Annotated in this window: 56 protein-coding genes and 1 tRNA gene (1 of these 57 only partly in view); 23 read left to right on the top strand and 34 right to left on the bottom strand. The window is 61.5% G+C overall.

The features are described 5' to 3' along the window. Window positions 1-232: the 3' portion of an alpha/beta fold hydrolase gene (locus tag C3Y91_RS25515; RefSeq protein WP_130760731.1), read on the top strand. The gene continues 716 nt to the left of window position 1, outside the view; 232 of the gene's 948 nt are visible here — the last part of the coding sequence; its start codon lies beyond the left edge, outside the window; it ends in the stop codon at window positions 230-232. Here C3Y91_RS25515 and C3Y91_RS25510 read toward each other — a convergent pair. The 5 genes from C3Y91_RS25510 to C3Y91_RS25490 form a co-directional block, all read right to left on the bottom strand. Further along, window positions 221-1,129, bottom strand: a complete 909-nt coding sequence (locus tag C3Y91_RS25510) for a LysR family transcriptional regulator (protein WP_130681666.1) — start codon at window positions 1,127-1,129, stop codon at window positions 221-223. The genes C3Y91_RS25515 and C3Y91_RS25510 overlap by 12 nt on opposite strands. Window positions 1,130-1,294: 165 nt before the next feature. Continuing rightward, a complete protein-coding gene (locus C3Y91_RS25505) occupies window positions 1,295-1,984 on the bottom strand; it encodes a DUF599 domain-containing protein (protein WP_024322600.1) in 690 nt (229 codons plus the stop codon). 96 nt (window positions 1,985-2,080) lie between these two features. Then, entirely contained in the window at window positions 2,081-3,052 is a 972-nt protein-coding gene (locus C3Y91_RS25500; protein ID WP_024322601.1) for a 5-oxoprolinase subunit C family protein, read from the bottom strand. After that, complete coding sequence (locus C3Y91_RS25495; RefSeq protein ID WP_024322602.1) at window positions 3,040-3,747, bottom strand: 5-oxoprolinase subunit B family protein; 708 nt, start codon at window positions 3,745-3,747, stop codon at window positions 3,040-3,042. The genes C3Y91_RS25500 and C3Y91_RS25495 overlap by 13 nt, the downstream gene beginning before the upstream one ends. A 111-nt stretch (window positions 3,748-3,858) precedes the next feature. Then, window positions 3,859-4,638 (bottom strand): LamB/YcsF family protein, encoded by a 780-nt coding sequence (locus C3Y91_RS25490; protein ID WP_024322603.1) that lies wholly within the window; start codon window positions 4,636-4,638, stop codon window positions 3,859-3,861. 379 nt (window positions 4,639-5,017) lie between these two features. Here C3Y91_RS25490 and C3Y91_RS25485 point away from each other — a divergent pair, with 379 nt between their 5' ends. Further along, window positions 5,018-5,542 carry a PAS domain-containing protein gene (locus C3Y91_RS25485; protein WP_018072111.1) on the top strand — a complete coding sequence of 175 codons (525 nt, stop codon included), beginning with the start codon at window positions 5,018-5,020 and terminating at the stop codon, window positions 5,540-5,542. A gap of 165 nt (window positions 5,543-5,707) precedes the next feature. On the opposite strand, the gene C3Y91_RS25480 is transcribed toward C3Y91_RS25485, so the two are convergent. Together C3Y91_RS25480 and C3Y91_RS25475 are read right to left on the bottom strand one after the other, a co-directional pair. Further along, window positions 5,708-6,085, bottom strand: coding sequence for a hypothetical protein (locus tag C3Y91_RS25480; RefSeq protein ID WP_024322605.1), 378 nt, complete (start codon window positions 6,083-6,085; stop codon window positions 5,708-5,710). A 66-nt stretch (window positions 6,086-6,151) separates the two neighbouring features. Further along, window positions 6,152-6,829, bottom strand: a complete 678-nt coding sequence (locus tag C3Y91_RS25475; protein ID WP_018072114.1) for a hypothetical protein — start codon at window positions 6,827-6,829, stop codon at window positions 6,152-6,154. Window positions 6,830-7,113: 284 nt separating this feature from the next. On the opposite strand from C3Y91_RS25475, the gene C3Y91_RS25470 reads away from it, so the two are divergent. After that, window positions 7,114-7,722, top strand: a complete 609-nt coding sequence (locus tag C3Y91_RS25470; RefSeq protein ID WP_018072115.1) for a TerC family protein — start codon at window positions 7,114-7,116, stop codon at window positions 7,720-7,722. Between the two features lie 20 nt (window positions 7,723-7,742). On the opposite strand, the gene C3Y91_RS25465 is transcribed toward C3Y91_RS25470, so the two are convergent. The 3 genes from C3Y91_RS25465 to metG are packed head-to-tail and all read right to left on the bottom strand — an operon-like array spanning window position 7,743 to window position 10,909. Then, the gene (locus tag C3Y91_RS25465) at window positions 7,743-8,567 is read right to left on the bottom strand and encodes an MBL fold metallo-hydrolase (protein WP_018072116.1); all 825 of its coding nucleotides are present in this window, start codon (window positions 8,565-8,567) and stop codon (window positions 7,743-7,745) included. A 4-nt stretch (window positions 8,568-8,571) separates the two neighbouring features. Then, entirely contained in the window at window positions 8,572-9,354 is a 783-nt protein-coding gene (locus tag C3Y91_RS25460; RefSeq protein ID WP_018072117.1) for a TatD family hydrolase, read from the bottom strand. 4 nt (window positions 9,355-9,358) lie between these two features. Further along, window positions 9,359-10,909, bottom strand: coding sequence for a methionine--tRNA ligase (gene metG, locus C3Y91_RS25455; RefSeq protein ID WP_018072118.1), 1,551 nt, complete (start codon window positions 10,907-10,909; stop codon window positions 9,359-9,361). 233 nt (window positions 10,910-11,142) lie between these two features. Between metG and C3Y91_RS25450 the strand changes: the two genes are divergently transcribed. Next, on the top strand, window positions 11,143-11,931 hold the full coding sequence (locus tag C3Y91_RS25450) for a sulfite exporter TauE/SafE family protein (RefSeq protein ID WP_018072119.1): 789 nt from the start codon (window positions 11,143-11,145) through the stop codon (window positions 11,929-11,931). Window positions 11,932-11,969: 38 nt separating this feature from the next. On the opposite strand, the gene C3Y91_RS25445 is transcribed toward C3Y91_RS25450, so the two are convergent. The 4 genes from C3Y91_RS25445 to C3Y91_RS25430 all read right to left on the bottom strand — a co-directional run bounded on the left by C3Y91_RS25445 (window position 11,970) and on the right by C3Y91_RS25430 (window position 16,188). Further along, on the bottom strand, window positions 11,970-12,995 hold the full coding sequence (locus tag C3Y91_RS25445) for a DNA polymerase III subunit delta' (protein WP_024322607.1): 1,026 nt from the start codon (window positions 12,993-12,995) through the stop codon (window positions 11,970-11,972). A gap of 8 nt (window positions 12,996-13,003) precedes the next feature. After that, window positions 13,004-13,684: a dTMP kinase gene (gene tmk, locus C3Y91_RS25440; protein WP_018072121.1), complete on the bottom strand. Its 681-nt coding sequence runs from the start codon at window positions 13,682-13,684 to the stop codon at window positions 13,004-13,006. Between the two features lie 132 nt (window positions 13,685-13,816). Continuing rightward, on the bottom strand, window positions 13,817-15,010 hold the full coding sequence (locus C3Y91_RS25435; protein ID WP_130681668.1) for a D-alanyl-D-alanine carboxypeptidase family protein: 1,194 nt from the start codon (window positions 15,008-15,010) through the stop codon (window positions 13,817-13,819). 71 nt (window positions 15,011-15,081) lie between these two features. Then, window positions 15,082-16,188 carry a septal ring lytic transglycosylase RlpA family protein gene (locus C3Y91_RS25430; RefSeq protein ID WP_130681670.1) on the bottom strand — a complete coding sequence of 369 codons (1,107 nt, stop codon included), beginning with the start codon at window positions 16,186-16,188 and terminating at the stop codon, window positions 15,082-15,084. Window positions 16,189-16,582: 394 nt separating this feature from the next. Here C3Y91_RS25430 and C3Y91_RS25425 point away from each other — a divergent pair, with 394 nt between their 5' ends. Both C3Y91_RS25425 and C3Y91_RS25420 read left to right on the top strand, forming a co-directional pair. Then, on the top strand, window positions 16,583-17,137 hold the full coding sequence (locus tag C3Y91_RS25425; RefSeq protein ID WP_226307127.1) for a hypothetical protein: 555 nt from the start codon (window positions 16,583-16,585) through the stop codon (window positions 17,135-17,137). A 63-nt stretch (window positions 17,138-17,200) separates the two neighbouring features. Next, a complete protein-coding gene (locus C3Y91_RS25420; protein ID WP_075225591.1) occupies window positions 17,201-17,404 on the top strand; it encodes a hypothetical protein in 204 nt (67 codons plus the stop codon). Between the two features lie 101 nt (window positions 17,405-17,505). Here C3Y91_RS25420 and C3Y91_RS25415 read toward each other — a convergent pair whose 3' ends face one another. Beyond that, window positions 17,506-17,832: a GYD domain-containing protein gene (locus C3Y91_RS25415; protein ID WP_011652042.1), complete on the bottom strand. Its 327-nt coding sequence runs from the start codon at window positions 17,830-17,832 to the stop codon at window positions 17,506-17,508. Window positions 17,833-18,102: 270 nt separating this feature from the next. Between C3Y91_RS25415 and C3Y91_RS25410 the strand changes: the two genes are divergently transcribed. Further along, a tRNA-Ser gene (locus C3Y91_RS25410) sits at window positions 18,103-18,192 on the top strand. Between the two features lie 502 nt (window positions 18,193-18,694). Here the strand turns inward: C3Y91_RS25410 and C3Y91_RS25405 are convergent. Beyond that, window positions 18,695-19,027 carry a hypothetical protein gene (locus C3Y91_RS25405; RefSeq protein ID WP_130681672.1) on the bottom strand — a complete coding sequence of 111 codons (333 nt, stop codon included), beginning with the start codon at window positions 19,025-19,027 and terminating at the stop codon, window positions 18,695-18,697. A 459-nt stretch (window positions 19,028-19,486) separates the two neighbouring features. Then, window positions 19,487-20,140 (bottom strand): hydrolase, encoded by a 654-nt coding sequence (locus C3Y91_RS25400; RefSeq protein WP_130655584.1) that lies wholly within the window; start codon window positions 20,138-20,140, stop codon window positions 19,487-19,489. A 153-nt stretch (window positions 20,141-20,293) separates the two neighbouring features. Between C3Y91_RS25400 and C3Y91_RS25395 the strand changes: the two genes are divergently transcribed. The 3 genes from C3Y91_RS25395 (at window position 20,294) to C3Y91_RS25385 (ending at window position 23,022) form a co-directional block, all read left to right on the top strand. After that, a complete protein-coding gene (locus C3Y91_RS25395; protein ID WP_024322640.1) occupies window positions 20,294-21,190 on the top strand; it encodes a LysR family transcriptional regulator in 897 nt (298 codons plus the stop codon). Between the two features lie 260 nt (window positions 21,191-21,450). Continuing rightward, a complete protein-coding gene (locus C3Y91_RS25390) occupies window positions 21,451-22,176 on the top strand; it encodes a 3-keto-5-aminohexanoate cleavage protein (protein ID WP_075225589.1) in 726 nt (241 codons plus the stop codon). 624 nt (window positions 22,177-22,800) lie between these two features. After that, window positions 22,801-23,022 (top strand): alkylphosphonate utilization protein, encoded by a 222-nt coding sequence (locus C3Y91_RS25385; RefSeq protein WP_018072135.1) that lies wholly within the window; start codon window positions 22,801-22,803, stop codon window positions 23,020-23,022. Window positions 23,023-23,074: 52 nt separating this feature from the next. On the opposite strand, the gene C3Y91_RS25380 is transcribed toward C3Y91_RS25385, so the two are convergent. The 3 genes from C3Y91_RS25380 to C3Y91_RS25370 all read right to left on the bottom strand — a co-directional run bounded on the left by C3Y91_RS25380 (window position 23,075) and on the right by C3Y91_RS25370 (window position 25,551). Continuing rightward, window positions 23,075-23,902 carry a transglutaminase-like domain-containing protein gene (locus C3Y91_RS25380; RefSeq protein ID WP_024322642.1) on the bottom strand — a complete coding sequence of 276 codons (828 nt, stop codon included), beginning with the start codon at window positions 23,900-23,902 and terminating at the stop codon, window positions 23,075-23,077. Window positions 23,903-23,999: 97 nt separating this feature from the next. Beyond that, window positions 24,000-24,881 (bottom strand): transglutaminase family protein, encoded by an 882-nt coding sequence (locus C3Y91_RS25375; protein ID WP_018072137.1) that lies wholly within the window; start codon window positions 24,879-24,881, stop codon window positions 24,000-24,002. 514 nt (window positions 24,882-25,395) lie between these two features. Further along, complete coding sequence (locus C3Y91_RS25370; protein ID WP_024322643.1) at window positions 25,396-25,551, bottom strand: hypothetical protein; 156 nt, start codon at window positions 25,549-25,551, stop codon at window positions 25,396-25,398. A gap of 888 nt (window positions 25,552-26,439) precedes the next feature. On the opposite strand from C3Y91_RS25370, the gene C3Y91_RS25365 reads away from it, so the two are divergent. Next, entirely contained in the window at window positions 26,440-26,694 is a 255-nt protein-coding gene (locus C3Y91_RS25365) for a GlsB/YeaQ/YmgE family stress response membrane protein (protein WP_018072140.1), read from the top strand. Window positions 26,695-26,774: 80 nt separating this feature from the next. On the opposite strand, the gene C3Y91_RS25360 is transcribed toward C3Y91_RS25365, so the two are convergent. Further along, window positions 26,775-27,056 carry a hypothetical protein gene (locus tag C3Y91_RS25360; RefSeq protein ID WP_024322644.1) on the bottom strand — a complete coding sequence of 94 codons (282 nt, stop codon included), beginning with the start codon at window positions 27,054-27,056 and terminating at the stop codon, window positions 26,775-26,777. A 219-nt stretch (window positions 27,057-27,275) separates the two neighbouring features. On the opposite strand from C3Y91_RS25360, the gene C3Y91_RS25355 reads away from it, so the two are divergent. The 5 genes from C3Y91_RS25355 to C3Y91_RS25335 are packed head-to-tail and all read left to right on the top strand — an operon-like array spanning window position 27,276 to window position 32,734. Then, window positions 27,276-29,168, top strand: coding sequence for a peptidylprolyl isomerase (locus C3Y91_RS25355; protein WP_024322645.1), 1,893 nt, complete (start codon window positions 27,276-27,278; stop codon window positions 29,166-29,168). Between the two features lie 8 nt (window positions 29,169-29,176). Then, window positions 29,177-30,193 (top strand): anthranilate phosphoribosyltransferase, encoded by a 1,017-nt coding sequence (gene trpD, locus C3Y91_RS25350; protein WP_024322646.1) that lies wholly within the window; start codon window positions 29,177-29,179, stop codon window positions 30,191-30,193. Window positions 30,194-30,202: 9 nt separating this feature from the next. Then, window positions 30,203-31,015 carry an indole-3-glycerol phosphate synthase TrpC gene (gene trpC, locus C3Y91_RS25345; protein WP_024322647.1) on the top strand — a complete coding sequence of 271 codons (813 nt, stop codon included), beginning with the start codon at window positions 30,203-30,205 and terminating at the stop codon, window positions 31,013-31,015. Window position 31,016: 1 nt separating this feature from the next. Beyond that, on the top strand, window positions 31,017-31,511 hold the full coding sequence (gene moaC, locus C3Y91_RS25340) for a cyclic pyranopterin monophosphate synthase MoaC (protein WP_075225587.1): 495 nt from the start codon (window positions 31,017-31,019) through the stop codon (window positions 31,509-31,511). Further along, a complete protein-coding gene (locus tag C3Y91_RS25335; protein ID WP_024322649.1) occupies window positions 31,511-32,734 on the top strand; it encodes a molybdopterin molybdotransferase MoeA in 1,224 nt (407 codons plus the stop codon). Before moaC ends, C3Y91_RS25335 begins: the two co-directional genes overlap by 1 nt. Here the strand turns inward: C3Y91_RS25335 and C3Y91_RS25330 are convergent. Together C3Y91_RS25330 and C3Y91_RS25325 are read right to left on the bottom strand one after the other, a co-directional pair. Beyond that, window positions 32,703-33,407, bottom strand: coding sequence for a class I SAM-dependent methyltransferase (locus tag C3Y91_RS25330; protein ID WP_075225586.1), 705 nt, complete (start codon window positions 33,405-33,407; stop codon window positions 32,703-32,705). The genes C3Y91_RS25335 and C3Y91_RS25330 overlap by 32 nt on opposite strands. Window positions 33,408-33,586: 179 nt before the next feature. Continuing rightward, a complete protein-coding gene (locus C3Y91_RS25325) occupies window positions 33,587-35,491 on the bottom strand; it encodes an adenylate/guanylate cyclase domain-containing protein (protein ID WP_024322651.1) in 1,905 nt (634 codons plus the stop codon). A 541-nt stretch (window positions 35,492-36,032) separates the two neighbouring features. Here C3Y91_RS25325 and C3Y91_RS25320 point away from each other — a divergent pair. The 3 genes from C3Y91_RS25320 to C3Y91_RS25310 all read left to right on the top strand — a co-directional run bounded on the left by C3Y91_RS25320 (window position 36,033) and on the right by C3Y91_RS25310 (window position 39,484). Further along, a complete protein-coding gene (locus tag C3Y91_RS25320; RefSeq protein WP_017994119.1) occupies window positions 36,033-36,407 on the top strand; it encodes a c-type cytochrome in 375 nt (124 codons plus the stop codon). Between the two features lie 344 nt (window positions 36,408-36,751). Beyond that, entirely contained in the window at window positions 36,752-37,225 is a 474-nt protein-coding gene (locus C3Y91_RS25315; RefSeq protein ID WP_018072149.1) for a (2Fe-2S)-binding protein, read from the top strand. 12 nt (window positions 37,226-37,237) lie between these two features. Further along, entirely contained in the window at window positions 37,238-39,484 is a 2,247-nt protein-coding gene (locus tag C3Y91_RS25310) for a xanthine dehydrogenase family protein molybdopterin-binding subunit (protein ID WP_168575987.1), read from the top strand. A gap of 248 nt (window positions 39,485-39,732) precedes the next feature. On the opposite strand, the gene C3Y91_RS25305 is transcribed toward C3Y91_RS25310, so the two are convergent. After that, complete coding sequence (locus C3Y91_RS25305) at window positions 39,733-40,626, bottom strand: LysR family transcriptional regulator (protein WP_018072151.1); 894 nt, start codon at window positions 40,624-40,626, stop codon at window positions 39,733-39,735. A 109-nt stretch (window positions 40,627-40,735) separates the two neighbouring features. Between C3Y91_RS25305 and C3Y91_RS25300 the strand changes: the two genes are divergently transcribed. Both C3Y91_RS25300 and C3Y91_RS25295 read left to right on the top strand, forming a co-directional pair. Continuing rightward, window positions 40,736-41,908 (top strand): NADH-dependent flavin oxidoreductase, encoded by a 1,173-nt coding sequence (locus C3Y91_RS25300; protein WP_168575989.1) that lies wholly within the window; start codon window positions 40,736-40,738, stop codon window positions 41,906-41,908. A 36-nt stretch (window positions 41,909-41,944) separates the two neighbouring features. Further along, complete coding sequence (locus tag C3Y91_RS25295; RefSeq protein ID WP_075225585.1) at window positions 41,945-42,790, top strand: SDR family oxidoreductase; 846 nt, start codon at window positions 41,945-41,947, stop codon at window positions 42,788-42,790. A gap of 19 nt (window positions 42,791-42,809) precedes the next feature. Here C3Y91_RS25295 and C3Y91_RS25290 read toward each other — a convergent pair whose 3' ends face one another. The 5 genes from C3Y91_RS25290 to C3Y91_RS25270 all read right to left on the bottom strand — a co-directional run bounded on the left by C3Y91_RS25290 (window position 42,810) and on the right by C3Y91_RS25270 (window position 49,045). Then, the gene (locus C3Y91_RS25290) at window positions 42,810-43,244 is read right to left on the bottom strand and encodes a GNAT family N-acetyltransferase (RefSeq protein WP_075225584.1); all 435 of its coding nucleotides are present in this window, start codon (window positions 43,242-43,244) and stop codon (window positions 42,810-42,812) included. Window positions 43,245-43,309: 65 nt separating this feature from the next. Then, complete coding sequence (locus tag C3Y91_RS25285; RefSeq protein WP_075225583.1) at window positions 43,310-45,280, bottom strand: DEAD/DEAH box helicase; 1,971 nt, start codon at window positions 45,278-45,280, stop codon at window positions 43,310-43,312. 99 nt (window positions 45,281-45,379) lie between these two features. After that, window positions 45,380-47,236, bottom strand: a complete 1,857-nt coding sequence (locus C3Y91_RS25280; protein WP_075225582.1) for a CHASE2 domain-containing protein — start codon at window positions 47,234-47,236, stop codon at window positions 45,380-45,382. Window positions 47,237-47,241: 5 nt separating this feature from the next. Then, window positions 47,242-47,760 (bottom strand): FecR domain-containing protein, encoded by a 519-nt coding sequence (locus C3Y91_RS25275; protein WP_075225581.1) that lies wholly within the window; start codon window positions 47,758-47,760, stop codon window positions 47,242-47,244. A 139-nt stretch (window positions 47,761-47,899) separates the two neighbouring features. Continuing rightward, window positions 47,900-49,045 (bottom strand): citrate synthase, encoded by a 1,146-nt coding sequence (locus C3Y91_RS25270; RefSeq protein WP_075225580.1) that lies wholly within the window; start codon window positions 49,043-49,045, stop codon window positions 47,900-47,902. Window positions 49,046-49,129: 84 nt separating this feature from the next. Here C3Y91_RS25270 and C3Y91_RS25265 point away from each other — a divergent pair, with 84 nt between their 5' ends. After that, entirely contained in the window at window positions 49,130-50,218 is a 1,089-nt protein-coding gene (locus C3Y91_RS25265) for a citrate synthase/methylcitrate synthase (protein ID WP_075225579.1), read from the top strand. 40 nt (window positions 50,219-50,258) lie between these two features. On the opposite strand, the gene C3Y91_RS25260 is transcribed toward C3Y91_RS25265, so the two are convergent. From C3Y91_RS25260 to tpiA, 4 genes are all read right to left on the bottom strand, one after another. After that, complete coding sequence (locus tag C3Y91_RS25260; protein WP_075225578.1) at window positions 50,259-50,729, bottom strand: SRPBCC family protein; 471 nt, start codon at window positions 50,727-50,729, stop codon at window positions 50,259-50,261. Between the two features lie 73 nt (window positions 50,730-50,802). Further along, complete coding sequence (gene pyrG / locus C3Y91_RS25255; RefSeq protein ID WP_018072161.1) at window positions 50,803-52,431, bottom strand: CTP synthase; 1,629 nt, start codon at window positions 52,429-52,431, stop codon at window positions 50,803-50,805. A 145-nt stretch (window positions 52,432-52,576) separates the two neighbouring features. After that, complete coding sequence (gene secG / locus C3Y91_RS25250) at window positions 52,577-53,098, bottom strand: preprotein translocase subunit SecG (RefSeq protein ID WP_075225577.1); 522 nt, start codon at window positions 53,096-53,098, stop codon at window positions 52,577-52,579. 131 nt (window positions 53,099-53,229) lie between these two features. Further along, window positions 53,230-54,000, bottom strand: a complete 771-nt coding sequence (gene tpiA, locus C3Y91_RS25245) for a triose-phosphate isomerase (RefSeq protein WP_075225576.1) — start codon at window positions 53,998-54,000, stop codon at window positions 53,230-53,232. Between tpiA and C3Y91_RS25240 the strand changes: the two genes are divergently transcribed. After that, window positions 53,948-54,172, top strand: a complete 225-nt coding sequence (locus C3Y91_RS25240) for a hypothetical protein (RefSeq protein WP_164020952.1) — start codon at window positions 53,948-53,950, stop codon at window positions 54,170-54,172. The two genes, tpiA and C3Y91_RS25240, sit on opposite strands and share 53 nt — an antisense overlap. A gap of 24 nt (window positions 54,173-54,196) precedes the next feature. Here the strand turns inward: C3Y91_RS25240 and C3Y91_RS25235 are convergent, their stop codons facing one another. Continuing rightward, window positions 54,197-55,096 carry a phospholipase gene (locus C3Y91_RS25235; protein WP_075225575.1) on the bottom strand — a complete coding sequence of 300 codons (900 nt, stop codon included), beginning with the start codon at window positions 55,094-55,096 and terminating at the stop codon, window positions 54,197-54,199. Window positions 55,097-55,386: the final 290 nt, after the last annotated feature.

Genomic DNA, 55,386 nt, shown 5'->3' with positions numbered 1-55,386 from the left:
CTACGCGAATTTCACCCGCGATCAGCACTATCTCGAGGCCAACCTCACCCGGCTGAAGACGCCCGTGAAGGTGATCTGGGGCGAGAAGGACCTCTATATCACAAGCGAGATGGGCACCGAGTTCGCCGGCAAGATCGGCGCTAAACTCGACGTCCTGCCCGGCATCGGGCACTTCCCGCACATTCAGAGCCCGGAACAAACAGTTGAAGAAATCCGCGCATCATTCAGATAATATTTGATTATCTTCGCGGATATTCCGCAGCCGCGGCAATACCCAGTCGACGAAAGCCCGTACCTTCAACGCGAGAAGCCCCTGTCGCGCGTAGACGATATGAATGGGCTGTGGTGGCCCGTCGAAATCGCGAAGGATGGGGATGAGCGCGCCGGACGCCAGCTCGTCGGGAATCTGATAGTCGAACAGCCGCGCGATCCCCGCCCCGCCCACCGCCGCCGCAACACAGTTCGCCGCCGTATTCACCTCCAGCCGGTTGCGGGGCACCGCCTCGATCGCCGTACTGTCGACGTCGAATGTCCAGAAGAATGTCCGCTTGTTGAAGATGATCCCGTCGCGATCGATGAGATCGCCGGGACGCTCGGGCATGCCGTGCCGCTCGAGATAGGCAGGGCTCGCGCAGGTCAGCAGGCGGAATTCGCCGATCTTGACGGCATGGAGGGCGCTGTCGGCGAGGTCGCCGAGACGGATCGCGATGTCCACCTGCTCGGACACGAGATCGACCGTGCGGTCGAGCGACAGAAGGTTCAGCGATACCTCGGGATATTTGTCCATGAAGCTTAGCGCAACGGGCAGCACGTATCGGCTGCCGTATTCGATCGGCATCGTGATCGTCAGCACGCCTCGGGGCGTCTGGTATTCCCCCGACGCCCTTCGCTCGGCCTCCTCGAGATCCGCCATGATCTTTCGGGCCGCGTCGACATAGTCGCGCCCGGCATCAGTCAGCTGAAGATTGCGGCTGGTGCGGATGATAAGGTTTGCCCCAAGATGTCGCTCAAGTTCGGCCACCTTGCGGCTGACGCTGGGCAACGGCGCGTTGAGCTTCCTGCTGCCGGCAGAGATGCTTCCGGCGTCGACGACGGCCAGCAACATGCGCATCGCTTCGAGACGATCCATCGTACACCGCCAATAAGATGTCGCTTCTGTTCAGCCCAGCTTAAGGCTTGGCTCTAGAACAGGATGCCGAAAAGTGCGCGCGGTTTTCGGACGACATCATGCTCTAACTCTTAAATTTAGAACAGGATTCAAATTTTGGCCGGCCGCGCCTTAAATCATCCTGTCCTAGTCAAGCAGCTTCCGTATGGCCATGATCCCTTTTGCAGCATCCGACCAGGATTGACGCCAGATCAAGACGCCGACGCTGAGGATGGTCGCAACAGCGAAAGGGATTGGCCCGATAAACCAGAAGGCGGCTGCGACGGTGAAGTAGTAAGACCGGACACCGACGCTGAATGATCGAAGCGCAGGGTTCAAAACCAGGGTCAGGGCGTTCGTCCAACCGGCGATGTCCCTGTCTTCATCCCGGGATGGGCTGGCCCCGATCGCCGCCAGACAGTAGTTGATCTGCCGGACCGCCCAGATGAAATCGGATAGTCCCCGCAGCAGCGTCGCCATGATCAGGAGGACCTTGCACTGGAAAAACCACGCGGGGTCCTGAGCCGCAAACATCGTGATCAGGCCACCCGATCCATAGTTCGGCTCCATGAACAGCGCGCCGCTCAGCCCAACGATGACGATGAGATTGGCGGAGCCGAAGAAGGACGCCGAATTGATCGTGTGCCCGAGGATCGCCGCGTCGCCGATGAAATTGTTGTCTCGGGTCAGGACCTCCCGCATCCAGGCCGTGCGAACGCGCACCATATCAACGGAAAGGCTGTCGTTCCTTCTCGGCCACCCCGCTGCCATCAGAGGCTCGACCGCCACCCAGACGAGAACGAAGAAAACGATCGCCGCGACATTTAGAAAATCCATGGTGCCCCCGAACTGAAACTGGATTTTCCTGAACAGTACTTCGAGCTGACGGCAGCTCCAAGCGTCTATCGCCGCCCTGCCCTTCAGTTCATCAGCCTATATTCGGGTCTTCCAAGTCCCCTCGCGGACCGCCGCGAGGTAACGGGAGGTCGTCGAAGCCCGAAGCCGAATTTGCTCGATCGCCTGCTGCGGCGTCAGGGCCAGGAAACCGACATGGTCGCGTGGGCGCAGCTGGACGAAGGCGTCCAGATCCGAATCCACCACCGTGGCGATCTTCGGGTACCCTCCAGTCGTCTGGTGGTCGGCCAGCAGAATGGTGGGAACACCGTCTCCGGCGACCTGTACCGAGCCCCGCACGATCGCTTCCGATGGCATGTCCAGCGCCGCACTTGGCGCAAGCGACGGACCTTGGAGGCGTACGCCCATGCGGTCATAAGCGTCGCTCAGGCGGAAAGGCGACGAAAGGAAATTCGACAAGGTTTCTTTCGAGAAGAACCGATCCTGCGGACCGACCACCACACGCAGCTCGGATCGCGGTCTTGTGATGACCGGACATGTGATCGGACCATTTCGATCATCCCGCACGTTCGTATCGGCTATAGTGAGCGTCTGTCCGGCTGCAAGGCGCCCGCCGCCGAGGCCGGAGAGACTGTGCGTCGACATGCTGCCCAGCCAGGTCTTCGCCTCGATATGACCGGCGAAGGCCAGATACGTCCAGCTTCCCCAGTGTCCCGGACGGATCGCCAGCCGCTCCCCGGCCCTCAAGGTGGCGACCATCCATGCGCCGCGCTTGTCGTCGGCATGCTCTACGATGAATCCCCCTCCGGCGACGGCGAAGGTAACCTCCCCCGACATGCAGTCGAGAACCAGGCCGCCCATGGAGACTTCGATTGCCGGCTGACCGGCAGGATTGCCGACGGCGGCGTTGGCGGCGGCAAACGAGGTCCTGTCCATCGGACCGGAGGCCGGAACGCCATACCGCATCAATCCGTGACGTCCTTCGTCCTGGATCGCGACGTGAGGACCCGCGAAGTTGATTGCAAGGACGGCTTCGCTCATGCGAGGCACCTCGCGTCGAATTCGGCCCTCGATATGCGGCGGAAACGCACCGCGTCGCCGACGTCGAAAAGGAACGGACGGTCGTTGGACGCGGCATCGAGGATCTTCGTCGGCGAGCGGCCGATGATCCACCAGCCGGTCGGCATGGTGAGCGTGCTCACCAGGCACTGCGGACCGGCGATCAGCACGCTTCCGGCAGCGATGCCGCGAATAGGCGCCGGCTTCCTCGGTTGCTGAATGGCTTTGGGCACGCCTGCAAGGTAGGCATATCCTGGGGCGAAGCCGTACATGAAGACGCTATAGTCGCCGGAGAGATGGGCGGATATAACGTCTTCCGGCGATAATCCACTTGCCTCGGCGACGGTGTCAAGATCGGGCGCAAAATCAGGATCGTAGCAGACTTCGACTTCGCGCATCGCTCCAATCGTCTCTGGAACCTCAGCCGCCAGAAGCTCGGCAATGGCCGCCTCCGTCGTCCGGTGATCGGCCACGAGCGGATCGAAGCATACGAGAATGCTGGCATAGGCCGGAACGGCTTCGACGAATCCTGGAAAGGGTGCCGCCTTCAAGGCGGCATCCAGCTTGACGACCTGATCGTGGATCCGCTTATCGATGGTCGCGCCGAATTCGACGAGCACCGCGTGGCCGCCCACGGGACGGTAGTTCGGAACGCTGCCGGACGATGCGGACGGGTCCTGTGACAAATCAGTCGGCGCCTTCGATCAGGATGAAATCCGCATCCGCTGCCCGCGCGCAGGTCCCATAGGCGTCCGGATCGGTGACGGTAACCTGGGCGATAAGATAGCCTTTGGCCATCACCTGTTTTCCTTTGTCGGTTGGAGGAATGGTGCCACCTCGATGCCTGCCTTTTGCAGTTCCCGGCGCACGTGGACGGCCATGGCGAGCGCTCCTGGGCTGTCCCCGTGAACGCAGATCGAGTGCGCATCGAGAGTGATCGGAACGCCGTCGACCGTCGGCATGAGGCCGCTGAACAGGTACTCGATCAATCTCGAAGCTGCCTCCACGGGATCATCGATCATCGCTCCCGGCAAGTTGCGCGGAACGAGCCGACCCGTGGAGAGGTAGCCGCGGTCGGCAAAAATCTCGCTGAAGACGGTCATCCCGGCATCGCGGGCCGCATGCTCCAGCTCTGTCCCGGAGATCGCCAGTATGGCAAGTTCCGGTGAGACCGCTCGGGTCGCACGAATGATGGCGTCGGCGACCGGCCGTTCGTCGGCCGCCCAATTGGCGAGTGCGCCGTGCGCCTTGATGTAACGGACTCGGGCGCCTGCCAGAGCCGCAGCTCCCATCAGCGCCCCTGTTTGCGTCGCGACAAGCTGCTCCACCTCCCGGATGCTCAAGGGGATCAGGCGTCGCCCGAAGCCCTCGCGATCTGCAAAGCCCGGATGGGCCCCCGCGACGACACCCCGCTCGCTTGCCAGGGCAAGGGTCTCCACCATGGTCGCCGGATCTCCGGCATGGCCGCCACATGCGATGTTGGCACTGGTGACGACGTCAAGGATCGCCTTGTCGTCGCCCATGCGCCAAGGTCCAAATCCCTCCCCTAGATCAGAATTGAGATCGATTTTCGTCATGATTTCCGTCAACCCTTCGCGCCGGTCTTGTCAGCTTCGTCGCATTCTGGAACGTCGAAGCCGAGGTGGAGCACACCTTCGCCGTGCGCGTCAAGAAAACGACGCTGCTGGCTGCGCGTGGCGGTCTCAGGCCGCCTCCCGCGCGGGGCTCAGGTGGCAAGCTTACCATTCATCCGGCATGGATCGAACCCATCAAGCATTGGTTTCTGCCAAGCAAGCTGGGCGCGAAATGTCCTTGCAGTTGCGTCTGATGGAAACGCGGTTAAAATCGGGGGTGAAATGGTCGACCGCCCTGTCGTTGATCGAGCGCGTCGTATTCTTTCAAGAGCCAGGTGAGGTAACCACCCGGCAGCATTGGCGCGCAGACTGGGGATGCGGAATGAACCTTGTCGACAGGGCTTTCGGAACGTCCGAATTTTCTCTTGCCGAAGAGCCTGGCATTTTCACCTGGGAGTTGGCGACCGACAAGGTTTATGCGGATTCGGCGCTGGCAAACCTCTTTGGGCTTGATCCGGAACAGACCCTCACTGGGCTGCCGGTCATACGATACCTCGACCGGATTCACCCGGACGACAAGCCATCTGTGGCCAAGGCAATTTCAGAATCGGTGATCACCGGAGATCCGTATCGCTGTAACTATCGGGTATTTGATCGAAGCGGACAAATAGTAGCCGTGGCTGCCTTCGGCCGCTGCTTCAGGGATGAAGCCGGAAATCCATCGCAGTATGCGGGCATCGTGTTCCCGACGAATGATGATATCCAGCAAGACGAATTGTCTGCTCACTGCAGTGCGGCACTGAAAATTGCGCGGTCATCCGGCCTGCAGACGACGGCCGATGCGCTTGAAGCGATTCTCAAAGAGCTTGCCGAGTCGATGCCTTCAGACGTCGTGCAGATGCATTGATTGCGTTCCGCGCGGTGGTTTTGCTCCTGGATACCCCGCTGCAGGCTGTTCCTTCGAGCTCACATTTCGTCCGATAGGACGGAATGTGAGCTCGGGGCCTTTTCCATCGTGAATTCGCCATCAACCGCCAATTCGGCGGCGATCGCAATCAGAACGGTCAAACCGTCACAGCCGTCTCGCCTCGGAGTGATGGCCGGCAAATCCCGCAAGCAGGACGCCGAGCGGAAGACGCCGAACCAGCCTGGCTGCAATGAAGGTTGCGCCGATCGCCGCAGCAAGTTTCAGCCAGGGATAGTCGCCGAGTTGCACATGGGCGCTTGCATCGACCGATGTCGCCTTGGCTTTGAGCGCCGCTTCGGCGTCCTCGCGCAGCACGCCTATGCGGGCATTCAGCAGCCTGACCTCATGTTGCAGGGCGTTCAGGCTCTCGTCGGCCTTTTCACGCGCGGTCTGCTCAGCGGCATCGGCAAAGGGTGGATCGCCTTCCACGATCAGTTCGTCGGGGTCAGGCGGAAGGCCGTGGCGGTTGATGGATGATTGCATGGACGTATCCTCGAATAAATGAGCGAGAGGAAATGGGGCCCGGCATTGCGGCCGGGCCTCATGACATCAGTGGTCGCGCCGGAAACCCTGGCTCTGGTGAGATCCGCCTTGCGATTGGCTCTGCGATTGCCGATCGGCATCGTCCGATTGTTTGGAGCCGGGGTCGGCGCCAGGATCGAGGAAGGTATAGGCTCGCACCTTGGCGCTTCCATGCGCGGTATCCCGCATCGCCACCGGGCGCGCATCATCAAATGCGCTCTCGGACACGGCGAGGTCTTCCGAGGCTTTGCCGCCCTGGGCCGCTCCCGCAAAACCGGTATTGGACGCGCCTTGCTGTCTGTCCTCCAACGACCAGAGATCTGCCCGCTCATCCATGTCGATGCTGCCTTCGTCGTCCAGAATATCGTGGACGGTCTCATAAAGTGCGTCATCGATATCATTGACCTGGACGAGGAAGCCGCCTCGCCGCAGCCCTTCTGCATAGACCGCACGATCCTCATCGGGGAAGAAGAAGTCTGCCAGCGCGTCGAAGAAGCCGCTGCGGTCGTCGCTCATGACGCCGGCATTTTTTCTGTCCGCCTCATATCCGGGCATCAGCCTTATTCTCGCAACCGGCACGCCCGCGTCTTCAAGACGGGAGACGGCGGATTCGGCCTCCGATCGGCTGTCGAAGAATGCAGCAAGGCTGCTGCCGCCTGTCGGGCCCGAAAAGGACGGGTTGGTATCGTTGTAAATGCTGCTCATTTGGCTCTCCTCTCGGTGTGCAGATCCAGCCGTCAATCCGAAGTCTGTCCAACCTCTGGCCGAAGTCTGGCTGACGTCTGGTTTCCTGACCTGAAGAACCGGTGGCTGAGTTGAATGTTCCAAGGGAATGGCGATGCTCTGTCGTATCGCCTGCGGTTCCATAACATTGACGTCTGCCATCACCTGCGGGGAGCCACAAATTGCGCCGGCTGCGAAATCCCTCAGCGGTTGACGTCAAACCTTCGAAACGCTAGCACGGCTTTGACGCATTGGGGACAATTCATATGGACATCTTTACGGCAGCCGGTCTGACGGCTTTGCTGCAGGTCATCGCTATCGACCTCGTTCTCGCCGGCGACAACGCCGTGGTTATCGGCCTTGCCGCTGCCGGCCTGGAGGCCACGCAACGCCGCAAGGCGATCGTCGTCGGCATTCTGGCCGCAACCGTACTGCGTATTCTCTTTGCCAGCGTCGCAGTCTATCTGCTGGCGATCGTCGGTCTGCTACTGGCCGGCGGCCTGCTGCTGCTCTGGGTCTGCTGGAAGATGTGGCGCGAGCTTCGCGCCGGTCACGGCGGGAACCACGAAGCGGCGGGTGCCGAAGGCGCGCCGAGAAAGACCTTCTTCCAGGCGGCGACCCAGATCGTCATCGCCGACGTCTCGATGTCGCTCGACAACGTTCTGGCCGTTGCGGGTGCTGCACGGGAACATCCGAGCGTGTTGGTCATCGGTCTTGCCTTGTCGATCGCGCTGATGGGCATCGCCGCAAACCTGATCGCGCGCTTGCTCAACAACCATCGCTGGATCGCCTATGTCGGTCTGCTGATCATCCTCTATGTCTCGCTTGACATGATCCACCGCGGCGCCGTCGAGGTTCTGCCTTATATGCAGTGACCTGCAAGCAGTGTCGGGGCTCAGGCCCTGGCTCTGACCCCGATCTCGAAGCTCATCTGGTCATACGCCGGCACCACATGGTCCGGCGTCTCAGCCATCACCACGTCGTAATCGAGCGGCGTGTGCATATGGGTGAGGATCGCCTGTTTCGGCTTCAGCCGGCCGATCCAGTCGAGCGACTGTTCCAGCGACAGATGGCTCGGATGATAGGTATATTGCAGCGCGTCGATGATCAGCACGTCGAGATCTTTAAGCTTCTCGACAGTTTGCGGCGGGAAGTCACTGATATCGCTGCAATAAGCCACATCGCCGATACGAAATCCGAGCGAGTGGATGTCTCCGTGCTGCTGGATGTGCGGATGAAACGTGATCGTGCCTCCGGGGCCGTGGATTTCCAGAGGTTCATCGAGATTTTCGATGACGATCGGCAGAACGATCGGCGGATAATTGCTGCCCGGCGGCGTCTCCAGGCAATAGCCGAAGGCTTCGCGCAGCCTGTCCATCGTAAATTGGTCGGCAAAGATCGGCACTCGGCGGCGCGTATTGTGGAAATAGCCGCGCAGATCGTCGATACCATGAATATGGTCGGCGTGCGGATGGGTGTAGAGCACGGCATCGACATGATCGACACCTGCCCTGATCATCTGCTCGCGGAAATCCGGCCCGGTATCGATGACAACGGTCGTCACCCCGCCATCCGGTGCGAATTGCTGCACCATGAAGGCGGCGCGCGTGCGCCGGTTCTTCGGATTGTCGGGATTGCAGGCGCCCCAGTCGCCGGTGATGCGCGGCACGCCCGGTGACGACGAACAGCCCAGAATGGTGAAACGCCGCCGGTAGAGCACGCCGCTAGATCCTCGGCATCTTCGAGAACAGGCGGAAAGCGTTCTCCGTCGTAATCCGCGCGACCTCTTCATAGGAAAGGCCGATCGTATCGGCGAGCACCTCTGCCGTGTTAACGACATAGGACGGCTCATTGCGCTTGCCGCGCCAGCGCTTCGGCGCCAGATAGGGCGCGTCCGTTTCCACAAGCAGCCGCTCATGCGGGACCGTCTTGGCGATCTCTCGCAGCTCTTCCGATTTCGGGAAGGTCAAAATGCCGGAGAAGGAGATGTATCCGCCGAGCGCGACGCCGGTCTTGGCAAGCTCGGGGCCTGCCGAGAAGCAGTGCAGGATAAAGGGGAAGGCCCCCTTCCCGCTTTCCTCGGTCAGGATCTCAGCCATGTCCTCGTCGGCGCTGCGGCTGTGGATGACGAGTGGCAGCTGCGTTTCCCGCGCCGCCGCGATATGGCGCCGAAAGCCGGTCTGCTGGTCCTCAGGCTTTTGCGTATCGTAGAAATAGTCGAGACCGGCCTCGCCGATCGCGACGACCTTCTGATGGACATTGGCGAGTCGCACCAGCTCTTCCGTCTGGATATCCAGCTCTTCGTCGGCATTGTTTGGATGCGTGCCCACGGAGCAAAATACCGAGGGATATTTCTCCGTGATGGCAAGCAGCGTCTCGAGCTTGCGCACCCGCGTCGAGATCGTCACCATCTGGGCAACACCAGCCGAATGCGCACGCGCGACGATCTCGTCCCGCTCCGCCTCGAAGTCGGCGAAATCAAGATGGCAATGCGTGTCGATCAGCACGGCCTTAAGCCTCCGGAGCCACGTAGCGCGGGAAGACCGGCGTCGGCGCTTCGAGGGCCGTTCCGGCAACCAGACGGCCGGCTTCGCCGAGGGCAGCAAAATCGCGCTTGTCTGCAGCTGCCGCGACAAGATCGAGCAGCTTGCCGGATGATTCCGGCATGAAGGGCTGAAGCAGGATGGCGATCTGGCGCACGACTTCGGCGGTCACGTAAAGCACGGTGCCCATACGCTCCGGATCGGTCTTCTTCAGCGCCCACGGCGCCTGGCCGGCGAAATAACGATCGGTCTCGGAAACGACCGAAATGATCGAGGCGAGCGCCCGGTGGATCTGCTGCTTGCCCATGTCCTCGCGGGTCGAGGCGTGCAGCGCGTCGACCTCAGCCAGCATCGCTCTGTCCTCGTCGCTGAGCGCGCCGCATTCCGGGATCTTGCCGTCGCAATTCTTGACGATCATCGACAGCGACCGGCTGGCGAGATTGCCGATGCCGTTGGCGAGGTCGGAGTTGATGCGGGTGCCGATCGCCTCTTCGCTATAGCTGCCGTCCTGGCCGAAGGACACTTCGCGCAGGAAGAAGTAACGCACCTGGTCGAGGCCGAAATGGTTCACCAGATTGACCGGATCGACGACGTTGCCGAGCGACTTCGACATCTTCTCGCCCTTGTTGAGCAGGAAGCCGTGGGCAAACACCCGCTTCGGCAGCGGCAGCTTCGCCGACATCAGGAAGGCCGGCCAGTAGACGGCGTGGAAGCGGATGATGTCCTTGCCGATGATGTGCACGTCGGCCGGCCAGTATTTCGCCCGCGGGCCGTTCCTGTCCTCGATATATCCGGTCGCGGTGATGTAGTTGGTCAGCGCGTCGACCCAGACATACATGACGTGGGCGGGATCGTTGGGCACCTTGATGCCCCAGTCGAAGGTCGTGCGCGAGACCGAGAGGTCCTTGAGGCCTGACTTGACGAAGGAGATCACCTCGTTGCGGCGCTCGGCTGGACCGATGAAGTCGGGGTTTGCCTCGTAATGGGCAAGCAGCTTCTCCTGGTATTCGGAGAGCTTGAAGAAATAGCTTGCCTCTTCCACCCACTCGACGGGCGTGCCCTGCGGCCCGTAGCGCACGCCGTCGGCGCGCAGCTCCGTCTCGTTTTCCTGGTAATAGGCCTCGTCGCGCACCGAATACCAGCCGGCATAGCTGTCCTTGTAGATGTCGCCATTGTCGGCCATCAGCTTCCAGATGTTGCGCGACGTCTCGTGATGACGCTCCTGTGTGGTGCGGATGAAATCATCGTTCGAAGCGTTGAGCAGCGTCGCCATCGCCTGGAATTCGCCGGAGTTGCGGTCGGCGAGCGCCTGCGCGGTGATCCCCTCGGCGCGCGCCGTCTGCTGCATCTTCTGGCCGTGTTCGTCGGTGCCGGTCAGGAAGAACACATCCTTGCCGTCGAGGCGCTGGTAGCGCGCCATCGCATCCGTCGCGATCAGCTCATAGGCATGGCCGATATGCGGCTTGCCGTTGGGGTAGGAAATCGCGGTGGTGATGTAGAAGGGTGTCTTGTCTGTCATGGCGGCCAATGTCCGGCTAACTCTATAAAAATGGTCAGCCGCTCTTAGCGCATGTCACCGTCAAGCGAAACATCAAGTTTTACCGCCGCCAATGATTTCCGGGACGCTGGGGCGTGAACTTGACTCAGCTTCTGCCGCAATCTACCGGTCATGGAAAAGAGGGCGGGACAGAACGAAGTGCCAGTTTTCATCTACCGGAATGGTCGTCGCCGCGCGCCGTCAGGGGCGCTTGTTTGACATTCCAGCCGCTCTATTCGCTTTCCGGCCTGTTTGTGGGCGCTCTCGTCGGCATCACCGGCGTTGGCGGCGGCTCGCTGATGACGCCCGTGCTGGTGCTGCTCTTCGGCGTCCATCCCGCCACCGCCGTCGGCACAGATCTTCTCTATGCGGCGATCACCAAGACGGCAGGTACGGCCGTTCACGGCATGCATGGGCGGGTCAACTGGAAGATCGTCGGCAGCCTCGCAGCCGGTAGCCTGCCGGCCGCCCTGCTGATGCTCTGGCTGCTGGCCGGCGTCGATCGCAAAAGCATCGGCGTGACCAATACGATCACCACGGCGCTCGGCTGGCTTCTCGTCATGACCGCGATCATGCTGGTCTTCCGAGGCCCGATCCTCGAGCTGGCACGCCGCGCCATCGGCGACCGAACGCCGCCGAAGCCGACGACCATCCTCGCCCTCACCGTCATTCTCGGATTCGTTCTCGGCGTCCTCGTCACCTTGACCTCGGTCGGCGCCGGCGCGCTGGGTGTGACGATCCTGCTGATCCTTTATCCCAGGCTCGATGTGCGCGAGATCGTCGGCTCCGACATCGTCCATGCGGTACCGCTCACCTTGATCGGCGGTACGGGCTATTGGCTGATCGGCGAGATCGACTGGCCGATGCTGCTTGCCCTGTTGATCGGCTCTATCCCCGGCATCATCATCGGCAGCCTTCTGGCGCCGAAGCTGCACGAACGCACCATCCGCATCGTCCTTGCCGCCACGCTTGCTGTCGTCGCATTGAAGCTATTGACCGGCTGATCAGAGCACGGTGCCGAAAGTGTCAGCGCTGACGCGCTTTAAAGGCCTGGCTGCTTGATATCGGCGAGAATGCTGATGATCGTCTGCTTGCGGTCCAGGTTGTAGCCATCGGAAATGGTGAGCCGCTCGGTGATCTCGGAATAGAGCCGCGCCAGCCGCTCCGCCGCGGCGATCTGCCCCTCGCCCGCTGCCGCGCGGGCGCGGTTCATGATGTCGTCACCGACATGGCTGACGAAGAAATCGAAGATCGTGTCGCTTTCCCTGCCTGAAAGCGCGTCGGCCAGCCGATGCATCGCCTTGCGGGCCGTCGGCCCCTCGGCGGCAAGCATCTCGTCATAGGCGGCAATGATCTCGCCACCGCCGTAGTTCAGGAGTTTCAGCGCCTCACCGACGCTGCCCTTGGCGGCCGAAAGCACTGCCCCGCTCTCGCCTGAAATGCCGAGATGGGCAAGGGCCGCGACGAGTTCATCGTCGGCAAGCGGCGCCAGTTTCAGCGGCAGGCAACGCGAGCGGATCGTCGGCAGCAGCCGTCCCGGCGCATGCGAGAGCACCAGGAACAGCGCCCGCTTCGGCGGTTCTTCCAGGATCTTCAGGATGGCGTTGGCTGCATTGCGGTTCATGTCGTCGGCAGGATCGATGATGACGATCCGCCAGTTGCCGGTGCCAGACGTCTGCGAGAAGAACTTGCCGGCGCGGCGCACCTCGTCGACGGTGATTGCCGATTTCACCTTGCCGGTCTTTTCGTCTACCGGCCGGGCAAGGTGCAGCAGATTATGCGAGGCGCCGGAAGCGATCTGCCGGCTGACGGGAGAGGCAGGATCGGGATCGCCGATCGTCTCCGGCGCTGTCTCGGGATCAGGATGCGAGAGCACGTGATTGGCGAAGCGGAAGGCGAGCGTCGCCTTGCCGATGCCCTCCGGCCCCTCGATCAGGATGGCGTGGTGGCCCTTGCCGGACCGGTAGGACTGCGCCAGGAACGCCTCCGCCTCTTCATGGCCGAACAGCCTGGTATTTTCCCCCGGCCAAATGGCGCCGTCGAGCAGTCCGGGCCTTTCCTCACTCATAATGGGCTTCACTCATGATGGGCGGCTTCCGGCATTCGCAAACGGCCTGCGGGCGACAGCAGCTGTTTGACGATCGCCAGGATCTCGGCGGCGATCGCCTCCTCCGTCTGCATGGCGTTGACCACGTGGCAGCGCTCCGGTTCGCGGGCGGCGATATCGAGAAAGGCCTCGCGCCGTTTCTCGTGCGTTTCGAGCCGCTCTTTTTCGAAGCGATCGGGACCGTCGGCGGCAGCGCGCTTCTGCGCCCGCTCCAGCCCGACCTTGGCGGGGATGTCGAGGATCACGGTACAATCCGGCATGACGCCGTTGATGGCAATGCGCTGCAGTGTCTCGATGAAATCGGGCTCGAGATTGCCGGTAATACCCTGGTAGACGCGGGAGGAATCCATGAAGCGGTCGCAGAGCACGACCTTGCCTGATGCAAGGGCTGGCCGGATCGCCTCTTCGACATGGTCGTTGCGCGCCGCCGCAAAGAGGATCGCCTCCATCCGCGTGCCGAAGGCCTCGGCAGCGCCCGACAGCAGCACGTGGCGCACAGCCTCGGCACCCGGCGAACCGCCTGGTTCGCGCGTCACCAGCACGTCGTGACCTTCGCCCTTCAGCGCCTCTGCGAGGCGACGGATTTGCGTGGATTTCCCAGCGCCTTCCCCGCCTTCAAACGTAACGAACAATCCCGTACCGGATGACAATGACAATTTCCCGCATTCCAGGCGCCGCACGCGCCCCGCTCCTTCTATCTATCCGAAGATATCAGGGAGGAAAACCTTTCACCGCGGCGACATATTCACCTTTCCCGGCAAATTGCATTGGAAACCGAATGTTCAACCGGGCGCGGACTTGTCCCAGAGCCAGGAGAAGAACAGCGATTCGCCGAGTTCCAGCATGGCGTCGACCGCCCGGCTGCTGAGCGACCCCTCGCCGACTGCCTGCACCGTATAAAGCGGCACTTCCCTGAGTAGCCGGCTGCCGGCGAAAATCCTCAGCGTGCCCGCCTGGGTATCCGGCATGACCGGCGCCGTCAGCGGCCAGTGATAGATGATACGCGCCGACAGCCGGTCGGGATTGCTGATCGGAATATAGACGCTGACCGGCGCCTTGGCGACGAGATCGACGGTGCGCGACGTGCCACCATAGACGCTGGCGGCACCGATCACTTCCTCCTCAGCGAAGATCTGCCGGTTCTCAAAGGCCGTCAGTCCCCACTCGAGCACCCGCTTGGTCTCCTCCGTCCGCTCCTTGTCGGAGGCGATTCCAGCAAGCGCCAGAAACAGCCGCCTGCCGTCGCGCTCGACCGAAGCGACGATCGAATATCCCTCGCCCTCGGTAAAGCCGGTTGCAAGCCCGTCGGCGCCGAGATCGAGCCCGAGCAGCGGGTTGCGGTTGCGCTGGAAGATCTTGTTCCACTCGAAATCCGGCTGCGCAAAATAGGGATAGAGATTCGGATAGGTCTGCTGAAGGGCGGCGGCGAGCGTCACCATCTCGCGTGCGGTCACCTTGCTCTTGCCATCGGGAAGGCCGGTGGAATTGCCGAACTCGGCCTTCTCCATGCCGAGCTCGCGGGCACGCCGCGTCATCGACACGGCAAATTGCTGCTCGCTTCCGGCCATGCCCTCGGCGAGGATGATGCAGCTATCATTGGCGCCCTGGATGGCGACGCCCTTGATCAGGTCCTCGACGCGCACGCGCGATTTGAGGCTGGCAAACATCGTTGCCGTCCGCGACGGCGCACCGCCCGTCCGCCAGGCATATTCGGAAACGGGATATTCGGTATCGAGCGTGATCTGGCCCTTTGTCACCGCTTCGAAGGCGAGATCCATCGTCATCAGCTTGGCAAGCGAAGCCGGCGAAAAGTCCTGGTCCTCATTCTTGGCGAGAAGCACCGTGCCGGTGGCAGCCTCGATCATATAGGCCTGCGCCGCCTTGGTGGCGAAACCGGCGGCACCGCCATCGGCTGCAAACGCGCCGGTGGCGAACGGCATCAGGCATGCAAGCAGGCGAAGCGCGGGCTTCAGCATCGCAATTTCCATTTATGGAGCGGCGTATGTCGGGAGGTTAGAGCGAGGGAGAATCCGATGCAATGCCATGCTCAGCGCGCGGCGGATTTGGCTTGATGACGCTTGGCCGCGGCAAGGATCGAATCCTGCGTCAGCCCGTCATTGAGCACCATCACCGCATCGAAGGCGAGATCGACGGTCACCGTCTTCACCTCTTCGTTCTGATAGCCGAGCGCAAGCGAATTCTGAGGCCGCTCATAGGGCATCGGACCGATCTCCGGCAGCACGATCATCTGGTCCATGGCCTGCGCGCCATTGTTGAAGGACGGCGCCGATGGCGCGACCAGAACATGGGCAGCCGGTGCCAGAACGGGTGCTGCGGCGGGTGCGGCATTGTAGCGTGCGCTCGGCGTCGAGCCGGCATAGGAGGTCGCCGACATCGGCACCGGCACGTTGGCAGGCGTCTCGTAGTCTTCCGAACTCTGCAGCTGGTCGCGGGTGATCTTGCGGCTGTTGGAGGCAACCATCACGCCGGTTGCGATCTGCCCTTCCGGATTGACGCCGGGAATGCGGCTGCCTTTCGGCGCGTAGGACGCCATCAGATAGGGCATGTCGTGGCCGTCCATGCGGGCGCGGCCGACATATTGCACGCGCACCTTGCCGGTGCCGCTGTGCTGCAGGTCGAGCATGTCGGCCGTCTTGTTGGAAAGGTCGATGATGCGACCTTCGTGATAGGGGCCGCGATCATTGACACGCACGATGACGGAGGAACCAGATTCGAGATTGGTAACGCGCGCATAGCTCGGCAGCGGGAAGGTCGGATGCGCGGCGGAAAGATGCATCTGGTCGTAGACTTCGCCGTTCGCCGTCAGGCGCCCATGAAAGGCCGAACCATACCAGGAGGCGACGCCGACCTTGTTATAGGCGAAATCTTCCTTCGGGTAATACCACTTGCCCTTCACCTCGTAAGGGTTGCCGACGATGTAGCGGCCGCCGCCCTTGGGGATGTTGTTGCCGGTGGCGACCCGCGGGCTCGCCTTGACGCCATATTCGGATTCGGAGAAATATTCTTTGCCGTGGGCCTTTTTCTTCGGCACTGCCTGCGTCGTGCCACACGCTGCCACCGTCGCGCACATCGCCGAGATTGCCAGCCACCGTGCTGTCGTTGCGAAAGACGCCGCCCCGTATTCCAGTTTCATGTGCCCCACGCCGCTCAAAGATCGTTATGGTTAAGGAACCTTGCCCCATCTTGGGCCAACAACGCCTTATTCCCGCCCGCCTAATGAGGCTTTAATCTTGCTAAGTTCGTGGCAATTTTACGAACAATTTCGCGGCGATAGCGACAATTCTAATGATTATGGTTTACAAGTCACTAACGCGACCCCTCCCTGCCTGCCATTCCATCGCCGCAATGAAGCCAGAAATCATCGTGCCGATGCGGGGCATATTGTGAACATCCGGACGCCCCCAAAGCTCCATATTGAAACACGGCCTGCGCGTATTTGACGAGCGGCAGCGGGGCGGCGCGACACCACCTTGCCTATCCCCGTGATATGACGCTATGCACTCTCGACGCGGGTTGGGGGTATAAGAATGGGTCGAATTTTCAAAAGCTTGATCGTGCTGGTCGTGATATCAGCCTCATCGGCCGTCGGCGCCGCCGCGGATGAAATTCCCGCCTATTGGCGCAAGACGATGACCAACGAGCCGCAGACGAATTTTTATCTTGCCGAGGCCCTGAAACCCTTACCGAACAAGGATGCCGAAACCCTCAAGGTGCTCCGGCTGTCGCTGATCGCCGGCAACCTATGCCTCGGCGCCGCCGTCGATAGGAGAACAGGCGAAGCCTTTCTGCAGCGGGCCGGATATAGCCGCCTCCGTGGAAGGACGTGGGACGAAGCCGTCTTCCTCGCCGACGACTGGTTCAAATATTTCAACTACCGCTCCCTCGCCCATCTCTGCGCCGGCATCGACTATATTTTCGGGCCTGAGGGAAAACTGGTGCCCAATCTGGTAAAGCCCGGCAAGGGTGAGCCGAAGGCATCCTACGATCCCCAAAATCCCTACCTGCGCCTCCCCCCTTGCGCAAACCGAATGGCTAGGTCACATCGCCGATTGGATGTGATGCAACGTGGATCGCGTATTTGACGCTACGGCTGGGAACGAAATGGCCGCCGCGGGCTTTGAAGGTTAGACCTTTGGAGGATCACCATGCACGATAAAACCATCATGCAGCTCGACACGATCAGCCAGCAGTTGCACGCCAGATCTCGCGCGCTTTCCCAGCTGGATAACGACAACGACATCGCAATCCTGATGTCAGCACTCGCCGTGACGATGGAGGCAGTTCGATCTCTCAGCGAGGATATGAACCAACTCAACGGTCCGAAGGGCCTTGGATCTGACGGACACTAAAGCTCTTATGTCGCCGGCCCAATTCACAGAAAGCTTGCGCCGGGAACGAGATACGCGAAACGCTCATCTTCTACATGGATGGAAAACGGTGGACGCACCACCTACGCTGCCGGTGGACGATACCGAATCGACTTCGCCTTTTCCAAGGCTTCGATCGTATCCTCGACGCTGAGGAGGACAGTGGTCTCCATGGAGCTGAGCGCGCCTCCTGCGCCGATCGCAAGTGCGACAGCCGCCATCGATACGTTGTCAGGCGCCTCCCACAGATTCCAACCATCATGCTCGCCGAAGGCGTACCAGAACCCATGGAGCTTTCCGCCCACGGATTCAATGTAACTACGCGCCGCCTCTCGGCGATCCTCGGGGTTTTCGATCATCCGCGCCCACGTCTCGGGCGTGTAGCTGAAGCGCGTGAGATACATGGCCATGGTTTGTTTCCTCCGCCAGAACAGCACAGTAAACGCTCAAGCCGAGGAGAACGCGAGTCATTTCCAATGTGCGGAACCGGCCTGCCTCGGTTCACGCTCGAATTTGTTCGCACGCCGCGCCAAGGATGCCGACAAACGCTGCAGAGCAAGTTGACGCTGCGATCAAAGCTGCTAAAAAGCCAGCCATCGAGTGATTGGGTAGCAAATCGGCAGCAACGGCCGGTTCACAGAAATCAACAGAATGTTGATAGCTCAACCTTTCAATCAGATGGAAGAGTGTCCGAGTGGTTTAAGGAACCGGTCTTGAAAACCGGCGTGCGGGAAACCGTACCGTGGGTTCGAATCCCACCTCTTCCGCCATATATCATCGATTTTGTTGTATAATTTCCGATTTTTGCCCGGAAAGTACACGCTTATCATAACGTCAGGTTCCATCTAAGTGGCATCGGCGCGCTATGGTAGGGCTTCCGTTTGCGGTCGCCCCGATGATCGATTGGACGGATCGGCCAAGCAACCAGCGCCCTTAGAGCGCGTGTCGTACTTCTCGTCGTACCGTGGCTATTGCGCCTCCCTCACCTAGCCCTAAATCAGCACCCCCTAATCCTTGCAAAAATTCACGAGGCGCATAAATTCAATCTATCAGATGGCTTTTGCTGGTGACCACGGATGTACTGGCACAGTGCTGACGCAATCAAAGAAGGGTCGGCGCGAGCATTCGCCCGGCCCTTTCCTTTTATCCAAGACCATTCTGTGGCTACTGCCGATAATCCCCATCCCTGCCCTCAATCTCCTGGCAGCGCAGCTCGTGAGGCCGAAGGCGCACTGTGGGGCGCCAATGTTGGTGTGTCCGTGGCGCTGCCGACTAAAAATCGAAATACACGGTCACACCTGACCGACGACGGTAGGGGTAATAGTCGCGATAGCCGTAATAGTCGCGGCTGCTGTAATAGTTGCGACTGCCGTAGTACCGCGGACGATAGCACGAGCCGTGATACCGGCAGTCGCGGTAAGCGTACCGGTCTCTCTTCCAGTGGCCATACGCGTGTCCATTACCGTGGCGACGGTGTTTGATCTGCTCGACGTCGGGGGTGTGCATATGTACTGCGTTCGGCACGACGATCGGCGCGGCGTTTAGCGGCAGGGCGAAAGATGCAGACAAGACAATGGCTGCAAGTGAGGAAAAAAGCATCTTCATCGGCGCATCCTTTCAGGCTGCGATTCTGGGTTAATAAGCATTAACCTCCGATGAACGGCTGCGCGCTTCCCAGAAAACTCCGGCCGGCGCGCCGCTGGTTTGGTCGCGGGTGGTGATCGCGCCGGCGCTTGTGTGGGTGGGTGGAATGGTCGCGTTGACTACCATCCGTCCGCGATGAGGCGATCCCCGATGAAGCCCGCGATGATGGAGACGCCAAGCTCGTTGAGGTGCAGGGAGTCTATGCTTCCGCCAGTGTCGAACTCAGGGCATCACTAACGTAGTCCCCCGCGTAAGCCGTGCCATCCTGGTAGGGCTGACCCGGTGCCTGCAACGCGATCAACATGCCGACCGCGAGCATCCAAGCGTGGACGGCCTCCCGATTGAGAGGGGATGAAGAGGCTCGATAAGCAATCAGCCTTTGCAGCGCGTCGCTTAAGAATCTCTGCATCCCCGCCTAGATCATCCCGCGTTGCCAGGCACAGGCGTGTTGAGCAGCTGTTGCTCCCACAGGTACGCGATACCGCTGCCAGCGGCATGCTGCTTGAGCACCTCCGTCAACTCTGCGGCGTGCTCGGTCCGAGCCCAGTCGCGCTGCCATTCGGACGCCAACGCCAGCCAGGTCATCATGTTCGCGCCAGCCGCAATCATGCGCTGGATGGCGACCTCGTGGGCCTCGACCGACGTGCCGCCCGACGCGTCGGTGATAACAGTCACATCCCAGCCTTCGCCGAGCGCCTGGATCACCGGCATCGCGACGCATACCTCGGTCCACAGGCCGGCGATGATCAGCTGCTTGCGGCCGGTCGCCTTGACCGCGTCCACGACCTTCCTGTCTTCCCAGGTATTGATGAACGTCCGGTCGATCACCTCCTGGCCCGGGAAGACATCGGTGATTTGCGGGAAGATCAGACCGCCCCGATCGGCGATCACGCTCGTCAGGATGGTGGGAACACCGAAAGCTCTCGCGGCCTTCGCCAGGGCCGTCGAATTGTTGACCACCGCCTGCGGATCGTGGCTGTTCAGGTTCGTGAGCTGGTAAGGCTGGTGGTCGATCAGAACGAGTACCGAATCTTCGGGACGAAGAAGCGAAGCAAGGCCATTACGAAAGGTCATTATTACTTCCTTTGCTGCCGCCCATGAGCGGCATTGGTTTTGCGGGAGACATGCGCCAGGGGCGACGTTGCCTGCAAGCAGTATTGCCGTTCCTATCCGGGATGCGGTAGCACCCTTTTATGGCAAGCTGTGTCGCGGAAAGGGGAACGCTAAATGGACATCGAAGAACTGCAGACCTTCGTGGAAGTGGCTGATGCCGGGGGAGTCTCGCCTGCTGCGCTCCGGCTCGGCGTCTCCAAGTCAATCGTCAGTCGGCGGCTCTTCCGGCTTGAAGCAGAACTTGGTGTCCAGCTTCTTGCACGGACCACCCGGGGCGCCGCTCTCACGGAAGCAGGGGCCACGTTCCGAGATTATGCAGCGAGAGTCTGTGCCGAGATCGACGTGGCCAAGGAAACGATCCTACCCGCCGGTGACCTTCGCGGCCGCTTGCGAGTTGCCGTGCCGCTTTCTTTCGGCCAGACTCACTTCGCTCCCATCCTCGCGGAAATGGCGCGCCGCCACCCCCAGCTCCAAATCCACACGTGCTACAGTGATCGCTTCGTCGATCTCATCACAGAGGGTTATGATTGTGCGATACGGGTTGGCTATCTTCAGGACTCCAACTTGATCGCAAGACGCGTCGGACCACTCTATGGGAAGCTCGTCGCCAGCCCGGACTACATCAAGGCGCATGGGTCGCCCGAGACGCCGGAGGAACTCGTCGCTCATGAGGCCCTCATGCAGGGCACCGAAGCCTGGCAACTCATGGATGGCGACGAGATCATCACGGTTCGTCCGCAGGGGCGCTTTAAGGCCGACAACGGCCCTGCTCTCGTCGCCGCCGCGGCAGCAGGACTAGGGATCGCTTACCTGCCTGATTGCCTTACCCATGAATATATAGCCTCCGGCGCGCTTGTGCCGGTCATGACGCATTATCCACCACCCCCGGCGGCTGCATATGTCATCCGCCCGCCAGGTCAGCATCCCGCACGGAAGATACGGGTCCTCACCGAATTGCTGATTGAGTATTGCGAACCGCCTCCGCACCTTGCGCCTGCTCCTTTCCGTTGACAATGAGATGATATACAGGCTGCAGCAGGACGCGACCGCCATTAACTTAAGAATGGGGTCGGGCGGCAGATTGACGTCAGGTCGCTGCCACGAGATCACGTGGCCGTCCTCTGGCCGTCCTCTGGCCGGCGTCGCCAAGACGTCCAGACATCACACGGCGACAAGGGGAATGACTGTCACAGCAGCACCTCAAGTCTTCGAGTTTCCAAATTTGGGATGCCCGGTGTCTTAAGCGGTCCAACAAGCGCGAGGCTCTTTTTATGATCGTTCAAGCTTGCATCAACGGCGCACGTCCGAGCGATTTCCATCCGCTCCTTCCCCTGACGATCGATACCATGGTGCGCGATGCCGCGGCTTCAGTCGCTGCCGGCGCCGCGGAGCTCCATGTTCATCCGCGCGGAGCCGATGGCAAGGAGAGCCTTGCCGCCGTCGACGACACGGTCGGTGCGATTCGCCGGGTCTGTCCAGGAACGCTGATCGGCGTCTCCACAGGCGCCTGGGTCGAAGGCGATCGGGAGAAAACGCGGGGAGCCATCCGCCGCTGGTCCGTCCTGCCGGATTATGCGTCGGTGAACCTGTCGGAGGACGATGCGCCTGGCGTCATCCAGCTGCTCCGCCAGAAGGGCGTCGGCATCGAAGTCGGGCTGGCATCGGTGGCCGATGCGGAGCGCTACACCAGCCTCGAAGATCATCAGCGGGTCTTTCGACTGTTGATCGAGCTCGACGACGAGCAGGATCTGCAGCGCGCAGGGGATATCAGCGATGGCATCATCGAGGTGCTCGAGCGCAGCGGCGTCAATCGGCCGATCCTTCTGCATGGTTTCGACAGGACGGTCTGGCCCTTCGTCAGATCGGCGCGCGAGCGGCACTATTCCACCCGCGTCGGCCTGGAAGACGGCAAACACCTCCCGGATGGGACGATTGCGAGCGACAATGCCGCATTGGTCGCTGCGGCCGTTGCCATCTTCCGCGGCCAATCGAACTGATCCCGACGTCGAATTTTCGTCGTCGTCGATCCACTTGATTCCGGCCGACTGATCGCTGTTCCCGAGTTGGAACCATGACAACTGGAATAGAAGCTTTCCGATTTTCGCGCGGATCGACCACCTCATTCCATGATGCCGCACCGGCCGATGCGAATGATCATTCAGCACCTCGGCCATGGAAGAATATTTCACGAGAGATACGAGTATATCAGGACGCCGACAGAACCCCAGAAGATAAGCGGTGCCAGTACCATCCCCGCGACGATAATTTTAGTCACAGCAAAAACTCCGCAAACTCGCCCCGGCGCAAAATCTATGACAGCGGTCGAAGCTTTGGTATCGGCATGAAGTCCGGGACAGGTCGGACCTTGGTCTGAGCTTCGCTACGGCGGATGAGTACCGGGCTCATTTATCGCCGCGCGCTGGGCGGCGCCGATAAGGGATCAATGCAGACCCTTGGGATGCTGAAGAAAGGCCGCGTAGGGTATGAAGATCGGACTGACTGGCCCCTTCGCATTGACTATCCCATGCCAACATGATTTCCCGTCCGGGATCACGACAGCGCCGCGCGCCTTTCAGACGCGCAAAGGACGCTGTAGCACTTTGAATAGCCGCGGGGACATTATGGCCGACATCATTGTAAAGGACAGCAACGGAACGCAGCTTCACGATGGCGATTCCGTGACGCTGATCAAGGACCTCAAGGTCAAGGGAACCTCGGAGACGCTGAAGCGTGGAACGCTGGTCAAGGGCATTCGCCTGACGGACAATCCGGGCGAGATCGAATGCAGCACCAAGCAGGTCAAAGGCCTGGTGCTGAAAACGGAATTCCTGAAGAAGGCATAGGGTCATCCTTGCCCGCGGTGCTCGCTATCGACGCATGAAGGGCCGCCCCCAATCAATCGGCTTTCACCGGCTCCGGCGGCACTTCCTCGGTGATCACCTCGAAGCGGGAAAGCGTTGCCGGGCCGAAGGCCGTCGACATGGCGACGTCGGTGGCGTCGCGGCCGGTCGCCATCAGGATCCGGCCGATGCGCGGCGTGTTGTGGCGGGCGTCGACCGTATGCCAGTGGCCGCCGAGAAACACCTCGAACCAGGCGCTGAAGTCCATCGGATTGGGATCGATCGGAACGCCGATATCGCCGAGATAGCCGGTGCAATATCGGGCCGGGATATTCATGCATCGGCAAAGTGCGATGGCGAGATGGGCAAAATCGCGGCAGACGCCCGCCTTGTCGGTGAAGCCACCATGCGCGGTCCTGAGGACGTCGGCCTTCAGGTAATCGAAGGTGATATGGTCATGGACGAAATCGCAGATCGCCTGGACGCGCGCCCAGCCGAGCGGCGTCGACGAGAACCTAGCCCAGGCGAAATCTGCAAGCCTGTCGGTGTCGCAATAGCGGCTGCCGAGCAGGAAGACCAGCACATCGTCGGGCAGGTCATTGATGGCGTGCTGGACAGCATCGTCGGGAACGATGTCGGGTTGGCCGCGGTCGTAGATCTCGAATTCCGTGGAGATCGTTGTCAGCCCCGGCGGGGCAACGATCCGGCTGCAGGCATTGCCGAACACATCGGTATAGCCCCAGGCCTCGATCGGCCGGTCGAAAGTCAGGATCTGGTCGCTGAGAAGATCGGCACGACGGGAGGGGTGAATATTGAGGACGAGCAGCATCGGCGTTGGCTGCATGCATTCGTAGCCCAGATGAAACCCGGCGCGTATCTTCATTGTGGCTTCCTTATCGCGTCTCTGCTTTGGCAGAGGTGAGTAGGGAACGCTGATCGCGCGACCCGGTTCCCGCAAGCCCAGGACCGTCACCGCATGGCTAGCCATATGGCCTTGTGGTGACGTTCACCTGCACCGTCATGCTGTCGAAATCCTTCCCATCCCCGTCATAACTGCCGCTCAACGGGACTGCCTGGCGCGGATCGCGGGCAACGGCGACACGAATGAGATCGCGGTTGCCGACGATCCCGTTGGTCGGATCGAACTCCGTCCAGCCGGCGCCTGGAAGATAAATCTGGCACCATGCATGCGTGGAGCCGCCGCCGAGTACGGTGGAGCCGTCCCGGTCGGGAACATAGACATAACCCGTGACGAACCGTGCCGCGAGGCCGAGGACGCGTGCCGCCTCCATCATCAGAAGCGCGAAATCCCGGCAGGTCCCGGAACGAAGCTGCAAGGTCTGGACCGGCGTCTGCGTCCCATGTTCCTGGCGGCGCGCATAGACGAAGCTTTCCCGAATGGCGTAACAGAGCGTCATTAGCAGGTGCCCGGTCTCGGTCGGACGCCCAAGGCGCACGAACTGGCGCGCCCAGCGTCCGACCTCGTCGTTCGGATCTGGATAATGGCGCTGCATCGCCGGCGTCAGATCGGCAATCTCATCCTTGTCGTAGGAGAATGGATAGGTCAGGGCCTCGTCGTCCACCTTAAGATCCAGAGCGACCTGCGGCGTATGATCGAGCGTGATCCAGGTTTCGAAACGAAGCTCGGACGCCGGCCTCGAAATATCGACGAGCGCCACGCAATTGCCGAAAACATCGTGGATCCAGCGCACATGACTTTCCTCAGGATAGATCGTCAACGACGCTTCGATCAGCCGCTGGTCGAAACTGTCGCGCGGTCGGAACATCAAGCGATGCTCGCCGAATTCGACCTCCCTGACGTAACGATAGGACGTGATGTGGCGGACGGAGAAAATCGTCATGAGCCGCCGTCCGGTAATCTGTTCACTTTGCTGCTCCAAGACGGCGATGCCGCCTCTCCTTTGCGGAAGCGCCCTGCCCGCTTCTCCGCTCATCCCGATTTCTTGTCATATAAGCACATCCGAAAGATTGCTATTGTATCTTCACCGATCGACGGCGGAACCGTCCAACCTAAGAGGATAACATGCATATCATCTGGGACGTTCTGACGCTTCTGCTGACAATCGGCTCGCTCTATGGCGGTCGCGAATACCGGATTATTCGCGCCCGTGCCCGCGCTCAAAACTGGGGCAACTTCTGACCCGATCCAATACCATTGATTCGGTCCCGGTATCTCTGATTCGATTCCGAATCATGGTCGCATCGGATCGTTGCCGGTCGCAGTTACGTCGAATGACGTAAAGCCACACGATTAAGGAAGTGCTTTATTAGTGGAGGCGGAGTCTATCCGTCCATTCTCCCTGTTATCCTAAGCCCGCCTCACCCCAGGCGGGCTTTTTTATTCCGTCGCCTGCATCACTTCTTGGCGCCGGCGGAAAGCACCCGATGTGTCGCGTTGTCCATTGCGTGGCTCGCTTCCTGTCCATCCTTCTTCAGCCCGTATGCGGTGTTGCCGCAGCCGGAAAGTGTCAGCAGGCAGACGCAGGCGATGGCGATTGCAGCTTTTGACATCAAGTGTTTTCCCCGATTGAATTGCAATTCAGAGCATGATGCCGAAAAGTGTGAGCGGTTTTCGGACGACATCATGCTCTAACTCTTAATCTAGAATAGGATTTTAGGCTGACTGGGCCTAAAATCATCCTGTTCTAGGGAAGATGACGCATTCTTCGGCAAAATCAATCCGCAGGTAACAAGCGCGAACTGCCGGCATGGAACCCCGCGACGCCGCAGGCGTTAATGCGAGCCATCCAAACCGGGGGTTAACGACATGGATTATCAGATTGCCTTCGCCGCAACGGTCGCGACGGCGTCTTTCCTCTTCTTCATGCTGATCGTTCATCGAACCTGATTGCCCGCCGGCCGCGTGTGATCACTGGAATAGAGCCGGCCATTTCCGGCCCGCTTGTCTGCGATCCGCAGAGATTGCATCTTCGGGTGCCGCTGCTTCTGTAGCCAATGTCGACGAGGCGTCGCAGACCGGAAGGCCTGGAGCGCAAGATCGCAGATGATCGTCAGCTGACACGGCAAGGCTGCAGAAGAAACGTTTCGTCACCCGAAAGTATTACGGAAACGGTGAATGTATTGAATTTTAATTAATTGCCAGCCTTAACTATCCGTTAACAATATTGTTGCGCTCCGTCAGCTTCCGCTTATGCTTTACACAATACGGGAGAGGAAAGATGTTTAGCAAAAGCTTGATTATGCCGTTCAGCTTCGCAATGCTCGCCATTGCCGGCCTCCTGTTCCAGATTGCCGCCCACGCGCTGTACTCTCCGGTCACCATGTTGCAGCCGTGAGTCACATAAGTTGCTGAACCTGCAAGCAATCTCAGTAACTGGGAGTGGAACTTCCTTTCGTTTCGTGCATTCTGTGACTCGTTTTGCCAGGAGGGAGATAACCATGGAAAACGCAGGCGTGGGTTGGATTGCAGCTATCATTATCGGCGGTGTCGCTGGATGGCTGGCGGAAAAGGCCATGAGCAGCAGCATGGGTTTGCTCATGAACATATTGCTCGGCATCGTCGGCGCTATCGTCGCTAACTGGGTCCTGGGTCTATTGCACATCCAGCCGCTCGCCGGTTGGCTGGGTTATCTGATCACCGGTTTCGTCGGGGCCTGCATCCTGATCGCGATCGGGCGCGTCGTCCGCCGCTGACAGTTCCTTTCAATGACTGATGCAAACACCAAAAGCCGGGCGTTGATGGCGCCCGGCTTTTCTGCACTCTGAATTTCGGTTCAGCGGCGGCTGAGCAGGCCAAACACGTAGGCAATGCCTGCCGTCACAGCGAGTGCCACGAGCGGTTCTTCGCGCACCTTGTCGCGCAGCCGCTCCGTCATCAGCGAGGCCTCGTCGGTCACCGCCGACTTCGCCCCCTGCCCCAGCGCCACCACGCTTTCCGTCAGCCGGGCGAGATCGTTGCGAAGGGCTGCGACCTGTGCCGACAGATCGTCTGCTGCTATGTCAGCCTTGACGCGCGCGGCGGTGGATTCGGCGGAGGCGGTTTTCAATTCTGCCATGGTCTGCTCCTGTTTCATGGGATGCCGCTTCAACGAAATGGCGGCCCGAAAGGTTCCGACGCAACCGATCTTTTGTTCGCCGCAAAGCCGCCGCGGCTGAGCGGCCGCCTTGTGCAGCTTTTCGCGCGACAAACCCTTCATTTCCTGTCGGGTTTGTTTTAAGGAACGTCGAATGTCCGCCCGCGCGCGGGTCAATGATACTGCGAGGTTTGCGTTTCTATGTTCCACATCCTGAGAAGAGCCGCTCAGACCTGGGTCGCCAAGCTGCTGATGCTTCTGCTCGTCGCGTCCTTCGGCATCTGGGGTGTCTCCCGGTCGCTGATAACGGGCAGCAACAGCACCACGGTCGTGACCGTCGGCGATCAGCATGTGGACGTCAACGAATTCCACCTCGCCTATCAGCGCCAGGTGGCAAGCGTCAGCCAGCAGTTCGGCACGCGTCTCACCCCCGAGCAGGCCCGCGCCTTCGGCATCGAGCAGCAGGTGCTCGCCCAGCTCGTCGCCGGCGCCTCGCTCGACCAGCTCGCCGAAGACATGAACCTCGGCCTGTCGCAGGATCGCCTCGCCCAGCTGATTGCCGACGATCCGGCTTTCAAGGCCGTCAACGGCCAGTTCGACCGCGAGCTTTTCGTCTCGCGTCTTCGCAATGCCGGCATCCGCCAGGACGATTACATCAAGGAGCGCAGCAAGGTCGCTGTCCGCAGCCAGGTGGTCGATGCCATCTCCAACGGTTTCACGGCGCCGAAGACGCTAGTCGATGCCATGAAGCTCTATGGCGACGAAAGCCGCAGCATCGACTACCTGCTGCTGACCAACGCCAATATCGAGCCGATCAAGGCGCCTGCCGACGACGTGCTGGCGACGTGGTTCGAAGGCGTCAAGCAGCGCTACCGGGCGCCCGAATACCGCAAGCTCGTCTATCTCAAGCTGCAGCCCGCCGATATCGCCGATGCCGCGACCGTCACCGACGACCAGATCCACGAAGCCTTCGACAAGAGCAAGGATACCTATCGCACGCCGGAAAGCCGCACCATCGAGCAGCTGACCTTCGCCAGCAAGGATCTTGCCACCGCCGCCGAAACGGCGCTGAAGAGCGGCACCAGCTTCGACCAGCTGGTTTCCGACCAGGGCAAGACGGCAAGCGATGTGCTGCTCGGCGAGTTCACCAAGGACAAGGTTCCCGACCAGGCCGTTGCCGATGCGGCCTTTGCAGTTTCGCGCGATGGCGGTACGACGCCTGTCGTTGATGGCTCCTTTGGCCCCGTCATCCTGCGCGTCACCAACATCAAGCCTGAAACGACGAAGAATTTCGACGAGGTGAAGGAGGATATCCGCAAGCAGCTGGCGCTCTCCAACGCCTCTCAGGAAGTGATCAACGTTCACGATCGCATCGAGGATCTGCGCGCAGGCGGTTCCACGCTCGAGGATATTGCCGGCCAGCTGAAGCTCACCGCAGTGGCCGTCGACGCCGTCGATATGACCGGCGCCGACAAGGACGGCAAGGAGGTCAAGGATCTCCCCGCCAAGCAGCAACTGCTCGGCGAAGCCTTCAAGACCGAGGTCGGCGTCGATGCACCGCCGCTTTCGATCGGCAATGACGGCTACGTCTGGTTCAACGTCCGCGAAATCACGCCGGACCGCGAGCGCCCGGTCGCCGAGGTGCGCGAAAAGGCGGTCGAGGACTGGACGGCGGAGCAGCAGAAGGCCGAGCTCGCCAAGAAGGCCGATGAATTGAAGGCCGAGGCGCAAAAGGGCAAGGCACTTGCCGATATCGCAACGCCGCTCGGCATTGCCGTCGAAAGCAAGAGTGGCATCACCCGCTCCACCGATGATGCGGTCCTCGGCCGAGCCGGCGTCACCGCCGCCTTTTCCGGCCCGGTCGATACGGTCGCAAGTGCTGTCGGCGCCGATCCCTCTACGCAGATCCTGCTGAAGGTCAACGAGGTCAACACCCAGCCGACCGGCGATGTGCTGAACAACCGCGATGCCCAGATCACCGCCATGGCCAATGCCGCCGGCGATGATATTCTCGATCAGATGGTCAACCTGCTGCAGACGCAGTACGGGGCGCAGATCAACCAGACGCTCGCCGAAAAGGCGACGGTCCGCTAGGAGGCTTTATGACCGATCTGAAGCCGTTCCTGGCCAAGGCCGCAAGCCGCGAGCCGCTGACGCGTGAGGAGGCTCGAGCCGCCTTCGACATCCTGATGTCGGGCCAGGCGACTCCCTCGCAGATCGGCGGCTTCCTGATGGCGTTGCGCGTGCGCGGCGAAACCGTCGATGAGATCGTCGGCGCCGTCACCGCGATGCGCTCGAAAATGCTGACCGTCGAGGCTCCGGCCGATGCGATCGACATCGTCGGCACCGGCGGCGATGCCAGCGGCACCTATAACATCTCGACGCTGGCGGCGCTGATCGTCGCCGGCGCCGGTGTTCCCGTCGCCAAACACGGCAACCGGGCGCTGAGTTCGAAATCGGGCGCGGCCGACAATCTGGCGGCACTCGGCGTCAAGCTCGACGTCGGTCCCGAGATCATCTCCCGCTGCATCGCAGAAGCCGGCGTCGGCTTCATGTTCGCGCAGATGCATCATTCCGCCATGCGTCATGTTGGCCCCTCCCGGGTCGAACTCGGCACGCGCACGATCTTCAACCTGCTCGGCCCGCTCTCCAATCCGGCCGGCGTCCGTCGCCAGCTGCTCGGCGTCTTCTCGCCGCAATGGCTGGTGCCGCTTGCCGAAGTCATGCGCGATCTCGGCTCCGAATGCGTCTGGGTGGTCCATGGCGACGGCCTCGACGAAATCACCACCACCGGCATCACAAAAGTCGCTGCACTCGAAGACGGCAAGATCCGCACCTTCGAGCTCTCGCCCGCCGATTTCGGCGTCAGCCCTTGCGTGCTCGCCGATATCAAGGGCGGTGACGGTGTCGCCAATGCCGCAGCCCTTCGCGAGGTGCTCGGCGGCGCCAAGAACGCCTATCGCGATGTCTCGCTCGCCAATGCCGCCGCCTCGCTTGTCATCGCGGGCAAGGTCGCAACCATCCGCGACGGCATGACGCTGGCCACGCAGTCGTTGGATAGCGGCTCTACTGCGCTCGCTCTCGACAAACTCATCGCCGTTTCCAACGATATCGACTAGGATTGCCCGATGACCGATATCCTGAAGAAGATCGAGCTCTACAAGCGCGAGGAGATCGCCGCCGCCAAGGCGACCGTGTCGCTTGCCGATCTCAAGGCGATGCAGGCTGATCAGTCCGCGCCGCGCGGCTTCCACAAGGCGCTCGTTGCCAAGCGTGATGCCGGCCGCTTCGGCCTGATCGCCGAGATCAAGAAGGCAAGCCCCTCGAAGGGTCTCATTCGCCCGGACTTCGATCCGCCGTCGCTGGCGAGCGCCTATGAGGCCGGCGGTGCCGCCTGCCTTTCGGTGCTGACCGACAGGCCGAGCTTCCAGGGCGCGCCGGAATTTCTGACAGCCGCCCGCGCTGCCTGCACGCTGCCGGCGCTGCGCAAGGATTTCATGTTCGAGACCTATCAGGTGCACGAGGCCCGCGCCTGGGGCGCCGATTGCATCCTGCTGATCATGGCCTCGCTGTCGGACGATGAAGCCGAGCGCCTGCAGGACGAAGCCTTCGGCCTCGGCATGGACGTGCTGGTCGAGGTCCACGACGCCGAGGAGATGGAGCGGGCGCTGAAGCTTTCTTCGCCGCTCGTCGGCATCAACAACCGCAATCTGCGTACTTTCGAAGTCAGCCTCGGCGTCAGCGAGACGCTTGCCCCCATGGTGTCGGACGACCGGCTGCTGGTCGGCGAAAGCGGCATCTTCACCCATGCGGATTGCAAGCGCCTGCAGGCCGTCGACATCAATACTTTCCTTGTCGGCGAGAGCCTGATGCGCAAGGACGACGTGGCGGCCGCCACCCGCGCGCTGCTCTTTGGCGAAGCCGCCATCGCGGCCGAATGATATGAGCGGCGCAGAGCCCGGTCTGACTCATATCGATGCCTCGGGCGAGGCGCATATGGTCGATGTCTCCGATAAGACCGAAACAGTGCGCATCGCCACTGCCGAGGGCCATGTGAAGATGGCGGCGGAAACGCTCGCTCTCATCCGGCAAGGCAATGCCAAGAAGGGCGATGTGATCGGGACGGCGCGCCTTGCCGGCATCATGGCGGCAAAACGCACCGCCGATCTCATTCCGCTCTGCCATCCGCTGATGCTGACTAAGGTCACGGTCGAGATCCAGGAAGATGCCGCCCTGCCCGGCCTGCGCGTTACGGCGACCGCCAAGCTGACCGGCAAGACCGGTGTGGAGATGGAGGCGCTGACCGCCGTCTCGGTCGCTTGTCTGACGATCTACGACATGGCCAAGGCGGCCGATAAGGCAATGGAGATCGGCGGCATCAGACTTCTGGAAAAGTCCGGCGGAAAATCCGGCGATTTCCGTCATCCGGAGGCATGATGAACCTTCTCCCGGTCGCCGAGGCCCTGAACCGCTTGCTCTCTCGCGCAAAGCCCGTTGCGGCGTCCGAGATGCTGCCGCTTGCCGAGGCTGAGGGCCGCGTCCTGGCCGTCGATCTGACGGCCGGCCTGACCCAGCCGCCCTTCAATGCCTCCGCCATGGATGGCTATGCGCTACGCCGCGACGACGCGCCGGAACCGGGCGCCGTGCTGAAGGTCATCGGCATGTCTTCCGCCGGCCACGGCTTCGAGGGAAGCGTCGGCCAGGGAGAGGCCGTGCGTATCTTCACCGGCGCGCCTGTTCCGCCAGGCGCTGACAGCGTCCTGCTGCAGGAGGATGCGGAGAAGATCGAGGGCGGCATCAGAACCAATTTCCCTGTGCGGCAGGGCCAGCATGTGCGTCCGCGCGGCCAGGATTTCGCCGAAGGCGAAGCCGTGCTGTCGGCCGGCACCGTGCTCGATTTCTCGCGGCTGACGGTCGCCGCCGGCATGAACCGGCCCGATGTCGAGGTGCTGCGGCGCCCGCTGATCGCCATCCTCGCAACCGGTGACGAACTGCTGCCGCCCGGAAGCACGCCCGGCCCTTCGCAGATCATCGCATCCAATACGTTTGGTATTGCAGCGCTTGCCCGCAAAGCCGGCGCCGATGTGCTCGATCTCGGTATCGTGCCTGATGACAAGGCCAAGATCACCGCGGCGATCGGCACGGCGCGGGACGCCAAGGTCGATGTGATCGTCACGCTCGGTGGCGCTTCGGTCGGCGACCATGATCTGGTGCAGGCCACGCTGATCAAGGCCGGCATGCAACTCGATTTCTGGCGCATCGCCATGCGCCCCGGCAAGCCGCTGATGGTCGGCAGCTTCGGCGAGACGCATGTGCTCGGCTTGCCCGGCAATCCGGTCTCTAGCCTCGTCTGTTCGCTGCTCTTCCTGGAGCCGCTGATCCGCAAGCTCGCCTCCCTGCCGCCGGTGCAGCGCGAGGCAACTGTGGAGGCGGCGGTCACACTGCGCGCCAATGACCACCGGCAGGACTATATCAGGGCGAAACTTTCGAAATCCGCTGCCGGCGGCTGGCTCGCCGAACCCTTCGGCAAGCAGGATTCCTCGATGATGAAGGTCTTCGCCGAAGCCGACTGCCTTGTCATCCGCCCGCCGCATGCGCCGGAATTGCCGGCCGGAGCGCCCTGCCCGGTCATGCTGTTGCGGCCCGACCTCCTGGCATAATCTCGCCTTCAGCTTTGCCGGAGAGCGCAAAGACGCCCGCCAGCACGGCACCGCCGCCAGTGCCCCCGCCGAAATCCGCAACCGCATGGGTGGCGATTCGCCTGAGTTCGTCCTGCGGTAGGTAGGCCCGCTCGGGATCGCCGATCAGCACCTCGATGCCGCTCGCCTGGCAACGCCGCAGGAAGGCCATCACCCGCAGGGCAAGTGAGGGGTCGTAGAACAGATCGCCGACCGCGAGGAGATCTGTCTCTGGTGGCGGCCCCTCGATGATATCGGCGGCCCGGGCTACGATATCCACGCCGTTGATCGCCGCGTTGAGGCCGATCGCGGCAATGGCATTGGCATCAATGTCGACCGCCGTAACCGCGCGCGCTCCAGCCTTTGCCGCCGCGATAGCGACGAGCCCTGAGCCGGCGCCGAGATCGAAGACACGGCGGCCCGCGATCGTTTCCGGCTGGTCGAGCAGATGGCGGCCTAGCACGGCGCCGCCGGCCCAGGGATAAGCCCAATAAGGCGGCGGATCGGCCTCTCTGCTACCGGCAAGCCGCCAGAGCCCGCTCGCAGGCCCTGCCGTATGAAGGCAGATCTCGGGGATCGAGGGAACGGGTGATATAGGCAGGTTGGCACCGATGAAGGCGGCCGGATCGGGTTGCGACATGCCCGGGCGTTTCATCGTCGTCTGCTCCTGCCGGCGCTGTAACGGCGTCATCGTTTTTAATAGCAAGAGCAGGCCGCCGTTGTGAAATTACCCGCCATTGATGCACGCCACGATTTAGGTGAAATAATGAAGCCCAGCCAGGCTTTTCGCAAGGAACTGAACGGCTATTCGTGATGAGGCGTGCCATATGCCATTCAAGAACGCAACACAGGCCGCTGAAGCGAGACCGTCTTGGGAGCCTCGGCGCGTGCGAGATCTGCCAGAAACTGCTCCATCAGCGGGGAATCACCAAACCGACGATAGTTGCGCTCTGTTTCGAGCGAGAAGTCGGGCTTTGCTTTGACCAAATTGGCCATGGTTGCCTTGGCCTTGTCCAGCTCTGAGCGACCAGCCTGCAACGCGGTTTGAATGAGCAGGCAGTTCGAATCCTGCGGCGCGCGGATCAGGCACTCTTGAATAACGCTCGCAGCTTCATCGCTACGACCAGCCGCATAAAGTGCCTGGCCATGGACATAAGCATAATATTCGGGAGCTATGGGATGAAGACGGCGGGCACGCTCGGCATTCCGTAATGCCCCATCGTAGTCACCAAAACGAACCTGGGCCTTTGCGAGCGCCATCATGCTGTCAGGATCGTTCGGATTGAGTTCCACCGATCGGTGTCCAGCTTGCAAAGCACCAGCGTAATCACCGCTTGCAGCCAAGCCGTAACTCAACACCTGATATCCCATCGCCAAATTTGGATCGAGTCGGATGGATTGACGCGCCTCACTCAAACCAATCTCAAGGTCTCTGTCTGTGGCGTGACCGCTGACGTTTTGTGTGACATCGAAAATATACGTCATACCGAGATTGGCGCGCGCCACGGCATAAGCCGGATCTAGTTCCAAAGCCCGTTGGAAAAGACCTCGGGCGGAAAGAAGCCCCTCGGCATCTTTTGAATCGTGCGTGAAGCGAGCACGTGCCTGAAGAACGAGATCGTAGGCCTGCAGATCTTTGGTTGGGCGTTTCATCGCCTCTGCTGCTTCAGACTTGCGTACAAAGGAGACAAGGTGGGCAACAATCTCGGATGTTAATTCGCTTTCGACCGTGAATATATCATCGATATGGCGGTCGTAGCTGCGCGACCAGAGGTGAGCTCCACTATAAACGTCAATAAGTTGAGCCGCGACGCGGAGTTTATCACCCACCCGCCGCGCGCTACCTTCAACGACGTACGCCACACCCAATTTCTCGCCGACCTTGCGAATATCGGCTTCCTGGTTTCGCATTGCATAAGTGGAGTTGCGGGCAATCACCTGAAGCTCAGAGTTTCGGGCAAGTTCCGTCGTGATGTCTTCCGTAAGTCCGTCGGCAAAGTAGGCCTGTGTTGCCTCGCCGCTCATATTGTCGAAAGGCATAACAGCCACAGACGGCCGAGGGTCCGCCCGTTCGCCGCCGGCAAGCACCGAAAGCTCAGCCGGTATCCGGCCGATCATTGCCGCGAGAGGAAGCGGCTGGATTGCAATCCCGATGAGCACGAGGGAGGCGGCCCCAAGACAATAGCCAAGGCGAGCGCTGACGTGCGGGACAAGAGCCGCGTACCGGCTCCATTTGCTTCTCCGTCGTCCAGCGCGCGTGACCGCATAGACATCGAGTGGTTCAGGAAGGTTTTTGGCATACCTACGTCCAATGCGGAAAAACTCGTCGCCTCGACCCCGGTCAGCACTCAAGACCACCGCACCACTAACAAAGATACTGCCAGGATCTGCCATTGCCTCAAGGCGCGAAGCGACATTCACGCCATCGCCGTACATGTCACCATTGTCTTCGATGACGTCACCCAGATTGATGCCGATCCGAAATTCGAAGGGCCGCGTATCGAACCCGTTCTGAATCTCCACCGCCGCATTCAACGCTTCGTTGACGCTCGGGAATGTTGCGAGAAAGCCATCTCCAGAGTTTTTGAATGTTCGGCCGCCATGGTGCTGGACCGCTGGATCGATCACGTCGTCAAACACCGAACGCAATTCCGCATACGTCGTTGCTTCGTTTTCCGCCATGAGCCGACTGTAGCCGACAATGTCCCCGGCGAGAATCGCCGCCAGCTTGCGTTGCATCGCGGAACTTCCTGTTCGCATCTCTGTCACGTTCCACTGCCGATCGTTCTTCTGGGTGGAAGATCCACCATGGGCAGTGAGGAGCGATAGCAGAGAACGAACGGCTGGATTAGCCGTCGTTGCTCGCATGAAGTTATGAATGCGGTTTCTAAATAGGCGAACTTCCGCGCTGCAACCGATGTCTGCAGAACCTCTCCGAGGGAAGCTTAAGCTTCACTGATTGCATGCTGCGGCAGGCATCAAGAGGGTTGAGTCCAGCTGGTGCAAAGCAAGGCGGACAACCTTCGTCGACGATCGTTGGCTGTCGGGCATTTATGAACCTCATTTCTAACATCATGCAGATAGTACCGCCTAATGCTCGATGCTGAGGCGAGGTAACGTCCCCAACCAACCGCCGTCTCCAGTGCGATGCCATGTCCGGAGAAGATGAGGCGCGTCTTGGGTCTAAGGTCTTTAGCGCGGCCTGCCAGCAACGGCGCTGGCGCGCGCAACTCCACCGTCCTTTCAGGGCTTCGAAAGCCTGTATTCGGGAAGAACACGCATGACAAAAATTTTCGCCTCCGTTGTGATCTCCACCTTGATCCTTGTGTCGGCGACGGCTCCTGCCGCAGCGGAGGGAGATGTCGCCTTGGGACAAAAAGCGTTTCAGCGCTGTTCCGCCTGTCATTCGACCACGGACCAGAAAAAGGCTGGACCGGGGCTCGGTGGCGTTGTTGGGCGCGCAGCCGGCTCTGTGGAGGGCGTCCGCTATTCGGCGGCCATGAAGGCGTCGGGATTAGTATGGGACGAGGCGACGTTGGACCGGTTTCTAGCGGCGCCTCGCGAAGTTGTACCGACAACCACAATGACCGTGAGCGTGTCCAAGCCTGAGGATCGGCTAAATATCATCGCTTACCTGAAGTCCCTGTCGGAGTAGCGGCGAACCTCTTGGCTGAGCAAGCCGGCGATCGATGGGCACCCGACCCGGCTGATCATCGCTGACCCCGTATTGGGTTGACGTGTCAGCTCGTGCTTTTGCTTCGTATTCAGAAGCCGCCTTTCTAACGTCGTGCAGGTTTCGCCAACTAATTCGGCGGCGCCGGACGAGCTAACGTTACCGCGGAGAGCAGGCCTTTGGTCGACGGCGTCCTATCGTCCTGGAGGTTGCCGTCGGCACTCCCGTCGCCGTCGCTGTCCTTAGAGATCGCCAGTTCTAACGATTAGCTGAATGACCTCAGGCAGCGAGCACATCCATATGAAACATAGGAGAACCGACCAGCCATGATCACACTCGATATCAACGGCAATCAGTACGAGGTCGATGCCGAGCCGGAGACACCCATCCTTTGGGTCCTGCGCGACACGCTCGGCATGACCGGCACCAAGTTCGGTTGCGGCGCCGCGCTTTGCGGCGCGTGCACGATACATCTGGATGGTGAGGCCGTCCGTTCCTGCAGCACCCCTCTCTCCGCTGCCGAGGGCCTGAAAATCACCACCATAGAAAAAGCGACCGACGGCAGCGACCGCGTCGGCACCGCGGTGCACGCGGCTTGGGTAAAGCACGATGTGGCGCAGTGCGGTTATTGTCAGAGCGGTCAGATCATGAGCGCCACGGCGTTCCTGGCATCCCTGCCCTCCGGCTCGCAGCCGACCGCCTCGGAGATAGATACGGCAATGGAAGGCAATATTTGTCGTTGCGGAACTTATACCCGTATCCGCGCCGCCATAGCCGATGCTGCCAGCAATCTTGTCTGAAGGAGACGCCATATGTTGCCGAACATAGATTATCGCGAATTGCCGCGTGCGCTGCAGCCCATGCTGGAACGAGGCCGTTCAACACCGGTCCAGGCGTTGCCACGCCGCAGCTTTCTAAAGCTGACGGGGACCCTCGGTTTGGCTGTCGGCATTTTCCCCCATCTGGCCGCCGCCCAGTCCACCGACGCGGGTGAGGCTCCCACCGCTCTGAAGCCGACCGAGCAGCCTTCTGCATTTGTTCAAATTGCGCCAAATGGCGAGGTTATGGTCACAATCAACCGGCTGGAGTTCGGTCAAGGCGTCCAAACGGCATTGCCCATGATCCTTGCCGAAGAACTCGACGCGGACTGGAATTTAGTACGCAGCCAGCTCGGCACCAATGACATGGCCTACGTTGATCCGCTCTTCGGCATGCACCTTACCGGGGGTTCGAACACCATCAAGAACAGCTTTACGCAGTATCGCGAGCTGGGTGCCCGCGTCCGCGCCATGCTACTTGCGGCCGCAGCGGACCGCTGGAACGTGGATGTTTCCGCGCTGCGAACCGAGGCCGGTGTGGTTCTGGCTCCGGATGGCCGCAAGCTCGGTTATGGAGTACTTTCCGAAGCGGCCATGGCCCTGCCCGTGCCTCAGAAAATAGCGTTGAAGGACCCGAAGGATTTCCGCATCATCGGCCAACCCACCCAGCGTCTGGACGCACAAGCCAAGAGCAGTGGCCAACAGAGTTTTGGCATCGACTTCAAGCTGCCGGGACAATTGACGGCCGTGGTGGCTCGCCCTCCGGTTTTCGGAGCCAAGATAGCCTCCCTGGACGACAGCGCAGCACGTTCAGTAAAGGGCGTTAAAGCTGTTTTGCGTGTACCGCTGGATCGCGGTGCAGAGGGTGTGGCCGTGGTGGCCGACGGATATTGGCAGGCGTCTCAGGGCCGCGATGCCCTTAAGGTGGAGTGGGACACATCGGCTGTCGAAAAGGTCGATAGTGAAAAGCAACTTGCCCAGTTTCGCGAGATCGCCAATCGCCCCGGCCCGCGCCAGTTCGATGCCGACATGGCGCCATTGGAAACCGCACCCTTGAGTCTGGAAGCTGAGTTCGTGTTCCCGTATCTCGCCCACGCGGCGATGGAACCGCTGAACTGCACGGTTCGGCTTTCCGACGATCGTGCCGAGATCTGGATGGGAAGCCAAAGTGCAGGACTCGATGCCGGTGTTGCAGCAAACGTGCTCGGCCTCAAGCCGGAACAGGTCGTGGTGAACGTGCAAACATCGGGTGGTGGCTTCGGCCGGCGCTTTTCCAGCAGCAGCGACACAGCAATGGAGGCCTGCCAGGTAGCCAAAGCCGCCAGAGCGGCGGGGCTGAACGCGCCAGTGCGCATGCTCTGGAGCCGCGAGGACGATATGAGGGGCGGCTACTACCGTCCAACGCACCTTCACCGCGCTCGCATCGGCTTCGACAAAGAGGGCAATGTGCTGGCCTGGGACCACACCATCGTCGGCCAGTCCATACTGACGGGAACCGTGTTCGAGAAGTTCCAGGTGAAGGACGGCATCGATGCCGCCACGACTGAGGGGATGCGGAGCCCCTATCCGCTTCCCATGCGCCTGACAGTACATCATCCTGTTGCCAACGTGCCGGTTCTGTGGTGGCGCAGCGTTGGCTCCACCCATACGGCTTTCGTGATGGAGACCTTGCTTGATGATATAGCGCGAGCCACCGACCAAGACCCGGTCGCATATCGCATGAAGATGTTTGGCAACGAGCATCCTCGTCATCGCGATGCACTGCAGCTCGCCGTAGAAAAGAGCGGTTACGGCAGTAGGACATTGGCAGAAGGCAGGGCCTGGGGTGTGGCCGTGCACGAATCCTTTTCATCCGTGGTGGCCTACGTGGTGGAAGCCTCTGTCATCGATGGGCAGCCCAAGCTGCATCGGGTCACGGCGGGGGTGCACTGCAATCTGGCCGTCAACCCTCGGACCGTGGATGCGCAGGTCCAGGGCGCGGCGATCATGGGCTTATCGACGTGCCTTGCCGGCTCGGAAATCACGCTCAAGGACGGTGTTGTGGAGCAAAGCAACTTCAGCGAATTCACGGTGGCAAGGATCACGGATGTGCCGGAGTTCGACGTCAGTATCGTACCAAGCGCGGATGCACCGACAGGCATGGGCGAACCCGGCCTGCCGCCTTTGGCGCCGGCATTTGCCAATGCCATCTCGCGTTTGACGGGCAAGCCAGTCCGACAGATGCCTTTCAACCTCGCTTAGAACCTGGCTCGGACGAGAGCCTGGCCCGGTCCTGTGTGCCGCTGAATGCAGCGGGCCGCACAGGGCCGCGATGTTCCTGTCGCGTGGCGTCTTGACAATAATGGAGCTAAGACTTCGCGGTCAGCGATGACCGCGCGGATCACCAGTAGTCAGGACAGGCGGGACCTCACATCTATCGGGCAACCGCGCGACTGAGGTCAATCCGCCAATCCAACGCAACCATCTTCCGGATAGGCCTGGCAGGAGCGTCAGCCTTTGAAACGAAGCGCCTCGACGAGGAGCGCAAACGCGGCCGTATGCTGACGTCTGCTTGGGTAATAAAGGTGATAGCCAGGGAACGGCTGACACCAATCGTCGAGGACTCGGATCAGTCGCCCGTCTGCAATGTATTGTGAAACTTGACTTTCGAAGGTGTAGGCAAGCCCGAGCCCATCTAAAGCAGCGGCTTCCAGCATCAAACTATCGTTGATGATAAGCGGCCCGTTCATTCTGACCACTAGCTCTTCGCCGTCGCGCTCGAACTCCCAGGCATACAATCCACCTCCTGTGGTTTGCCGGTAGCTTATACCCCGGTGGTCGCCGAGATCGCGGGGCGTCATCGGGATTGTGCGGTTCTGGAAGTAGGACGGCGATCCGACGACTGCCATGCGAAGGTCAGGGCCGATCCTGACGGCAACCATGTCTTTTTGAACCTGTTCTCCAATGCGAATACCGGCATCGAACCGGCCGGCCACGATATCCGTCAGGCCCTCGTCAAGAATGACCTCCATTTCAATATCCGGGTATTCCGCCAAGAACGTTGTCATGACAGGCCAAAGCACGCTCATGGCGGCATATCGGAACGTCGTGATGCGGATGGTGCCGGCAGGCTTGTCACGAAGTGCGGTGACGGCTGCGATCTCGCTTTCAATGTGTTCGAAGGCAGGGCGGAGGCTCCGAAGCATACGCTCTCCCGCATCGGTCAGCGATAGGCTTCGTGTGGTGCGTGAGATCAGCCGCACCCCTAGCCTCTGCTCCAACATCCTGACTGAGTAGCTGACGGCAGACTGGGAAAGCCCCAGTTTGGCGGAGGCGCGCGTAAAGCTTCCGGCCTCGGCGACGGCGATGAAGGCTGCAAGCTCGCTGAAATCACCGTGCCTCATTTATCTCTCTCATTTCTAACTTCATGCAGATTATACCAACTAATCATCGTTTGTCTTCATTGCTACTTGTCATTTCACAAACCGCTTAAACGGCATGCAAGAGAGACCGCTGATGATGGAAGCCACCCCCGCACTATTTGAACCCTTCGTTTTCGCCAATGGGATCACGCTTCGAAACAGGGTCGTCATGGCCCCGATGACGACGTGGTCAGCGAATGACGACGGAACAATCTCGGATGAGGAAGTGTCCTACTATCGACGCAGGGTGAACGGCGTTGGCCTCGTTCTAACGGGCTGCACGCATGTCTCAGCCAACGGCATCGGGTTCACGGGCGAATTCGCTTCTTATGATGACAGCTTCACCCCAAGCCTCCGGCGTCTGGCCGAGGCGGCCAAAAGCGGCGGTGCGCCAGCGATTCTTCAAATTTTTCATGCCGGTAGCAAGGCGGTGCCGGCGCTTATTCCGGACGGAGACATTGTTAGCGCCAGTTCGCTTCAAGTTTCACCCGGTCCTTTCAATCCAGGCGGCGGCACGACGCGCGCACTGAGCCACGACGAAATCCTTGATGTGATTTCTGCTTTCGGCGAAGCAACCCGCCGCACTATCGAAGCCGGCTTCGATGGGGTCGAGCTGCATGCGGCCCACGGCTTCCTGATCCAGAACTTTTACTCGCCGCTCTACAATCATCGCGACGACGAATGGGGAGGCACGCCGGAAAACCGGATGCGGTTTCCGCTCGCCGTGGTCCGCAACGTGAGGCGGGTGATAGGCACACACGCGACGCGTCCGTTTCTTCTGGGATACCGGGTCTCGCCCGAAGAACCTGAAGAGGGCGGCCTTCGTATTGAAGACACCTACGAACTCATCGAGCATCTGATCGACGGCGGCGTGGACTACATCCATGCTTCGCTGACGAGCGTACTCGAAGCCCAACCACTCGAAGCCATCGCCGATCGTCCTATCGCTGAACTGATCGCCGCCAGGGTAGCGGGGCGCGTTCCGGTTATCGCCGCTGGCCAGATCAAGTCACCCCAACAGGCGGAAAGCGCCCTTCATATGGGCCTTTCGCTTGTGGCTGTAGGCCAAGCGCTGGTGATAAACCCGGAGTGGGTCGAACTTTCACGCAGTGGCAATGAGAGGCTGATCGAGAACGAGATCAGGACCACGACAATCCCGAAAATTGCCCTTCCGGCCAAACTCTGGGGCGTCATCGAGGCGGCCACCGGCTGGTTCAACATCAACGATGATCACGAAGCGCAGCGGCAGAAGGCCACCGCATAGAGCATCGGCACACAATCTAGCATGAAGGAAAATTCGATGAGTAAGGTTTGGATGATCACAGGAGCCGGGCGCGGCATGGGCTTGGACTTCGCAAAGGCAGTTCTGGCTGCTGGCGACAAACTCGTTGCAACCGGCCGCAATCCGGAGCGCGTTGCCAAGGCGATTGGCCAGTCGGAAAATCTGCTCGTCGTCACGCTGGATGTAACCAGACCGGCCGACGCCGACTCTGCCGTCAAGGCCGCACTCGAACGCTTTGGTCGCATCGACATATTGGTCAACAATGCCGCGAACTTCTACTCAGGCTATTTTGAGGAGCTGACGCCGGCTCAGATCGACCTGCAACTGGCCAGTAGTCTCCTCGGCCCCATGAGCGTCACCCGCGCTGTCCTGCCGGTGATGCGCCAGCAGGGATCCGGCAAGATCATCTCGATCTCATCGACGGCCAGCCTGCTGGGCTTTGAGTTCTGCAGCGCTTACTCTGCCGCGAAGTTTGCCCTCGACGGCTGGATGGAATCGCTGCAGCCCGAAGTGGCGCCGTTTGGTATCGAAACGATGATCGTCAACCCGGGCTTCTTCCGAACGGAATTGCTGACTGATGAATCAACCCAATATGCTCCGTCGTCTGTCAGCGACTACGACGAAAGACGCGCCCAACACCTGGCATTCTGGAAATCCGCCAACGGCCAGCAGAGCGGCGATCCCGCAAAACTCGCCCAAGCGCTGATCACCCTGGTCAACCAACCGGAGCTGCCCCGCCGGTTCATCGCCGGAGCTGATGCTGTTGGCATGGTGGAACAGAAAATCGCGCTGCTGCAGCATCAGATCGATGCCTACCGGGACCTTTCAAGTTCGCTTGCCTTTGACGTGAAATCCCAAGCCTGAAACGACGCGTCGCTGAAGCTCAGTAATTCTTCATGGCAAGATGCGGCATGCCACCGTCAAGAAATTCCGCGCCATAGGCAACGAAGCCGAAACGCTCGTAAAGCGGCAGCTTGTCCGCCTGCGCTGTGAGATAGAAGCGGTTGCCGCGCGCGTCGCGATGCAGTTCCATCGCGCGCCCGATCATATCAGCCGCAATGCCCCGGCCGCGCCATTGGCCGGCAACCGCAACCCGACCGATCTTCATATGTTCTTCGGCGTAGATGACTCGCAGCGTGCCGGAGACCTCGCCCGCCGTGACGGCGACGAGATGATGGGCGCTGAGATCGTCGGCATCGAATTCCTCGGCTTCGGGAACCTTCTGCTCATGCACGAAAACGGCGCGCCGCAGCCGGAAGGCCTCATTGCAGAGCGTACTGAAAACCGGAACGCTCAGGATCGCCGTTTCCATCACCATCCTTGCCTCCCCCCGGGATACGACCCAAAGTCCTCCGCCGGACCAGCGACGGACTGCCGGCAAAATCAGCCGGGCTTCTTCTTTGAAAACTTGTTCTTCGGTGCGCCGCCGCCCTTGCTCTCATATTTGGGGCCTTCGGATCTGGGGCCTTCGAATTTCGGCTTGTCGAATTTCGGCTTGTCAGACTTCGGGCCATCGAAGGCGGGTTTGCCCGGCTTCTTGCTCCAGGGCTTGCTATCCCGTCTTTCCCCGCCGCTATTGTCGGCTGCAGCATATCCGCCGCCCGGAGCCTTGCCGAATTTGTTCTTCGGCCGCTCGCCGCGGAACGAATCATCGGGCCGCTCGTCGCGGGATGGCTTGCCGGCATAGGGTTTTGGCGCAGGCGCCCGGCTGAAATCCGGCGTGCCCGAAAGCCTGGTCACGCGGATGCCGCGTTCGAGTGCCTTGTTCGGTCCGATCGCCGCCTGGAAGCTTTCCGCACTCGCCGCGGCGATCTCCACGAAGGTTTCCTCAGGCTGCATCTTGATCGCGCCGATCTCGCGCTTCGTCACATTGCCGTTGCGGCAGAGCATCGGGATCAGCCAGCGCGGCTCGGCATTCTGTTTGCGCCCGACCGAGACGGAGAACCAGACACTGGCGCCGAAATCTTCGCGCGGTCCCTTCTGCGCCGGCTCGTACGGCTCGGCATTGTCGCGGCGCTTGCGGCTGCGCTCGTCCTGTACGGTAACCTCGATGAGGTCCTCCGGCGCCGAATGATTGGTGCGGTAAAGACGCAGGAAGGCGGCGGCGAGCTTTTCGGCGCCGTGGCTGGCGAGAAGCTGCTGTACCAGCCCCTGCTCTTCCTCCTGCGGCGTTTCGTTGAAGATCGGATCGGCGAGCAGCCGCTCGTCGTCGCGCTCGCTCACTTCCTCGGCCGAGGGCGGCCGCGCCCAGGCAGCCGAAATACCGGCATTCTCGAGCAGGCGCTCCGCCTTGCGCCGTGCATTCAACGGCACGATCATGGCGCTGATGCCCTTGCGTCCGGCCCGGCCGGTTCGGCCGCTGCGGTGCAGCAGCGTGTCCGGATTGGTCGGCAGGTCGGCATGGATGACGAGATCGAGCCCCGGCAGGTCGATGCCGCGGGCGGCGACGTCGGTCGCGATGCAGACACGGGCGCGTCCGTCGCGCATCGCCTGCAGCGCGTGGGTGCGCTCGTTCTGCGTCAGCTCGCCGGACAGCGCCACCACGGCGAAATTGCGGTTGTTGAACCGCGCTGTCAGATGATTGACGGCAGCGCGCGTCGAGCAGAAGACGATGGCATTGGTCGCCTCGTAATAGCGCAGCACGTTGATGATCGCATTCTCGCGGTCGCTCGGGGCCACCATGAGCGCGCGATATTCGATGTCGATATGCTGCTTTTCCTCGGCCGCGGTGCTGATGCGCACGGCATCGCGCTGATAGCTCTTGGCAAGCTTGGCGATCGCCGCCGGCACCGTTGCCGAAAACATCAGCGTCCGGCGTTCGTCCGGTGCCGCATCGAGAATGAATTCCAGGTCTTCGCGGAAGCCGAGATCGAGCATCTCGTCGGCCTCGTCGAGCACGGCAGCCTTCAGTTCCGACATGTCGAGCGCCCTGCGGCGGATATGGTCGCAGAGCCGGCCGGGCGTGCCGACGACAATATGGGCGCCGCGTTCAAGCGTGCGGCGCTCGCTGCGGATGTCCATGCCGCCGACGCAGCTGGCGATCACTGCGCCGGTCATCTCAAAGAGCCATTCGAGCTCGCGCTTCACCTGCAGGGCAAGTTCGCGCGTCGGGGCGATGACGATGGCGAGCGGCGCGCCGGCATTGCCGAAGCGCTCCCTGCCTTCAAGCAGCGTCGGCGCCAGCGCCAGGCCGAAGGCGACGGTCTTGCCGGAACCGGTCTGGGCCGAGACCAGCGCGTCGGAAGCGGCGAGCGCCGGATCGAGCATCGCCTTCTGCACCGGGGTGAGTTCGGCGTAACCGCGCTTCTGCAACGCCTTGGCGATCGCCGGGACGACGCCGTTAAATTCTGTCATGGATTCGATCTTTCGGAGCTGTCAGGCGCGTTGCTGCGCCATGGCCGGAGCCAGCCGGCGGGGTATTTGCGCCGTTCCTAGCCGCTCCCGCGGCGATTGTCAAAGCGTACGGCTACGCCACAGCCAGACGTCGATGCGGCTTGCCCGGCCGCGCAGCGCCGTTTCCAACGGTCCCTCCATGCGGCCGGACTGCGTGAGCACGCTATCGGGGCCGGCGGCGCGGACGATTTCGGCGCTCAGCGCCAGTTCGACGCCATGGCGGGCGGCCACCTCCATAAGCCGGCTGCCGACATTGATGGTGTCTCCCGCCGCCGTGATCTGCTGCCGGTCGCCGGTGCCCAATCGCGAGGCGACGATCGGGCCGCAATGGGCGCCGACCTTGAAGCCGATTTTCTTCGGGGCAAAGCCCGCATGCGCTTGAAGCCAGGCCCGTGTGCGCTCGCAGAGGCTGACCGCGCAGGCAGCGGCGCGGGCGGCGTCGTCATCGGCAGGCTCCGGTAGGCCGAACAGGATCATCGCGCCGTCGCCCATGAAGCTGGTGATGGCGCCGCCGTGGGCGCGTGCCTCCTCGTCGACCAGTTCGAAGAAGCCGCTCAGCATCTCGCTGACCGCTACCGGCCCGACATTTTCGCTGAGGCCGGTGAAGCCCGAGAGATCGATGAAGATGACGGCGGCGTTCTGGCGCACCGGCGCGGCAAGGAAATTCGGATCGCGCGCCAGCCACTCGCCGAGGCCGGGCGCCTCGATGCGCTGCAGGAGCGCACTCTGCTCGGCGAAATGGCGAGCGCGGCCGCGGTCGAGCCAGAGCTCGGCCGCCCCGAAGATCAGCGCCGGCGGCAGCGCTGCGGCGATCGGCAGCGCCGCACTCAGCCAGTAGCCATGCGCAAAGGCCGACAGGTTGATCATCGCCCAGACGATCAGCGTCAGCACGATGATGATGTAGCCTGCCGTACTGCGGCGCCAGGCGACCAGCGAAACGAGCACGAGCGTCAGACCGACGGCAATGCCGGCATCGATCAGCCTTATCCTATGGTCGCGCACCATGCCGTCGCCGGTGACGAGATGGGTGATCGCCGTCGACATTACCTCGACACCGGGCATGACAGGATCGAACGGCGTCGGGAAGACGTCGCCGCCTCCCGTCACCGTCGAACCGATAACGACGATGCGACCAGTGACCGCATCCGCCGAAAGCTTGCCATCCAGCGCATCGGCGGCGCTGAAGGTGGCGATGCTGCCATGCCCGCCATAAAAGGTCACCGGCAGGCGCTGGCCGATATCGGTGGGAATACGCAGCTTTCCGAGCATGATGGCATCGGGTTCGATCGTGGGATCGACGCCGAGCGCCACCGACGCGACACGCAGCGGAAAAGCCGGATCCAGCCGGTCTGCGGAACGCGAGATCAGCGGAATGAAGCGCGGCGTGCCGGTCTGGTCGGTTGCGACATTGACGATGCCGACCGCAGCTGCCTCGGCAAAGCGCGGAAGCGGCAAGAGAAGCTGGTTTGCCTCAGGGATGGCGGCAAGCGGATCACCGGCCACATCCGTGACCCGCTGGCTGCTTTGCGCGAAAGTGGCCGCAGCCGCAATCACGCTCGGCCCCCCGCGGAGGGCAGCAGTCAGCGCCGCGTCGCCCGCCTCCGGCCCCGGATCGACGAGCAGAATGTCGATCGCCAAAGCCTTCGGCTTCAACGCGGTGATCGCGCCGGCGAGGCGCGCAAGTGTCGCCCGATCGAGCGGATAGCCGTGCGCCCTAGCGGTGCGGTCGTCGATCGCAACGATCGAGACGACGGGAGGCGGTGTTTTCACCCCGACGATGGCGCTGCGGATATCGGCAAGCGAGGCTTCCATCCGGTCGAGAAGGCCGCTTCCGGCACTGAGATTGACATAGCCGAGCGCAGCCGCCCAAAGACCGGCGAGCAGCAGCGCGATCACGGTCAGCAGACGATGGTTCATGGGATTTATTGGCCGAGGCGGGCAAGAAGGGCGGCGGCGCGCGGCGCCGGCCAGCGACGCACGACGAGGGGTTCGGTTCCACCGCTGACATCGACGCCTTCGCCCGGCGATAGCACCACCGGCTCCCCGGACGGCCGGCGAACCGCGACGCTGCCTCTGACGACCAGCACCGAGGTCTTGTCGCCTGCGACATCGACAGCCCATTGGGTGCCGCGCACGGCGGCGATCGCCTGCGGCGTCACGACCTGGAAACCACCGGCGTGCTGGGTGCTGTCGACATCGACGAGAATGGCTTTGCGGCGCAGCGATGCCGAATCGGGGCTGCCGTCACGGTTGCGGTCGACGAGGCTGTAGGCGGCGCCGGCCTCTGCCGTCACCGTGACGCCGCCGGGACAACTGAGCACCTGGCGGGCGCCGGCATCACGCGATACCGTGCAGCCGGCAGACTGCGCAAAGACCGCCCCATACGGAATGAGGCCGAGAGCGAGTGCGGCGGCAAGCAGGCTGCGAAACGTCGTATTCATGGAAAGTCCCCTTGACCGTGCGGAGCAGCTCTTTTCGAAAGCACCCGCCAACCGTCTTCTTCCATGTAAGGGATGATAGCCGAATTCAAATATTTCCCTAGGCAAAAAAAGCAAATCGTCGCAATCGCCGGCGGAATTCTTACGTTCTACTATCCGTTTCAGGCGCCGGTCCGGTATAACGCGCCCGCGGCCGGATCAATTCGCCGCTGTCGATCTGCTCCATCGCATGCGCTAGCCAACCCGCGGAACGTGCAAGCGAGAAGATGATGATCGGCGCCTCCCTCGGGAGATCGAAGGCGGCGGCCATTGCGGCAAGCGCGAAATCGACGTTGACCTTCTCGCCGACCATCTCCTCGCCGGTTTCCCGGAGCTCGGCAAACTGCGGCGGCAGGGGGAAGTGCGACAGTAGCGCTAAGGCCCTGACATCGCCATCGGGATAGAGCGGATGGCCGAAGGCCGAAAGGCGATTGCCCTGGGCAAGCGTGCGGCGGATCCCCTGCTCCGCCCCAAGGGCGGAAGCGGTCTCGATCAAGGCGTCGATGCCGTGCCAGGCAGCGCCGTGCAGCGGGCCTGTCAGCGTCGCCAGACCGGACAGCACGGCCGCCGAAAGGGCTGCACCCGCCGATGCCGTGACCCGCGCCGCAAAGGTCGAGGCGTTGAGTTCGTGATCGGCAAGCAGCACCAGCGCGCGACGCAGGCAATCGGCAGCATCCGGCCGCTGCCAGCTCGCCGCAAGCCTGAGATGCAGCGGCTGGTCGAAAGGCCTCGGCGCCAGTGCATCGGCGATGGTGCGGAGAACGCCACTTGCTTCGCGGCGAAGTGCTGCCTGCGAGCGGCCGAGCGACGGCAGATCCGATGTCACCCGCCCCGCCAGCGCCAGGAAGGCAGCCTGAAGCGACGGAGAGGCATGTCCGGTCCCGCTGCCGGAGGAGAGTCTTTCCGCGCCGTTCCAGAGCAGTGCCGCCGTCTGCTCCAGCGTCGCGACTTCAGCGAAATCGGCCGCATCCCTTCCGCGATAGAAAAGCCGTCCGCCGATGATGGTGGAGATTGCCGAGGACAGAACCGGATCGCCCCAGCGGATCGCCTCGGCAGCGACCGTTTCGGTCTTGCGGCGGCCGGCATGGCGTTCGGCAAGCCGCTGTACGTCGGCAGCCTGGTAGAGGCTGCGGCGCGGGTCGGCAGGATCGGGCTTGGCGCGGATGCGCCCGCGGCTGACATTGGCATAGAGCGTCTGCGGCTTGGTCTTCAACGCCCGCAGCGCCTCCTCGGCAGTCAGCCACGACATCGGAACCTCACATTGATCAATTGCATCAAGATTGACGTCAATGAGACTAGGTCCGATCATCCCGGTCGTAAAGGAGAAAACGATATGAAAAACGGCTTGGAAGATGTCATTGCTGCCGAAACGCAGCTTTCGGATGTCGATGGCGAAGCGGGGCGACTGATCATCCGCGGTGTATCGCTGGATCACCTGGTTGCAGACGGCACCTATGAAGGCGTCGCCGCCCTGTTGCTCGATGGGTTGATGGAAAAAAGCTTCGACGAAGCGGAATTGCGCGACTGGCTGGCGCAGGCGCGAACGAGGATTTTCGGCCATATCAAGGCCGCCGATGCCGCCCTGCTCGCTTTGCCTCCGGTCGATGCGATGCGGGCGTTGATCGCCCGCCTGCCCGACGGCGAGGATTTCGATACCGCTCTCAGCCTTCTGGCTGCGCCCGCAGTTTTCCTGCCGGCGATCCTTCGCAAGCAACGCGGCAAAAGACCGATCGCGCCCGACGCCTCGCTGCCGCAGGCAGCCGATATCCTGCGCATGCTGACCGGAAAATTGCCGACCAGGGAGCAGACAGCGGCACTCGACACCTATCTCGTGACGATATCGGACCATGGCCTCAATGCCTCGACCTTCGCATCGCGCGTCATTGCCTCGACGCAGGCCGGCCTCACCTCTTCCGTACTCGCGGCGGTGAGCGCCCTGAAAGGGCCGCTGCATGGCGGCGCGCCCGGTCCCGTGCTCGACATGCTGGATGCGATCGGAACGGCGGAGAATGCTTACTCGTGGCTCGGCGAAGCGCTCGACCGCGGCGAAAGGCTGATGGGCTTCGGCCACCGCATCTATCGCGTCCGCGATCCGCGCGCCGATGCGCTGAAGGGCGCGCTGAAGCCGTTGATCTCAACCGGCCAGGTGAACAGCGCCCGCGGCGCTCTGGCGGAAGCCGTGGAGACCGCTGCATTGGCGATCCTGAAGGCGCGCAAGCCGAACCGGCCGCTCGACGTCAATGTCGAGTTTTATACCGCGCTGCTGCTGGAAGCGCTCGGCTTTCCCCGCGAGGCCTTCACCGGCGTCTTCGCGATCGGCCGCACTGTCGGATGGCTGGCGCATGCGCGCGAACAGGCGCTCGAAGGCAGGCTGATCCGTCCGCGCTCGGTCTATATCGGGCCGCTGCCGGCCGCTGCCTGAAAGTTGAACGCCGGCAGGGGCATGTCCTTGCCGGCGATCGTCAACCGCCGACGAAGGCGGCGAGGTTGTCGAGCGTCGAGCGGCAGCCTTCTTCATTGTCTTTAAGGCGAATGCCGGAGGGGATGTTGTCGCAGACCATCGTCACATCGGTGCCTCCATCGGCGGGCGACAATGTCGTGCTGACCGTCATCTCGCCGGAAAAATCTTCATCCTCGGAATCGAAGACCGTCGCCCAGACGACGTTCTCGTCAGGCACGAGCCGTGCAAAACGGCCCTGGAACTTGTCGATCTTGTCAGAGGTCTTGCCCGGCTGCGACGCCTCGTCATCCGGATAGACGAGCGACATGCTGAAGGCGCCGCCTTCCCTGCCCTCGAAGGCATGGACGATGCCCTTCATCGTATCAGGCGGAAGCCAGGTGGCGACCGCCTCCGCATCGAGGAAAGCACGGTAGATGCGCTCGCGTGGTGCCGCGATGAAGCGTGAGACGGTCGTGCTGCGTGAAGGGGTCATGCCGGCGAGATAGCGCGAGCACGAATGTTATCCAGATCGCGCCTGACACAACGCGATCTGGTGTTGGCATACGTCAGACGAGGCGGCTCTGTTCCGTCGCCGCTTCGATGAAGCTGGCAAACAGCGGATGCGGGTCGAGCGGTCGGCTCTTCAGTTCCGGGTGGTACTGCACGCCGATGAACCAGGGATGATCGGGATATTCGATCGTCTCCGGTAGCACGCCGTCCGGCGACATGCCGGAGAAGACGAGGCCGCAGTTCTCGAGCCGGTCCTTGTAGTCGATATTCACCTCGTAGCGGTGGCGGTGACGCTCGGAAATATCGGTGGAACCGTAGATATCCGAGATCTTCGTGCCCTTCTTCAGCGCCGCCTTGTAGGCGCCGAGTCGCATCGTGCCGCCAAGATCCCCGGCTGCCGTGCGCTTCTGCAACTCGTTGCCCTTGACCCATTCGGTCATCAGGCCGACCACCGGTTCTTTCGTCGGGCCGAATTCAGTCGAGGAGGCACCGGAGACGTCGGCGAGATTGCGCGCCGCCTCGATGACCGCCATCTGCATGCCGAAGCAGATGCCGAAATACGGCACCTTGCGCTCCCGGGCAAAGCGGGCAGCGTGGATCTTGCCTTCCGAACCGCGTTCGCCGAAGCCGCCGGGCACGAGGATGCCGTGCACCTTTTCGAGATAGGGCGCCGGATCTTCCTTTTCGAAGACCTCGGATTCGATCCATTCGAGGTTGACCTTGACGCGATTGGCGATGCCGCCGTGATGCAGCGCCTCGATCAACGACTTATAGGCATCCTTGAGGCCGGTATATTTGCCGACGATCGCGATGGTCACCTCGCCCTCCGGCGTGCGGATGCGATTGCAGACCTCTTCCCACGGGTCGAGCCGCGGCTTTGGCGCAGGCTCGATGCCGAAAGCGGCAAGGACTTCGTCGTCGAGGCCTTCCTTGTGGTAGGCGATCGGCACGTCATAGATGTTGGCGACGTCGAGCGCCTGGATGACGGCGGACGGGCGAACGTTGCAGAACAGCGAGAGCTTGCGGCGTTCGGCTTCCGGAATTTCGCGATCGGCGCGCACCAGCAGGATATCGGGATGAATGCCGAGCGCCTGCAGTTCCTTGACCGAATGCTGCGTCGGCTTGGTCTTGAGTTCGCCGGCCGCCGGAATATAGGGCATCAGCGTCAGGTGGACGTAGACGGCGGTGCCGCGCGGCAGGTCGTTGCCGAGCTGGCGGATCGCCTCCATGAACGGCATCGCCTCGATGTCGCCGACCGTGCCGCCGATCTCGCAGATGACGAAGTCGTAATCGCCATTACCCTCGGTGACGAAATCCTTGATCTCGTTGGTAACGTGCGGGATGACCTGCACCGTCGCGCCGAGATAATCGCCGCGCCGTTCCTTGTCGATGATGTTCTTGTAGATGCGGCCGGTGGTGATGTTGTCGGTCTTGGTCGCCGAACGCCCCGTGAAACGTTCGTAATGACCGAGATCGAGATCGGTTTCCGCGCCGTCGTCGGTGACGAAGACCTCGCCGTGCTGGGTCGGGCTCATCGTGCCCGGATCGACGTTCAGATAGGGGTCTAGCTTGCGAAGCCGGACCCGATATCCACGGGCCTGCAGCAACGCTCCGAGAGCCGCGGCCGCAATTCCTTTTCCGAGAGAGGAAACCACGCCGCCAGTGATGAATACGTATCGCGCCATGGGAGTCACCGGATACCTTTTCAAAAACGATTCCACCAGCCCAAAAATTCTTTTCCAGAACTTTCGATGCGTGGCGCAGGAGAATCTGAACAAAAGAAAACCGGCAGACCCGAGGGCCTGCCGGCGGTTTATGTCGAAGACCGGCTTACTGTCCCGTCGGGACGCCGGACGGCTGAGCCGGTGCCGGCGCGGCCGGAGCTGCGGGCGTTGCCGGGGCAGTCGTTGCCGGAGCAGTCGTTGAAGGCGCGGTGGCCGCTGGGGCCTGAGTTGCCGGAGCCCCGCTTGCCGGAGCTTGAGCGGCGGGAGCCTGCGGTGCAGCCCCGCTGCTCGGAACACCGTTGCCGGCCGGCTGATTTGCCGGAGCCTGCGCGCCGCCGAGCGAATCGAGAATACCGTTGCCCTGGCCGCCTGTTGCAGGGATGCGATCGAGAATATCACTCGGACGGCCCTGGTAACGCGTCAGTATGCCGAGGCCGAGCGAGGTCAGGAAGAACAGCGTCGCAAGAATCGCGGTCGTGCGCGTCAGTGCATTGGCCGTGCCGCGGGCCGACATGAAGCCCGAACCGCCGCCGATGCCGAGGCCGCCGCCTTCCGAGCGCTGGATGAGCACGACGCCGACGAGGGCGAGCACGATCATGAGATGGATGACAATCAATACGGTCTGCATGGGTCCAGTCCTGCCCGCCTCGAGACGGACATAAGTAAGAATTCTGGCGGCTCTTTACATGAGGCTTTCATCTATTCCAAGCCCTTCGGCCAGGAATAAACCCGGGAATAAACCCAGGAATAAAAAATGTCTCAGGCGAGCAGCGCCTCATAGGCCCGGTAGATGGCAAGGAAGTCGGCCGCTTTCAAGCTCGCCCCGCCGATCAGTGCGCCGTCGACATTGGCAACGCCCATCAGCTCTTCCGCATTGGCCGGCTTGACCGAGCCGCCGTAGAGAAGGCGCATCTTGCGGCCGTCATCGCCGAAGCGGGTCGCCAGCTCTGCGCGCATGAAGGCATGCGCCTTTTCGACATCGCCTGATGTCGGCGTCACACCGGTGCCGATCGCCCAGATCGGTTCATAGGCGATGACCGTATTTTCGGCAGTCGCGCTATCGGGAACGGAGGCGGAAAGCTGGCGTTTGATGACGTCGAGCGCCTGGCCTGCCCGGCGCTCATCCGCCGTTTCGCCGATGCAGATGATCGCCGTCAGCCCGGCAGCAAAGGCAGCCTCCGCCTTGGCGCGGACCAGATGGTCGGTTTCGGCATGATCGGTGCGCCGCTCGGAGTGGCCGACGATGACATAGGTGGCGAAACAATCAGCAATCATCTCGGCCGAAATGTCGCCGGTATGCGCGCCCGATGGCTTCTGATGGCAGTCCTGAGCCCCGATCGCCAGCGGGCTGTCGGTGCACAGCGCCGTCGCCACATACAGCAGCGTCGTCGGCGGGCAGATCAGCGCTTCGACCTTGTCGGCCAGCGGCGGGCGAACACCCTCGGCGATCGCTTTGATCTGATCCAGGGAGGCACGCATGCCATTCATTTTCCAGTTTCCCGCCACAAGCGGGCGCACATCAGGTGTCATGCTGGCCTTCCACAATCTGCTTATGCCTTGGGCAATATCAAAAGCTTGCAGCAAAGAAAAGCATCATGCCCTTGACGTAAGGGGAATCTCTGCGATCCCGCGCATATTTCTGCCGAAAATCGTCCCCTACAGCGCCACGCGTCTTATCAGACACGCAAAGGTAGCATTTTGAATCCGCGCATCGGCTCGATGCACTCTAGCCGGCGAGAATCCAGTTCAACACCCTGCGCCAGTCGATCATCCGGATCGGCGTCCCGTGATTGCCGGTCTGAAACAGCGTGAAACGCGCCGGATATTTTGCTTTGTGCAGGCTTTCGAACAGCGCCTGCTGGTCGGCGGCGGCATAGACCGGATCGCGGCTACCATGGGCGAACCAGAGCGGCAGCTTCGCCTTGTAGAAGGCGCTTCTGGTGAAATCGGGATCAGTCACCCCGCTCATGATCAGCATGCCCTTCAGCCGCTTGACGCTGTCGCTCTCGCGCGCAATGCCCCAGCAGACCTGGCTGCCCATCGAGGCGCAGGAAAGGATGATCGGCCGGCCGGGTGATTGCGCGCTGGCATAGCGGATCAGCCCGGCGATCGCCGCAACGCCGCTGCTGTCGAAGCTTTTGACCGTCGGCGAATAATAAACGCCGCCATTGCCGGCGACGAGGTTCTTCAGCCGGTTGAAATTGCCGCCGAAGCTGTAGTCGTTGGCGCCGAGCCGCCGGTCACCGTCGCGCCCATGGATGAAAATCACCGTGAAGGCGGCATTCCCGGCCGGTCCCACCCTGGTGACATCGAGCTTGATGCCGTCGACAGACAGCGTTTCGTCCGCCTGGGTCTTGCGGATGCCGAGCGCCACATATTTCTGCTGCACCCGCTTTTGCGGGATCTGGTCGCGGCCGTTGATATCTCGCATCTCGTCATAGTCGATGACCTCGAAGGCGCCGTCATCGCCCGTCTGCAGCACGGCCTGCTTCGAAAACAGATCATCCTTGAAAGGCGGCAAAGCATCGGCTGCCTGCGCCGGGCCAACAGCGGAGAGGATGGCCGCGGACAAGAAAAACGCCGCAATTGCGGTGAAGATGGTGCAATGACTTGTGGACATTCGCATTCGGATGGTTCCTGAAGCCCGCCGCCGCTTGCCATTCCGCGCCCGGCAACGCAAATCATTTGGGAAAAGCCCGCCAAAACAGGCGGTGTCGCGTATAGATGTGCTTTCTGGCAAAATCTGCCTGATTCGCAAACGTGGCATGAAATGCGGTGATTTTGGGTCGGCGGCGGATGCCCGCCCAAGCCAGACCTAAGACAGGATGAAGATCTGAACGGCTCCATGGACGATAGCAACGACCTCTTTTCCGGAATGCCCCTCTCTGAAAAACGCGAGGAGGCGCAGAAGCCTGC

This window comes from Rhizobium ruizarguesonis (assembly GCF_012349115.1).
GTDB lineage: Bacteria > Pseudomonadota > Alphaproteobacteria > Rhizobiales > Rhizobiaceae > Rhizobium > Rhizobium ruizarguesonis.
This window is presented reverse-complemented; position numbering and strand designations above follow the sequence as displayed.

Excerpts from the sequence above, each read along its gene's own strand:
- moaC (WP_075225587.1), top strand. The coding sequence starts at position 31,017 with ATGAGCGGCGCAGAGCCCGGTCTGACTCATATCGATGCCTCGGGCGAG.
- C3Y91_RS25365 (WP_018072140.1), top strand. The coding sequence starts at position 26,440 with ATGGAAAACGCAGGCGTGGGTTGGATTGCAGCTATCATTATCGGCGGT.
- C3Y91_RS25315 (WP_018072149.1), top strand. The coding sequence starts at position 36,752 with ATGATCACACTCGATATCAACGGCAATCAGTACGAGGTCGATGCCGAG.
- C3Y91_RS25425 (WP_226307127.1), top strand. The coding sequence starts at position 16,583 with ATGGGTCGAATTTTCAAAAGCTTGATCGTGCTGGTCGTGATATCAGCC.
- C3Y91_RS25395 (WP_024322640.1), top strand. The coding sequence starts at position 20,294 with ATGGACATCGAAGAACTGCAGACCTTCGTGGAAGTGGCTGATGCCGGG.
- C3Y91_RS25240 (WP_164020952.1), top strand. The coding sequence starts at position 53,948 with ATGCCATTCATTTTCCAGTTTCCCGCCACAAGCGGGCGCACATCAGGT.
- tpiA (WP_075225576.1), bottom strand. The coding sequence starts at position 54,000 with ATGACACCTGATGTGCGCCCGCTTGTGGCGGGAAACTGGAAAATGAAT.
- C3Y91_RS25430 (WP_130681670.1), bottom strand. The coding sequence starts at position 16,188 with ATGAAACTGGAATACGGGGCGGCGTCTTTCGCAACGACAGCACGGTGG.
- C3Y91_RS25505 (WP_024322600.1), bottom strand. The coding sequence starts at position 1,984 with ATGGATTTTCTAAATGTCGCGGCGATCGTTTTCTTCGTTCTCGTCTGG.
- C3Y91_RS25275 (WP_075225581.1), bottom strand. The coding sequence starts at position 47,760 with ATGAATACGACGTTTCGCAGCCTGCTTGCCGCCGCACTCGCTCTCGGC.
- C3Y91_RS25485 (WP_018072111.1), top strand. The coding sequence starts at position 5,018 with ATGAACCTTGTCGACAGGGCTTTCGGAACGTCCGAATTTTCTCTTGCC.
- C3Y91_RS25265 (WP_075225579.1), top strand. The coding sequence starts at position 49,130 with ATGAAAAACGGCTTGGAAGATGTCATTGCTGCCGAAACGCAGCTTTCG.
- metG (WP_018072118.1), bottom strand. The coding sequence starts at position 10,909 with ATGACAGACAAGACACCCTTCTACATCACCACCGCGATTTCCTACCCC.
- trpC (WP_024322647.1), top strand. The coding sequence starts at position 30,203 with ATGACCGATATCCTGAAGAAGATCGAGCTCTACAAGCGCGAGGAGATC.
- C3Y91_RS25370 (WP_024322643.1), bottom strand. The coding sequence starts at position 25,551 with ATGTCAAAAGCTGCAATCGCCATCGCCTGCGTCTGCCTGCTGACACTT.
- C3Y91_RS25435 (WP_130681668.1), bottom strand. The coding sequence starts at position 15,010 with ATGCTGAAGCCCGCGCTTCGCCTGCTTGCATGCCTGATGCCGTTCGCC.
- C3Y91_RS25325 (WP_024322651.1), bottom strand. The coding sequence starts at position 35,491 with ATGCAACGCAAGCTGGCGGCGATTCTCGCCGGGGACATTGTCGGCTAC.
- C3Y91_RS25355 (WP_024322645.1), top strand. The coding sequence starts at position 27,276 with ATGTTCCACATCCTGAGAAGAGCCGCTCAGACCTGGGTCGCCAAGCTG.
- C3Y91_RS25330 (WP_075225586.1), bottom strand. The coding sequence starts at position 33,407 with ATGAAACGCCCGGGCATGTCGCAACCCGATCCGGCCGCCTTCATCGGT.
- C3Y91_RS25390 (WP_075225589.1), top strand. The coding sequence starts at position 21,451 with ATGATCGTTCAAGCTTGCATCAACGGCGCACGTCCGAGCGATTTCCAT.
- C3Y91_RS25400 (WP_130655584.1), bottom strand. The coding sequence starts at position 20,140 with ATGACCTTTCGTAATGGCCTTGCTTCGCTTCTTCGTCCCGAAGATTCG.
- C3Y91_RS25470 (WP_018072115.1), top strand. The coding sequence starts at position 7,114 with ATGGACATCTTTACGGCAGCCGGTCTGACGGCTTTGCTGCAGGTCATC.
- C3Y91_RS25445 (WP_024322607.1), bottom strand. The coding sequence starts at position 12,995 with ATGAGTGAGGAAAGGCCCGGACTGCTCGACGGCGCCATTTGGCCGGGG.
- C3Y91_RS25320 (WP_017994119.1), top strand. The coding sequence starts at position 36,033 with ATGACAAAAATTTTCGCCTCCGTTGTGATCTCCACCTTGATCCTTGTG.
- C3Y91_RS25280 (WP_075225582.1), bottom strand. The coding sequence starts at position 47,236 with ATGAACCATCGTCTGCTGACCGTGATCGCGCTGCTGCTCGCCGGTCTT.
- C3Y91_RS25305 (WP_018072151.1), bottom strand. The coding sequence starts at position 40,626 with ATGAGGCACGGTGATTTCAGCGAGCTTGCAGCCTTCATCGCCGTCGCC.
- C3Y91_RS25290 (WP_075225584.1), bottom strand. The coding sequence starts at position 43,244 with ATGGTGATGGAAACGGCGATCCTGAGCGTTCCGGTTTTCAGTACGCTC.
- C3Y91_RS25260 (WP_075225578.1), bottom strand. The coding sequence starts at position 50,729 with ATGACCCCTTCACGCAGCACGACCGTCTCACGCTTCATCGCGGCACCA.
- C3Y91_RS25235 (WP_075225575.1), bottom strand. The coding sequence starts at position 55,096 with ATGCGAATGTCCACAAGTCATTGCACCATCTTCACCGCAATTGCGGCG.
- pyrG (WP_018072161.1), bottom strand. The coding sequence starts at position 52,431 with ATGGCGCGATACGTATTCATCACTGGCGGCGTGGTTTCCTCTCTCGGA.
- C3Y91_RS25490 (WP_024322603.1), bottom strand. The coding sequence starts at position 4,638 with ATGACGAAAATCGATCTCAATTCTGATCTAGGGGAGGGATTTGGACCT.
- C3Y91_RS25475 (WP_018072114.1), bottom strand. The coding sequence starts at position 6,829 with ATGAGCAGCATTTACAACGATACCAACCCGTCCTTTTCGGGCCCGACA.
- C3Y91_RS25375 (WP_018072137.1), bottom strand. The coding sequence starts at position 24,881 with ATGACGATTTTCTCCGTCCGCCACATCACGTCCTATCGTTACGTCAGG.
- C3Y91_RS25285 (WP_075225583.1), bottom strand. The coding sequence starts at position 45,280 with ATGACAGAATTTAACGGCGTCGTCCCGGCGATCGCCAAGGCGTTGCAG.
- C3Y91_RS25270 (WP_075225580.1), bottom strand. The coding sequence starts at position 49,045 with ATGTCGTGGCTGACTGCCGAGGAGGCGCTGCGGGCGTTGAAGACCAAG.
- C3Y91_RS25360 (WP_024322644.1), bottom strand. The coding sequence starts at position 27,056 with ATGGCAGAATTGAAAACCGCCTCCGCCGAATCCACCGCCGCGCGCGTC.
- C3Y91_RS25420 (WP_075225591.1), top strand. The coding sequence starts at position 17,201 with ATGCACGATAAAACCATCATGCAGCTCGACACGATCAGCCAGCAGTTG.
- C3Y91_RS25385 (WP_018072135.1), top strand. The coding sequence starts at position 22,801 with ATGGCCGACATCATTGTAAAGGACAGCAACGGAACGCAGCTTCACGAT.
- C3Y91_RS25310 (WP_168575987.1), top strand. The coding sequence starts at position 37,238 with ATGTTGCCGAACATAGATTATCGCGAATTGCCGCGTGCGCTGCAGCCC.
- C3Y91_RS25295 (WP_075225585.1), top strand. The coding sequence starts at position 41,945 with ATGAGTAAGGTTTGGATGATCACAGGAGCCGGGCGCGGCATGGGCTTG.
- C3Y91_RS25415 (WP_011652042.1), bottom strand. The coding sequence starts at position 17,832 with ATGGCCATGTATCTCACGCGCTTCAGCTACACGCCCGAGACGTGGGCG.
- C3Y91_RS25405 (WP_130681672.1), bottom strand. The coding sequence starts at position 19,027 with ATGAAGATGCTTTTTTCCTCACTTGCAGCCATTGTCTTGTCTGCATCT.
- secG (WP_075225577.1), bottom strand. The coding sequence starts at position 53,098 with ATGCAGACCGTATTGATTGTCATCCATCTCATGATCGTGCTCGCCCTC.
- C3Y91_RS25480 (WP_024322605.1), bottom strand. The coding sequence starts at position 6,085 with ATGCAATCATCCATCAACCGCCACGGCCTTCCGCCTGACCCCGACGAA.
- C3Y91_RS25510 (WP_130681666.1), bottom strand. The coding sequence starts at position 1,129 with ATGGATCGTCTCGAAGCGATGCGCATGTTGCTGGCCGTCGTCGACGCC.
- C3Y91_RS25335 (WP_024322649.1), top strand. The coding sequence starts at position 31,511 with ATGAACCTTCTCCCGGTCGCCGAGGCCCTGAACCGCTTGCTCTCTCGC.
- trpD (WP_024322646.1), top strand. The coding sequence starts at position 29,177 with ATGACCGATCTGAAGCCGTTCCTGGCCAAGGCCGCAAGCCGCGAGCCG.
- C3Y91_RS25380 (WP_024322642.1), bottom strand. The coding sequence starts at position 23,902 with ATGAAGATACGCGCCGGGTTTCATCTGGGCTACGAATGCATGCAGCCA.